The following is a 55358-nucleotide window of genomic DNA, read 5'->3' on the forward strand; positions in this document are numbered from 1 at the left end:
CCTTCCATTACCTGCTGCGCATGGACCTGGTCTCCAGTTCGGCCAACTCCAAAACCTTCAACTTCGCTTCCAACATCGGCGCCTTGGTCGCCTTCGTCATGGCCGGGAAGGTCGTCTACCTGCTGGCATTACCGCTGGTGGCCTGCAACATCCTGGGTAACCACCTGGGCAGTGCCCTGGCGCTGCGCAAAGGCAACGAAGTGGTACGCAAGGCGCTGGTGTTCTCGATGCTTTGCCTGTTCACCAGCCTGGGCGTGAAGTACCTGGCCTGACCTACTGATAGGAGAAAACTGATGAAAACCGCATTCGTAACTGGCGCCTCCTCGGGTTTTGGCCGTGCCATCTGCTGCACGCTGATCGGCAAAGGCTACCGCGTGATCGGTGGCGCCCGGCGCATGGACAAACTGAAAGCGCTGGAGGCCGAATTGGGCGTCAATTTCATTCCGCTGGCGCTGGATGTCACCGACCCGGTGTCGCTGGAGACGGCGGTCGAGCAGATTCGTGATGCATCGCTGCAGATCGACCTGCTGGTCAACAACGCCGGGCTGGCGTTGGGTGTGGACCGAGCCCAGGCCAGCAGCGCCGAAAACTGGCAGAGGATGATCGACACCAACATCACCGGCCTGGCCATGGTTACCCACAAGATTCTGCCGCAAATGGTGGAAGCCGACAGCGGGATGATCATCAACATTGGCTCTATCGCCGGCACTTACCCCTACCCGGGCGGCAATGTTTATGGCGCCAGCAAGGCCTTCGTCCGCCAGTTCAGCCTCAACTTGCGTGCCGACCTGGCGGGCACCCGAGTACGGGTGAGCAACATCGAGCCGGGGCTGTGCTCGGGCACTGACTTCTCGGTGGTACGTCTGAATGGCGACCTGGACGCGGTGCAGGCGTTGTATCGGGATGTCGAGGCCATCCTGCCGGAGGATATCGCGGCTACGGTAGCCTGGATTGCCGATCAGCCGGCGCATGTGAACATCAATACCGTCGAGATCATGCCGGTGGCGCAGAGCAGTGCGGCGCTGAATGTGGTGCGCAACCTGCCGCGTGCCTGACCCGGGCCTTACCACTGACTCAGGTCATCGCACGTTCCCGATTCTTGACTAGTCTTAACCATTGGCGGCCATGTATTGGCCGCCACCGTGACTACCAAGAGGCGCCGGCCATGTTCCGCGCGTCCACCACCTGATCAGGAGTGCACGATGGACCTGAACCGTCGGCAATTCTTCAAGGTCGCCGCCGTCGGCCTTGGAGGCTCGAGCCTGGCGGCGTTGGGCATGGCCCCGACGCCGGCCTTCGCCGAGCAGGTGCGTCACTTCAAGCTGGCGCACACCAACGAAACCCGCAACACCTGCCCTTACTGCTCGGTCGGCTGCGGCCTGATCCTGTACAGCCAGGGCGATGCGGGTAAAAACGTCAAACAGAACATCATCCATATCGAAGGGGACGCCGACCACCCGGTCAACCGCGGCACCCTCTGCCCTAAAGGCGCCGGCCTGCTGGACTTTATCCACAGCCCGAGCCGCTTGCAGTACCCCGAGGTACGCAAGCCAGGCAGCAAGGAGTGGGTGCGGGTCAGCTGGGACGAGGCGCTCGACCGCGTCGCCGACCTGATGAAACAGGACCGAGACGCCAATTTCATCGAGAAGAACGCCCAGGGGCAAACCGTAAACCGCTGGCTCACCACCGGTTTTCTGGCTGCCTCCGCCGCCTCCAGCGAGGCAGGCTACCTGACCCACAAGGTCGTCCGCGCAACAGGCATGCTGGGGTTCGATAACCAGGCACGTGTCTGACATGGCCCGACGGTGGCAAGTCTTGCCCCGACGTACGGCCGTGGCGCCATGACCAACCACTGGTCCGATATCGCCAACGCGAATCTGGTCCTGGTGATGGGTGGCAACGCAGCAGAAGCGCATCCGTGCGGCTTCAAATGGGTGACCGAGGCCAAGGCGCACAACAAGGCGCGGCTGATCGTGGTCGACCCGCGTTTTACCCGTACCGCTTCGGTGGCGGACTACTACGCGCCGATCCGTACCGGTACCGATATCGCCTTCATGGGCGGGCTGATCAATTACCTGCTGAGCAACGACAAGATCCAGCACGAGTACGTGCGTAACTACACCGATGTGTCGTTCATCGTCAAAGAGACCTATGGCTTCGAGGACGGGCTGTTCAGCGGCTACGACGAGGCCAAGCGTGTGTATGCCGACAAATCCGGCTGGGGTTACGAGCTGGGTGAGGACGGCTATGCCAAGGTCGACCCGACCCTGCAACACCCGCGTTGCGTGTTCCAGTTGATGAAACAGCATTACAGCCGCTACACCCCGGAACTGGCGAGCATGACCTGTGGCATGCCACAGGACGCCATGATGAAAGTCTGGGAAGAGATCGCCACCTGCTCGGCACCGGGCAAGACCATGACGATTCTCTACGCGCTCGGCTGGACGCAGCACTCGATCGGTGCGCAGATCATCCGCAGTGCGGCCATGGTCCAGCTGCTGCTGGGCAACGTCGGCATGCCCGGTGGTGGTGTCAACGCCTTGCGCGGGCACTCCAATATCCAGGGCCTGACCGACCTCGGCCTGCTGTCCAACTCGTTGCCGGGCTACCTGACCCTGGCCGGTGACGCCGAGCAGGACTACGCCACCTACATCGACAAGCGCGCGTCCAAGCCGCTACGCCCAGGGCAGCTGTCGTACTGGCAGAACTACGGCAAGTTCCACGTCAGCCTGATGAAGGCCTGGTACGGCGCCAACGCCACGGCGGAAAACAACTGGGGCTATGACTGGCTGCCCAAGCTCGATGTCCCGGCCTACGACGTGCTGCGCATGTTCGAGATGATGGGCCAGGGCAAGGTCAACGGCTACATGTGCCAGGGCTTCAACCCGATTGCCGCGCTGCCGGACAAGAACCGCGTCACCGCAGCGCTGGGCAAGCTCAAGTGGCTGGTGATCATGGACCCGCTGGCCACCGAGACCTCGGAGTTCTGGCGTAACGCCGGGCCGTTCAACGACGTCGACACCGCCAATATCCAGACCGAAGTGATCCGCCTGCCCACCACCTGCTTCGCCGAGGAGGACGGCTCGCTGGTCAATAGCAGCCGTTGGCTGCAATGGCATTGGAAGGGGGCCGACGGCCCGGGTGAGACCCGTACCGACGTGCAGATCATGAGCGAACTGTTCCTGCGCCTGCGCCAACGCTACCAGGCCGAGGGCGGCGCCTACCCTGATGCGATGATGAACATCAGCTGGCCGTACAAGATCCCTGAAGAGCCATCCCCGGAGGAGCTGGCCAAAGAGATGAACGGCTGGGCGGTCACCGACCTCACCGACGCCACCGGCGCCACGCTCAAGGCTGGCCAGCAACTGTCAGGCTTCGGCCAGATGAAGGACGACGGCAGCACGGCGTCTGGATGCTGGATCTTCGCCGGCTGCTGGACCGAGCAGGGCAACCAGATGGCTCGCCGTGATAACAGCGATCCGTATGGCATGCACCAGGTGCAGAACTGGGCCTGGGCCTGGCCGGCCAACCGTCGCATCCTCTACAACCGTGCCTCCAGCGACCCGCAAGGCAAGCCGTGGGACCCAGAGAAGAAACGCTTGGTATGGTGGAACGGCAAGGCCTGGACCGGTACCGATGTGCCGGACTTCAAGGCCGACTCGCCGCCCGAGGCCGGGATGAACCCGTTCATCATGAACCCCGAAGGCGTGGCGCGTTTCTTCGCCATCGACAAGATGGCTGAGGGGCCGTTCCCCGAGCACTACGAGCCGTTCGAAACGCCGATCGGTATCAACCCGCTGCACCCGCAGAACAAGAAGGTGGTCAGCAACCCGGCTGGCCGCATCTTCGACTCGGTGTGGGACACGCTCGGCACGCACGACGAGTTTCCCTACGCGGCGACCACCTATCGGCTGACCGAGCATTTCCACTTCTGGAGCAAGCATTGCCGGCTCAACGCCATTGCCCAGCCCGAGCAGTTCGTCGAAATCGGCGAGGTGCTGGCCAACGAGAAAGGCATCAAGGCCGGCGACCGGGTGCGGGTGTCGAGCAAGCGCGGGCATATCGATGCGGTGGCAGTGGTGACCAAGCGGATTCGCCCGCTCCAGGTCAACAACCAGACCGTGCACCAGATCGGCATTCCGTTGCACTGGGGTTTCACCGGCGCTACCCGGCATGGCTACCTGACCAACACCCTGGTGCCATTCCTCGGTGACGGCAACACCCAGACGCCAGAGTCCAAGTCGTTCCTCGTCAAAGTGGAGAAACTCTGATGGCCAGCCAAGACATCATCGCCCGCTCGGCCACCACCACCGTACCGCCTTCGGTACGCCAGCAGCAGGAAGTCGCCAAGCTGATCGACACCACCAAGTGCATCGGCTGCAAGGCCTGCCAGGTGGCGTGCTCGGAATGGAACGAACTGCGTGACGAGGTCGGCCACAACCACGGCACCTACGACAACCCCCAGGACCTCACGGCCGAAACCTGGACCCTGATGCGCTTCACCGAGCACGAGCGCGACGACGGCAACCTGGAGTGGCTGATCCGCAAGGATGGCTGCATGCACTGTGCCGACCCAGGGTGCCTGAAGGCGTGCCCAAGCCCGGGGGCGATCATCAAGCACGCCAACGGCATCGTCGACTTCAACCAGGACCACTGTATCGGCTGCGGTTACTGCATCACCGGCTGCCCGTTCAACATTCCGCGCATCTCGCAGAAAGACCACAAGGCGTACAAGTGCACCCTGTGCTCCGACCGCGTGACTGTGGGCCTGGAGCCGGCCTGCGTGAAAACCTGCCCGACCGGGGCGATCGTGTTCGGCAGCAAGGACGAGATGAAAGTGCATGCCGCCGAGCGCATCGTCGACCTGAAGTCGCGGGGCTACGACAAGGCCGGGTTGTACGACCCGGATGGCGTCGGTGGCACCCACGTGATGTACGTGCTGCACCATGCCGACACGCCGAAGCTGTACGCCGGCCTGCCGGACCAGCCGGTGATCAGCCCTTTGGTGGGGCTGTGGAAGGGCTTCACCAAGCCGCTGGCGTTGCTGGCCATGGGCGCGGCGGTGTTGGCCGGGTTCTTCCATTATGTGCGGGTTGGCCCACAGCGGGTCGAGGAGGACGAGCACCCCACGCCGCCGGATGACAACGTGCATCAGGTGGATCCTGCGGTCCATGTCTATGACCCGACCAAGCCCGGGGGGCAAGGGGAGCAGCGGCCATGAACGACAACAAACCCATCCTGCGCTACAACGCCAATGAGCGGACAAACCACTGGATTGTGGCAATCCTGTTCATCCTGGCGGGGCTGTCGGGGCTGGCGCTGTTTCATCCGGCGCTGTTCTGGCTCAGCCACCTGTTTGGCGGCGGGCCGTGGACGCGCATCCTGCACCCTTTCATCGGGGTGGCGATGTTCGTGTTCTTCCTCGGCCTGGTGTTCCGTTTCTGGCGCGCCAACTTCATCACCGCCAACGACCGCCTGTGGCTGCGTCGCATCGATCGGGTGATGGTCAATCGTGAGGATGGCGTGCCCCCCATCGGCAAGTACAACGCCGGACAGAAGCTGCTGTTCTGGACCTTGCTGGCGTGCATGCTGGTGCTGCTGGTGAGTGGAGTGGTGATCTGGCGTGCGTATTTCAGCCACTGGTTCGGCATCGATGCCATTCGCTTGTCTGCGCTGCTGCACGCGTTGGCGGCGTTCGTGCTGATTCTCAGCATCATCGTGCACATCTATGCCGGCATCTGGATCAAGGGCTCGATCGGCGCCATGCTGCATGGCTGGGTCAGCCGCGCGTGGGCACGCAAGCACCATGAGTTGTGGTACCGCGAAGTGACCGGCGACAAAACGCCGGGCAATCACGGACGAAAAGAAGGATGAACGCTTGAGCACGATACTCGAACCCGGGCAGATCGAAGCGTCGGCGGTGATGCCGCCGTTTCTGCACCTGCCGCCCGCCAACCTGTTCGAAGTGCGCGCCGCGCGACTGGAGCAGCTGGCCCAAGGCAATGCCCTTGGCGACTACCTGAGGTTGGTGGCGCGGTTGTGCCGCGTCCAGCAGCAGCTTGTGGATAACCCGCCCGCTGGCGTGCCGGTGGCCGAGGAACGTCAGCGCCTGTGCATAAGTCATGGTTTGCCGCCGTTGGCGGCTGACAGCCTGGTGCGCGAAGGGCCTTGGCTGGTTTGGTTACAGGCCTTCCTTGAGCACTTCAACGGTGAAACCAGTGGCCCGCTGGGTGAGGCCTTGCAGGTGCTGCGTGGCAGTGATGACAACCAGCGCAAAGGCTGGGGCATCGCTTTGCTGGCAGGGCAGTATGACGCGGTGCCAGCGGCATTGGTGCCGTTCCTCGGGGCCGCGTTGCAGGCGGCCTGGTCCAGCTGGCTGCTGGCGTTGCCAACGCCGGAGCTGAAACCTGCTGGCAGCCTGGCCCAGTGCCCGGCTTGCGGTTCGCCGGCAATGGCCGGGGTGGTGCGCAACCGTGGCAAGCACAATGGCCTGCGCTATCTGGTCTGTTCGTTGTGTGCCTGTGAATGGCATGTGGTGCGGGTGAAGTGTGTGTATTGCGAGTCGAGCAAGAACTTGCGCTATACCAGCCTTGAGGATGATCGCCATGCGCCGGGCAAGGCGCCATTGCGTGCCGAGTGTTGCCCGGGCTGCGAAAGCTACCTGAAGCAGAACTATCTGGAGAACGATGCAGCGGCCGAGCCTTTGGCCGACGACCTGGCCAGCCTGGCGCTGGATATGCGCCTGGACGAGGAGGGCTTTCATCGCCTGGCGCCCAACCTGATGCTTGCGCCCGGGTAGTGGGTGAGTGTCTACACTGAAATACCGAGTTGCCTTCTTCGCGGGCACGCCCGCTCCCACAAGGACTGCGCAAGCCTCAAATACAGCGCGGACCCTGTGGGAGCGGGCGTGCCCGCGAAGAGGCCAGTACAGACACCGGATAACCCAAGGTAGTACCGCATGTCTTCAAGCCTAGCCAGCGACACCCCACGCCTCCCATCCATCGACACCCTTCTGCGCCACCCGGCCTGCCTCCCGCTGATCGATCGCCACGGCCGCGATGCAGTGCTGGCTACCTTGCGCCAACTGCTCGACGACCTGCGTGACCCTGCCCGCAACGGCCAGCTCAGTGCAGCCGAACTGGCCACCGAAGTGCTGCTGGGCCGCACCGGCGAACGCCTTGCCGCTCAACAGCGCAGCCAGGTCCGCCGTGTGTTCAACCTCACTGGCACCGTGTTGCACACCAATCTGGGGCGGGCCCTGTTGCCGGAAGAGGCCATCGAGGCCATGCAGACTGCCGCCCGCTATCCGCTCAACCTGGAGTTCGACCTGGCCACCGGCAAACGTGGCGATCGCGATGACCTGATCGAAGGCCTGATCCGCGAGCTGACCGGCGCCGAAGCCGTCACCGTAGTCAACAATAACGCCGCCGCCGTGCTGCTGGCGCTCAACAGCCTGGGCGCACGCAAGGAGGGCATCATCTCCCGTGGTGAGCTGATCGAGATTGGCGGTGCCTTCCGCATTCCCGACATCATGGCCCGGGCCGGCGTGAAGCTGCACGAGATCGGTACCACCAACCGCACCCACGCCCGCGACTATGAGGCCGCCATCGGCCCGCGCACGGGCCTGCTGATGCGTGTGCATTGCAGCAACTACAGCATTCAGGGCTTCACCACACAGGTGCCCACTGCCGAGCTGGCGCGGATTGCCCACCAACATGAACTGCCGCTACTCGAAGACCTCGGCAGCGGCAGCCTGCTCGACCTTACCCGCTGGGGCCTGCCCGCCGAACCTACGGTGCGCCAGGCCCTGGCTGATGGCGCCGATATCGTCACCTTCAGCGGCGACAAACTGCTGGGCGGGCCTCAGGCAGGGATCATCGTTGGCCGCAAAGACCTGATCGCCAGGATCAAGAAAAACCCGCTCAAGCGAGCCTTGCGCGTCGACAAGATCACCCTCGCAGCCCTTGAAGCGGTGCTGGCACTGTACCGCAACCCCGACCGCCTGGCCGAGCGCCTGCCCAGCCTGCGCCTGCTGACCCGCAGCCAGGCCGAGATCCAGGCTCAGGCCGAGCGCCTGTCGCCTGAACTCAAGGCGCGTCTCGGCGAGCAATGGGCCGTCAGCGTAGAACCTGCGCTGGGCATGATTGGCAGTGGCAGCCAGCCGGTGGCGCGCCTGCCCAGTGCCGCGCTGTGCCTGCGCCCGCAAGTGTCGAAGAAGCTGCGCGGGCGCAGCTTGCATGTACTGGAGCGGGCCCTGCGTGATCTGCCTGTACCGGTGCTGGGCCGCATCGATGACGATGCCTTGTGGCTGGACCTGCGCCAACTGGATGACGAAGCCCAGTGGCTGGCCCAGTTGCCCGCCCTGCAACTGGGGCCAGTGCAGTGATCGTTGGTACCGCCGGGCACATCGACCACGGCAAGACCGCACTGCTGCAGGCGCTGACTGGCCAGGCCGGCGACCAGCGGCAGGAAGAGCGCGCCCGCGGCATGACCATCGACCTTGGCTACCGCTATGCGGCGCTGAGCGAAGGCGCGCCGCTGACGGGCTTCATCGATGTGCCGGGCCACGAGCGTTTTATCCACAACATGCTGGCCGGTGCCCATGGCATCGACCTGGTGCTATTGGTGGTGGCTGCTGACGACGGGGTCATGCCGCAGACGCGCGAGCACCTGGCGATCATCGAGCTGCTGGGGATTCCCCAGGCCCTGGTGGCGATCAGCAAATGCGACCGGGTCGAGCCGGCCCGGCTGGCCGATGTGCAGGTGCAAGTCGGTGAACTGCTGGCGCCAGGGCCGTATGCCGGTGCGCGGCAGTTCCCATTGTCGAGCATCAGCGGGGAAGGCGTGGACGCGCTGCGTCAAGCCCTGCTGGAGGCTGAGGCCAATGTACGGGCACGCGCTGTGCGCGGTGGTTTTCGCCTGGCCATCGACCGCGCTTTCGCGGTTAGCGGCGCTGGCGTGGTGGTCACCGGCACGGCGCTGGCCGGGCGGGTCAGTGCCGGCGATACCTTGTTGCTGGGCAAGGCCGGCAAAGCAGTGCGCGTGCGTGGCCTGCATGCACAGAACCAGGCCTCGTTGGTGGCAGAAGCGGGCCAGCGGGTGGCGCTGAACATCGCTGCCGAGCGACTGGCATTGGAGCAGATACACCGGGGTGACTGGCTGGTGCCTGAGTGGTTGCATGCGCCTGGCGTACGGGTGGATATCGAGCTGAGCCTGTTACCGGGAGAGACACGTACGTTCGAACATTTCAGCGCCGTGCACGTACACCTGGGGACTCAGGATGTGACGGCCCGGGTCGCCTTGCTAGAAGGCGAAAGCCTGGCGGCCGGCCAGCGCATGTTTGCCCAGTTGTTGCTCAATGCGCCGCTGCAGGCGGTGCATGGCGACCGTTTGGTGCTGCGCGACCAGCGTGCCCAGCGCACCTTGGGCGGTGGCAAGGTGCTGGACCCGTTCGCGCCAAGCCGCCAACGCCGCAGCGATGAGCGCCTGCGCCAGTTGCAGGTGCTGCGCGATACCGAAGAACTGGAGCAGGCGCTGCCGGCGCTGCTTGCCAGTGCACCGGGCGGTATCGACCCCCAGCGGCTTGAGCGGCAGTTCAATCGCCTGCGAGAAACCTGGCAGTTGCCGGAAGAAGTTTTGGTGGTGGCCACGCGGCAGGGCCAACTGCTGTTCGCCACTGCCAAGTGGCAAGCGCTGAAGCAGCAGGTGATGGAGCAGTTGGCACGGTTCCACGAACAGGAGCCCGACCAGCTCGGCCCGGACCGTGATCGCCTGCGCCGCTTTGTGGCCTTGCCCCTGGAGCGACCGGCCTTCGTCAGCCTGCTGGACGAGTTGCTCGATGACGGCAGCATCGCCAGCAGCGGGCCTTGGCTGCATTTGCCCGATCATAAGGTGCAATTGAGCGAAGCCGACAGTGAGTTGTGGGCGCGCCTGGAACCGAGGTTGTTGGCGGGGCAATACGACCCGCCGTGGGTCAGGACGTTGGCAAGTGAGGAGAACTGCGCTGAAGCCGATGTGCGCCTGTTGTTGCGCAAGCTTGCACGGCTGGGCCTGGTGCACCAGGTGGTGCGTGACCTGTTCTACCCTGAGGTGACGCTACAGCGCATGGCAGCGCTGCTGCTGGGGCAGGCCAGTGAGACGCCGATAGTGCAGGTTGCCGCGTTTCGCGATATGTTGGGGATCGGTCGCAAGCGCAGTGTGCAGATTCTGGAATACTTCGACCGCATCGGCCTGACCCGGAGGGTGGCCGACCAGCGTCACATCCGCGCCGACAGCGCCCTGGCCCAGCAGCAGACCAGGCACTGAGTTCAAGGAAGGCAATCGCGCCCGGTGGCGCGGCCGGGCTTCAAACCCGGTTGGGGACGGCAGCCGTTCCCGGGCAGGTTCGACTCCCGCTGCCTTCCGCCATTTTCTTTTGCCTGTTCAGGCTCGTTCGCCGCACAGGTCCAGAGCAAACCACTGCTCTGCAGCATCCACATCCAAACCCGCCCCCAACAGCGCAACCATCTTGCCCAGCGCTGCCTCACGGGTCATGCCGCCACCACTGACCAATCCGGCCCCACGCAAGCGGTTGCCCGCCGCATAGGTGTCGAACACCACCGAACCTTCAGGACACTGGCTGATAGCCGCCAGCATCACACCGCGCTGGCGCGCCGCGCTCAGTACATTCAGCAATGCCTGGTCATCCGACGGGCCGGTACCGCTGCCGTAGCATTCCAGCAGCAACCCCTGCACACCGCTGTCGATCAAGCCCTGCAAGTGCCCGGCCTGCAGCCCCGGGAACACCGGCACAACCGCCAGGTTGACCGGTTTGCGCGGCTGCTTGTAGCCCAGCTCGGCAGGGATCAAGTCGGCATGCTCACCATCACGATGGCGCGGCAGCGCCGCAAAGGCATCGAACGCCTCGCTGCGCAGCTTCGACGCCCGGCAGCCATGCAGCAGTTGGCCATGAAAGTAGAGCTGCACGCCATCTTCCAGGCGATGTTCGAACTGGCGCAACGCACCACACAGGTTGGCCCACGCATCGCTGTCAGCGGCACCCGCCGGCAGCATCGAGCCGGTCAGCAGCACCGGAACCGGCAGCCCCAGCAGCAGGAACGACAATGCCGCAGCGCTATACGCCATGCTGTCGGTGCCGTGCAGCACCAGCACGCCGTCATGGCCCGCCACATCCACCGCATCGACAATGGCATCGCGCATCGCCAGCCAGTTGTGCTGTTGCATGTTGGCGCTGTCGAGCAGCGGGTTCAGTTCCTGCAGGGTCCATTGCAGCTGGGGCGCATCGGCCATGTGCGCGAAGTGCTCGCGCATCCGTGCTTCAAAACCACCGGCTGGCGCCAGGCCTTCCGGGGTTTCGAGCATACCGATGGTGCCACCGGTATAGAGAACGAGAAGATTCTTTACGGCACGCATGGAGAACATCCGTAGCGGTGAGCGGAGAAAGAAAAGCCGCCCGCAGAAGGGGCGGCTGGGCAGGGCAGCGTATCAGCGCTGAGGCTGCGCTTGGCCGACTGTTTTGTCAGTGGCTGTTTCCGCCTGCGGATTGGCAGGCCAGGCATTGCGGTCCAGGTCCAGGTCGGCGAATTTGGTCGAATCGAACACCGGTTGCTGGATACCCGCCTTGCGCTGCTCGTCGTAGTCGCGCATCACACGCAGGCCGACCTTGAACAGCAGGGCCAGGGCCACCAGGTTGACGAAGGCCAGGCAGGTCATGGTGATGTCGGCGAAGGCGAACACGGTCGACAGGTCTTGCATCGAGCCCCAGACCACCAGTGCCAGCACCAGGCCACGGAACACCATCAGTACCACGCGGTTACGGGTGAGGAACTGCAGGCTGTTTTCGCCCAGGTAGTAGTTGTAGAGGATGCAGGTGAACACGAACAGCGACAGTGCCACGCTGACGAATACACGGCCCCAGTCACCGACCACGGCGGCCAGCGAGTTCTGGGTCAGGACAATGCCGTCACCCTCGAAGCCCGGGGTGTAGAAGCCCGACAGCAGGATCAGCAGTGCGGTGCAGGTGCAGATAACGAAGGTGTCGAGGAACACGCTGAAGGCCTGGACCACGCCCTGGGCGCCCGGGTGTTTCACGGCCGCCACGGCGGCGACGTTCGGTGCACTGCCAAGGCCCGCTTCGTTGGCGAACACGCCACGCTTCACGCCCATGACGATGGCGCTGCCGAGCAGGCCGCCGAAGGCTGGGTCGAGGCCGAAGGCGCTTTTGAAGATGGTTTCCAGCATGGCGGGCACGTGTTCGATCTGGGTGCCGATCACGTACAGGGTCACGCCGATGTAGGCCAGGGTCTTGACCGGTACCAGCAGGTCCGACACCGCAGCGATACGCTTGATGCCACCGATGAAGGTGATGGCCAGCAGCACAGCCAGGATAATGCCGGTGTGGCTTGGGTCGAAGGCAAAGGCGTTCTGCAGCGAGTGGGTCACGGTGTACGACTGCAGGCCGATGAAGGCGAAGCCGTAGGTGACCAGCAGCAGGATCGAGAACACGATGGCCATGCCTTTGCGCTTCAGGCCATGCTGGATGTAGTAGGCCGGGCCGCCACGGTACAGGCCGTCACCATCGGCGCGCTTGTACACCTGGGCCAGGGTACATTCGAAGAAGCTGCTGGACATGCCCACCAATGCGGTGACCCACATCCAGAACACGGCACCTGGGCCACCCAAGGTCACGGCGATACCGACACCGGCAATGTTACCGGCGCCAACGCGGCCGGCGAGGCTCAGCATCAGGGCCTGAAAGGAGCTCAGCTGGCCTGCCTGGCCACGCAGCGATTCCTTGAACACGGCGAACATGTGGCCGAAATGGCGGAACTGAACGAATCGGGAGCGGATGGTGAAGTAGCTACCCAGCCCTACGATCAGCACGATGAGGAGTTTCCCCGAGAGGAAATCGTTGAGTACTTCGAGCATTGGAGAATGACCTCGATTCTTATTCTTCGTGTGGAAAGACCAGCGGACGGCAGGCGCACCGCTATTCGTTGGGGCGCATGGTTGGCCATGACAAGAGTGGTTACAATTTCGCGGGTTGCTCTTAGTTGGCGCTACTTGATGCTACAATGGCGTCATTCGCGTCACCTGGGCCCCCGCACATGAGCGATCATTTCGCTACCAACCTCAAGCTGGCTTGCAGCCACTACCGCTCTATTTCCGAAGTTTGCCGGCAGCTGTCGATCAACCGCGCACAGTTCAACAAGTACCTGAGCGGGCAGAGCCGTCCGACGGCTTACAACCTCAAGCGCATCGGCGACTTCTTCGGGGTCGAGGATTACGAACTGAATTTGCCGGCCGAGCAGTTCGCCAGACTCATCGGCGCACGGGTGTCGACGCTGGCCGAGCAGCCCAGCGACCCGATCAGCGAACTGTTCCGTCCGCTGCACGACCACGCCGGCAACCTGTCGCGTTATTGCGGTTACTACTTCGAGTATTCCAACTGCATGTCGGTGCCGGGCACCATCCTGGTGTCGCTGGTTCACCTGTGGGAGGAGCGCGGCCGTTTCCTGTTCGAGCGCCAGGAACGCCAGGAGCGCTCCAGCGCCACCGACCAGCACGCCGAGGTACGCTGCCGTTACCTGGGGGCTGCGTTCCAGTTGCAGGACCGGCTGTTCCTGATCGACTACGAGTCGCTCACGTACAACGAAATGAGCCAGACCATCCTCATCCCCAGCTTCAAAAGCCGCATTACCCGCCTGAATGGCCTGAAGGCCGGCGTATCCAGCGGCGATCGACGCAACCCGGCCTGTACCCGCGTGGTGTGGGAGTATTTGGGGGAAGAGATCAATCGCATCAACGCCTATCGGCAGGTGAAACTGTACCGTCCGGATGATCCACGTATAGATGATGATGTGCGTGAGCGTTTGAGCGTTGGGCCACTGCGCAACAGTTTGTTTGAGATTGAATAGATGTAGCGCCTGTACTGGCCTCTTCGCGGGTAAACCCGCTCCCACAGAGGCCATGCAGGCAACTGAATAAGGCCTGCGGTTGGACTTCCCGCAGAGGAAACCGCAAAATGACCCCTTTCCTTCATCAACCTCTCCGGATCTGCTGACTCTATGCGTATGCGCCTAATGCTGTTGGGTGGTGGCAATGCCCTCGGGCAAGCGCTGATTCGTCTTGGGGCCGAGGAGGACATCGCATTCCTGGCGCCGCGCCCGCCCGAAAATGGCTGGACGCCGGCCAGCCTCACCCAGTTGCTCGACGATCACCGCCCCGACGCCGTGGTCAACCTGGCCTATTACTTCGACTGGTTCCAGGCCGAATCGGTCAGCGAACAGCGCCTGGCTCAACAGGAGCGGGCAGTAGAGCGGCTCGCAGAGCTGTGTCAGCACCACCAGATCACCCTGGTGCAGCCTTCCAGCTACCGCGTGTTCGACGGTTCGCGGGCCACGGCCTACAGCGAAAAGGACGAGCCAGTGCCGCTGGGCCTGCGTGGCCAGGCGTTGTGGCGCATCGAGCAGAGTGTGCGTGCGGCCTGCCCGCAGCATGTGCTACTGCGCTTTGGCTGGTTGCTCGACGAAAGCATCGACGGGTCGCTGGGCCGCTTCCTGACCCGTGCCGAGCAACCGCAAGAGCTGCTGCTGGCCGATGACCGGCGTGGTAACCCGACACCGGTCGACGATGCTGCGCGTGTGATCCTGTCGGTGCTCAAGCAGCTCGATTGCAGTGCGCCGCTGTGGGGCACCTACCATTACGCCGGCAACGAGGCGACCACGCCGCTGGCGCTGGGCCAGGCGATCCTTGCCGAAGCGGGCCAGTACCGCCAGCTCGCGGTTCAGGCGCCAACGCCGCAGGCTCATGCCGCACGGCCGGATGCCAGCGAAGAGCCGCAGCACGCGGTACTGGCCTGCAAGAAAATCCTTCATACCTTCGGCATCAAGCCGCGCGCCTGGCGCGCCGGCCTGCCGCCTCTACTGGACCGGTTCTACCGCCATGGCTGACGCCCCCATCCTGATCACCGGCGGTGCCGGCTTCATTGGCTCCCACCTGTGCGATGCGTTGTTGGACAAAGGCTACGCTGTACGCATTCTCGACGACTTTTCCACTGGCCGGCGCAGTAACCTGCAGGTCGACCACCCACGGCTGGAACTGATCGAAGGCGATGTTGCCGACGCCGGGCTGGTCACGCAGGCCGCAGCCGGCTGCAGTGCCGTGGTGCACCTGGCGGCAGTGGCCTCGGTGCAGGCCTCGGTCGAAGACCCGGTGCGCACACACCAGAGCAACTTCATCGGCACCCTTAACGTGTGCGAAGCGATGCGCGTGCATGGCCTGCGCCGGGTGCTGTTTGCTTCCAGTGCGGCGGTGTATGGCAACAATGGCGAGGGCGAGTCGATTGCCGAAGACACGCCTAAGGCACCGCTGACCCCGTACGCGGTGGACAAGCTGGCCAGTGAGCAGTACCTGGACTTCTACCGACGCCAGCATGGCCTGGAGCCGGTGGTGTTCCGCTTCTTCAACATCTTCGGGCCACGCCAGGACCCATCCTCGCCGTATTCCGGGGTCATCAGCATCTTCTGCGAGCGCGCGGTGCAGGGCTTGCCGATCACCATCTTCGGTGATGGCGAACAGACCCGCGACTTCCTTTACGTGGGCGACCTGGTGCAGGTGATGGTGCAGGCGCTGGAACAGCCGCAGGTTGAGGAGGGGGCGGTGAACATCGGCCTCAACCAGGCCACTTCGCTGAACCAGTTGCTGGCGGCGCTGGAGAAAGTGGTGGGGAGCCTGCCGGCAGTTAGCCATGTGGCTGCGCGTTCGGGTGATATTCGCCATTCGCGGGCGGATAATCAGCGCTTGCTGGCGCGGTTCGATTTCCCGCAGGCGACGCCGATGGTCGAAGGCCTGGCGCGGCTTCTGGGTAAAAGATGAAAACGCTGGGGCTGCGCAGCAGCCCCAGCGTCACCCATGCCGCACAACTCTGCGCAGGCAATCCTCGGCAGCCAATACCCGCCCATCTTCAGTCCGCACCTGCATGACCTCGATCGTCTGTCCGGTAGCGCCTTCCACCAACTCCGAACGCGCCTCGCCCGCTTCAAACAGATACCGCTCCCCCCACTGCCTCAGGCCTACCACCACCGGAAACACCGACCGCCCCTTCTCGGTCAGCACATATTCCTTGTAGGCACTGCCATCCGAAGCTGGTTGCGTCATCAGCAACCCACTTTCCACCAGCAGCTTGAGCCGTGAGGCGAGGATGTTCTTCGCCAGCCCTAGGTTCTTCTGAAATTCGCTGAAGCGTCGCAGGCCATCGAAGGCATCGCGCAGGATCATCAGTGCCCAGCGGTCACCCAATACCTCCAAGGCACGGGCTACCGGGCATTGCGCATTGTTTTCATCGAGCATGTGGCAGGCCTGTCCTGATTTTCTGGTTGCAGATTAAAACTACTTTTGCTAAATAGCCATGAGTGGTTTCAATTCGAAACTACATTGTCGAGGCCATCCCGATGACACGCTGGATAACCCTGCTGCTTGCCATCACCAGCGCCATGGCGGTGGCGACGGTGTACTTCGCCCAACCGTTGCTCGAATCGATGGCCGCCGAACTGGGTGTGGCACAGCAGCAGATTGGCTGGGTAGTGGGTTCAACCCAGGCGGGCTATGCCCTGGGGCTGCTGCTGATTGTGCCGCTTGGGGACCTGATCGACCGCAAACGCCTGTTGCTCGGCCAGTTGCTGTTCTCGGCCTTGGCGCTGGTCGGCGTGGGCATGGCGCCAAACTGGGTGATGCTGTTGCTGGCGCTGGCCATCACCGGGCTGATGGCCGTGATGGTGCAGGTGATGGTGGCGCATGCCGCCAGCCTGGCCTCGCCCGCTGAGCAAGGGCAAGTGGTAGGCACCGTCACGAGCGGTGTGGTGCTGGGCATTTTGTTGGCGCGCCTGGTAGCGGGTGGGGTGGCTGACCTGGCCGGTTGGCGCAGTGTTTATCTAGTGGCCGCAGTGCTGTTGCTGGCGCTGGCGTTGGTGCTGTGGTGCTGTTTGCCAAGCGGACAGCCGTTGGTGCAGCGTCCCGGTTACCGAGGGCTGATCGTGTCCCAATTCCGCTTGTTTCGGCACGACAGGCTGTTGCGCCAGCGCGGCGTGTTCGGCGTATTGATCTTCGCCGCGTTCAGCGTGCTGTGGAGCGCCATGGTCATGCCTCTGAGCGCTGCGCCATTGGCGTTGAGCCATACCGAAATTGGCCTGTTCGGTCTGGCAGGTGTGGCGGGTACGTTGGCGGCAGCGCGTGCTGGTCGCTTGGCCGACCTGGGGCTGGGAGAGCGCACCACCGGGCTGGCGCTGGCGTTGCTGACGCTGTCGTGGTTGCCCACGGCCTTTGTCGGGCAGTCGTTGATCGTTTTCGTGCTCGGTGTGTTGATGCTGGACTTCGCCGTGCAGGCAGTGCATGTCACCAACCAGAGCGTGTTACTGGCAGGGCGTGGCGCGATGGCTAGCCGATTGATTGGTGCTTATATGTGCTGCTATTCGGTCGGTAGCGGGTTGGGTGCGGTGCTGGCGAGCGGGGTGTATGCCCGATGGGGGTGGCTTGCGGTGTGTGGGCTTGGCATGGCCATCAGTGCGGTCGCGCTGGGGTACTGGCTGTGGCTGCAACGAGAAAGGGCGGCCGAAGCCGCCCTGCCGTGTTCCGGTCAGAACTTGTAGCCAAGGCCGACCATGTACACCCACGGGTCGACGTCTACGTCGACCTTGGTCTTGCTGTAGCCCAGTGCGGTCGGGCCGTTGACGCTGGCCTTGGTGTCGATGTCGACATACCAGACCGAGGCGTTGACCAGCAGGTTGTCGGTGAGCATGTAGTCCATGCCCAGCTGGCCGGCAATTCCTACCGAATCTTGCAGCTTGAGGTTGCTGAAGCCTTGTTGCTTGCGTGCGCTGCTCAGGTCTTCGTCAAAGAACAGGGTGTAGTTGATACCCACGCCGGCATAAGGCTGGAAGCGCGAGTTCGGCTCCATCGGGTAGTACTGCAGCGACAGGGTCGGTGGCAGTTGCTTGATGTCTGCCAGCTTGCCGTCCAGCCCGCCGCCCAGGCCTTTTACGCCCACGGTGTGCTTGAACGGGGTGGCTGCCAGCAGCTCCAGGCCGATGTGGTCGGTGAGCATGTAGGCAAAGGTCAGGCCCAGCTGGGTGTCGCTGTCCAGGGTCGCCTTGGTGCCCGACACCTTGTTGCCGTCGAACTTCAGGTCACCGCTGCTCTCGTTCGGGGCGGTGGTGATGGCGCCTGCGCGCAGGATCATGTCCCCCGCCTGGTAGGCGTGGGCGGCAGGGGCGGCGAGCGCAAGGGCCACAAGCGAGGCGCCGAGCAAGGACTTGTTCATGGAAGCTCCCAAAGGACGTTATTAATCGAGTAGTCCAATGGTACGGAGCTGGTTAAACACAAAGTTTGACCCAGCTCAAAGAAGCGTCTTCATGAATTCGAAACAGTTCTCATCTCAGCTCATACGCGTAGATTTTCTCGGCTTCCATCTGGTAGCCGGCATCGGCCAGTTCGCTGGTGGAGGCTCTAACCTGCATCTTTCCCTCGATCCAGTAGGGTTGGTAGAGGTCTTCGACGCGTACGCCCATTTCGCTGAAAATATGCACGATCTGGTTTGAGGGTGGCGGGGGCACGTGGATGCACGCGCCGTAGTAAGGCACCAGCAGGAATTCGGTGGTGCGGCCTTCCTCGCTTACCTCAAGTGGCACAATGTAGCCGGGCAGTTTGATTTGCTGGCCGTCGAGGCTTTTCACCACGGGCGCGTCGGGGGCTTGCTGGCGCGCGGGTGGGGCGGACTCGGCAGACAGGGCGTTGCTGAGCTGTGACATGTCATGCAGCGGCGCTAGCTGTGGCGGGATGACCGGGGCACCTTCGGGGATTAGGGCAGGCCAGTCCAGCTCTTTGGGTTCGGCGGCCCACAGAGGCATCGCTATCACCAACAGCAGGGCCAGCAGCATGTGCATTGCCGGCCTCTTCGCGGGCATGCCCGCTCCCACAGGACCTGCACAGGGTCCGAAGCCTGTGGTGCTCCCTGTGGGAGCGGGCGAGCCCGCGAAGAAGGCAGTGAGGTTTCTGATCATTGCAGGCTCTTAAAGATGAATGGACAGGCCATCAGCCAGCGACTGCCTGTAAGCCCGCCAAGCCGGCACGCTACCCATCAGCAACGCGGCCCCAAGGATGATAGCCAGCAAGGTCCACTCATGAGCACTCGGCAGCGCCAGTGGCAAATACAAACCATAGTTGGCCTGCACATACCCCTGCGCCAGGGCGATTCCTGCATACAGCAACCCCAGCCCGGCCACGATCCCGACTGCGGCCAGTGACAACGCTTCCAGCACCAGCAGCCCTGCAATATGCCACGGCCTGGCCCCGACCGACCGCAAGATTGCCATTTCTCGCCGACGCTCGTTGAGGCTGGTGAGAATGGCCGTGAGCATGCCGATCAAGCCGGTCAGCACCACGAACAGCGACACCACGAACAGCGCCTGTTCCGCCGTGCCCATCAGGCTCCACAGTTCTTGCAGGGCCACCCCAGGCAGGATCGCCAGCAACGGTTCACTGCGGTACTCGTTGATCTCCCGCTGCAAGCTGAAGGTCGCGATCTTGTTATTCAAACCCAGCATGAACGCAGTGATGGCGGCAGGTTGCAGGTCCATCGTACGTGCCTGATCGGCGCTGATGCGCCCGGCGCCACGGGCCGGTACGCCGTTGTGCCAGTCGATATGGATGGCTTCCATGCCGCCCAGGCTGATGTGCAAGGTGCGGTCGACCGGTGTGCCGGTGCGCTTCAGCACGCCAACCACGGTGAACGGCTTGTCGTCATGCTTGACCAGGCTGATCGCTGCCACACCATGGGCCAGCACCAGCTTGTCACCCAGCTTGTAGTGCAATGCCTCGGCGACTTCGGCACCGAGTACCACCTCGAACGGGTCGCTGGCGAACTCACGCCCCTGGCTCAATTCCAGGTGCTGACGGCGGCCGTACTGGTAATGGTCGAAGTAATCCGTCGTGGTGCCCATCACCCTGTAGCCGCGATGCGAGTCGCCCAGCGAGATAGGGATCGCCCACTTCACCCGCGGGTCCTGCGCATAGTGCTGGAAGCTGTCCCGGCGGATGTTGTTGGTCGCGTTGCCAATGCGAAATACCGAATACAGCAGCAGGTTCACCGAGCCGGAGCGGGCGCCGACAATCAGGTCGGTACCGCTGATGGTGCTGGCGAAGCTGGCGCGGGCCTCGGTGCGAACGCGCTCCACGGCCAGCAGCAGGCACACCGACAGGGCGATGGCAAACGCGGTGAGGAAGGCGGTGAAACGGCGGTTGGCCAGGCTGGCCAGGGCAAGGCGGAGCAGGTACATCAGGCCTCCCGGGGCTTGGCGGCGCGGTTGAGGTCGGCCAGGGAAAGGTGGCGGTCGAACAGTGGCGCCAGGCTCTGGTCGTGGCTGACGAACAGCAGGCTGGCACCGGCGGCGCGGCATTCGTCGAACAGCAGGCGGATGAACGCTTCACGGGTATCGGCGTCCAGCGCCGAGGTCGGTTCGTCGGCAATCACCAACTCGGGCTGGCCGATCAGTGCGCGGGCGGCGGCCACCCGTTGCTGCTGGCCGATCGACAGGCTGTCGGCGCGGCGGGCGAGCAGGGCGGAGTCATCCAGCCCCAGGTGGGCCAGCAGCGTGCTGGCTGCCTGGTCGACACTGCCATGGCGCTGCTCGGCGCGGGCCTTGCGGCTGCGCGAGAAGCGACAGGGCAGCTCGACGTTTTCACGTACCGACAGGAACGGCAGCAGGTTGAACTGCTGGAAGATATAACCCGTGTGGTCAACGCGGAAGCGGTCACGCGCCCCCTGGCCCAGCCTGCCAAGGTCCTGGCCAAGCAACTGGATGCGGCCCTCGGCCGGTACGTTCACGCCGCCCAGCAGGCCCAGCAAGGTGGTCTTGCCACTGCCGCTGGGGCCCTTGAGGAACAGGGCTTCACCAGCGTCCAGGTGGAAGGCCGGGATATCCAGCAGCGGCGGCTGACCTGGCCAGGCGTATACCAGGTCGTGCAGTTCGATCAGCGACTGGCTCATTCAGAAAGCGACCGCTGCCTTGGCCGGCGTGGCTTCCACACCTTTCTGGCCATTCGGGCCGATCAGTTGCACGTTGATCTTCTGGGTGGCCGGGAAGGCCTTGAACAGCGGCCCGAGGTCCACTTGTGCCAGTTTGTCGGGGTTGGCGCAGGTCAGCTGGTAGTGGGCGCCGATGTCACTGTGCTGGTGGCCGTGCTCATGTTCGTCGCCATCGTCGTCGGCTTTCGGGGCGTCACCGAACAGCGGGCTTTCCAGTTCTTGCTGGTCTTCTTTGCAGCCTGCTGCAGCAGAGAGGCCGAACAGCTTCAGGGGCTGTTCGAGCTGCTGGCGCACGGCGGCGACCTTGGCCTTGTCGGCATCGCTGCTGGCGGCATGTTCGAAGCCGACCAGGTTCATTGCCGGGCTGTCCAGCTCCAGCTCCAGGGTGTTGCCATCGAGCACGGCGTTGAGCTTGGCGACGCCATGTTCGTGGGCGCCGAGGGTGCCATGGGCGTGGTCGTGATCATGGTCATCGTGGGCATGGGCCACGGCCAGTGGCAGCAAGGCGAAGGGCAGGGCAAGCAGCAGGCGACGCATGGACGGCTCCGGGGCGGGCTGAATGATTGAGTTATGTTATAACAACTTTTCTGCGTGCCGCCAGCCTGCATGGCGCAGGTTTCATGTTGCGGTAGCATGGGTGCATTGACCTGGGTTCAAGGAATGCATCATGAGAATTCGTGGACAGATTGGTAACTGGCCGGTGGACCTGACCATCGAGTTGGCGCCTGAAGAGTGGGCGCAGCTGGGGCGGCAGGTTGAGGTGCCGGTAGCGGCGCAGGTTGCAGCAGCGGAAACCATGGCGGCACCGCGACAGGATGACGGGCAGTGGACTGCGGCGCGCGAGGTGTTGCGCCTGGCGGGGCAGATGAGCGGGCCGGAATTGCTGGACAGGCTGGAGGGACTGGCGGGGAGTACGGCAGCGGGCAAGCGGCTGCTGGTGCGCCTGCGGCACAGCAGTGAAGTGAAAGTGGAAAGTGGCGTGGATGCGCCGGTTTATCACTGGGTTGGATAACCCTGTATTGCCTGTTCTGGCCTCTTCGCGGGCTCGCCCGCTCCCACAGGTATACCTCCATTCTGAAGCACAGTAGAGGTCCTGTGGGAGCGGGCATGCCCGCGAACGAGGGCAAAGCCCTCGCAGAAAACTTCAGGTCAGAACATCGCCGCCGACAGCTTGCGGCGATACACGCCAACCAGCGGGTGATCGCCGCCGAGCAACTCGAACACCTGCAGCAACGCCTTCTGCGGCAGCCCGTTCTCATAGCCACGGTTACGCTGGAACAGCTTCAGCAACCCCTCCAGCGCCGCCTCATACTGCTGGCGCGCGAGCTGCTGAATGCTCAGCTGATAAGCCGCCTCGTCATCCTGTGGGTTCTGTGCCAGGCGGCTTTTCAGGTCCGCCACTTCTGGCAGGCTGGCTGCCTGGCGCAGGAAGGTCAGCTGGGCCTTGGCACCGGCCAGCGCAGCCTTGTGCTCATCGGTCTTGACCGCATCCAGCACCACCTGGGCCTCGCCCAACTCACCACGCTCGGCCAGGCAGCGGGCATACAGGATCAGCGCCTCGGCATTGCTGTTGTCCTCACCCAGCAGCGCCTGCAACAGCGCTTCGGCTTCGGCAAAGCGGCTTTCGGCGAACAGCGCCTTGGCCTGTTCCAGTGGCGAAGCTGCAGGTGCGGCAGGCATCTGCACATGCGGTTCGAGCATGGCGCGAATCGCCGATTCCGGCTGGGCACCGGCAAAGCCGTCTACCGGCTGGCCATCCTTGAACAGCACCACGGTCGGCAGGCTGCGGATGCCGAACTGGGCAACCACCTGTTGCTCCACGTCGCAGTTGATCTTGGCCAGCAGCAACTCGCCCTGGTAACCCTCGGCGATCTTGGCCAGCAATGGCATCAGCGCCTTGCACGGCGCACACCACTCGGCCCAGAAGTCCACCAGCACCGGCTTGTGGAAGGAGTTCTCGATCACCAGTTGCTGGAAGGTGGCATCTGTAGCGTCGAAAATGTAAGGCGTGTCTTGGGTCATCGCGACTCTCGCAAACTCGTGTATGGCACCACTATAAGGTGTCGCGGCTGGCGTGGTACAGGCTGACCCGGCGGAATTCGTGTGGCTCGGCCAGGTCTGGCAGGGTCAGCGCTTCGAGCACGCCCAACTGCCGGTACAGCGGGTGGCTGAAGTCGCGTACCCGCGAGTCGGCCACCAACGCCTGGCGGCCGCGACCGAGGAAGGCATCCAGCAGCGGCAGGTTGGCGCGGTCATACAGCACATCGGCAACCAGGATCAGGTCAAAGCGGTCTTCTTCGGCAAAGAAGTCGCTGCTGTAGTTGAGCTCAACCCCGTTCAGCGCGGCATTGGCGCGGCAGGCATCGAGGGCCAGCGGGTCGAGGTCGCAGGCCACCACTTCCAGTGCACCCGCACGCGCGGCGGCAATGCCGGCGATTCCGGAGCCGGCGCCAAAGTCCAGCACGCGCTTGCCGGCCACCCATTCAGGGCGTTCGGCCAGGTAGCGGGCCATGGCCAGGCCGCTGGCCCAGCAAAAGCTCCAGTAGGGCGGCTCTTCAAGAATGCGCCGGGTTTCTTCGCTGTTGAAGGCGCGGTCCATGTTCTGGTCGTCGATCAGCCACAGCTTCAGGTCGCAGTCGGGCAGCTCGCTGACCACCAGGCGCGCTTCGCCGATCAGGCCGCTGAGGGCCTGTTGCAGGGCCAGCGGAGGCACTTACGGCGCCTTCTCGAAACGCAGCGGGCCGGTGGCCTGGGTCTGGGCTTGGGTAATGCGCACCGGTGGCAGGTGCATGATCAGCTGGCCGGAGCTGCTGGCACGGCCACGCAGCTCGACCCGCGCGCCGGCCGGGAAGGCCTCGGGGTTGAAGCGCAGGTGGTAGGGCAGGGCCTGGCCGGTGCCGGTCAGGTTGCTGCTGGCCAGCAGGCGTTGCGGGCGGTCGCGTTCGTCGATGACCAGCAAGGCCAGCTCCACGTCGGCACCGGCCGGGATTTCCAGCAAGGTACCACTCAGTTCGCGCTGGTAGGCCGGCAACGGGCCGAGTACTTCGGCCTGTTTGGCCGTGCGGGCTGGCGTGGGCGCCGCAGGCGTATCGGTTTTGGGCCTGTCGCTGCCGCAAGCGGCGAGCAGGGCGGCGCAGCACAGCACGACGAGCGCTCGGTAGTGCATGGGGTAGTCCTTCGCGGGCAGAATTCCCATGGATGTTAACCCCTTTGGCTTGTCTTGCCAGTGCAATGCGCTACCATGGCCCTCCCTTTTTTTGTTGCCTGCCACCATGCACTGTCCCTTTTGCGGTGCCAACGACACCAAGGTCATCGACTCTCGCCTCGTCGCCGAGGGCGAGCAGGTGCGCCGCCGCCGCGAATGCGTGGCCTGTGGCGAGCGTTTCACCACCTTCGAAACCGCCGAACTGGTGCTGCCCCGGCTGATCAAGCAGGACGGCACGCGCCAGCCCTTCGACGAAGACAAGCTGCGTGCCGGCATGCAACGGGCCCTGGAGAAGCGCCCGGTCAGCGTCGAGCGCCTGGAAGCGGCGCTGGCGCACATCAAGAGCCGGCTGCGCGCCACTGGCGAGCGCGAAGTGAAATCTCTGGTGGTGGGTGAAATGGTCATGGCCGAGTTGCGCAAGCTCGACGAAGTGGCCTACATCCGCTTTGCCTCGGTGTACCGGCGCTTCCAGGACCTGGACGAGTTCCGCGAAGAAATCGACCGCCTGGCCCGTGAGCCGGCTAAAGAGTGAACATGCCCAGCCAAGCCGCCATCCTTGACGCCCACTACATGGCCCGCGCGCTGGAACTGGCGCGCAAAGGCCTGTACACCACCCACCCCAACCCCCGTGTAGGCTGCGTGATCGTGCGCGACGGCGAAGTGGTCGGCGAAGGCTGGCACGTGCGCGCCGGCGAGCCGCATGCCGAAGTGCATGCCCTGCGCCAGGCCGGTGAGCGTGCCCGCGGTGCCTGCGCCTACGTCACCCTGGAGCCGTGCAGCCACCATGGCCGCACGCCGCCGTGTGCCGAAGCGCTGGTCAAGGCCGGTGTGGCGCGGGTGGTGGCCGCCATGCAGGACCCTAACCCGCAAGTGGCGGGGCAGGGCCTGCGGCGTTTGGCCGAGGCGGGTATTGAAGTGGCCAGCGGCGTGCTCGAAGCCGAGGCCCGCGCGCTCAACCCGGGCTTTCTCAAACGCATGGAGCACGGCCTGCCGTTCGTGCGCGCCAAGCTGGCCATGAGCCTGGATGGCCGCACCGCCATGGCCAGTGGCGAAAGCCAGTGGATCACCGGCCCGGCTGCCCGCTCCGCGGTGCAGCGCCTGCGCGCCCGCTCCAGCGTGGTACTGACCAGCGCTGCCAGTGTGCTGGCCGACAACGCCCGCATGACCGTGCGCGGCGACGAGCTGGGCCTGGACCCCGAAACCACCGCCCTGGCGCTCAGCCGCACACCGCAGCGCGTGCTGGTCGATGGCCGCCTGCGCCTGCCACTGGATGCACCGTTCTTCAAGGCCGGCCCGGCACTGGTGGTGACCGCTGTCGCAGATGACCCGCGCTATGCCGCTGCCGGCCACGAGTTGCTGAGCCTGCCAGGTGACAATGGCCAGGTCGACCTGCCTGCGCTGTTGCAAGCGTTGGCGGCCCGTGGCGTCAACGAAATCCTGCTGGAATCCGGTGCGGGCCTGGTGGGGGCTTTTGCCCGGCAAGGCCTGGTCGACGAGTTCCAGCTGTTCGTCGCCGGCACTTTCCTCGGCTCCAACGCCCGCCCATTGCTGGACTGGCCGCTGGACAAGATGAGCGAAGCACCGCGGCTGAAAATTACCGAAATGCGCGCAGTGGGCGATGACTGGCGGGTCACGGCCATCCCCCTGCCGGCGCCCGGCGTATAATGCCGGGCTTGCCCCGTGCAAACCGTTTTTGAGGAAGACCCCATGTTCACCGGCATCATCGAATCCATCGGCACCATCCGCAGCCTCACCCCCAAGGGTGGCGACGTGCGCGTCTACGTCGAAACCGGCAAGCTCGACCTGGGTGACGTCAAGCTCGGCGACAGCATCGCCGTCAACGGTGTGTGCCTGACCGCTGTCGAACTGCCGGGTGACGGCTTCTGGGCCGACGTCAGCGTCGAAACCCTCAAGCGCACCGCATTCATCGACCTCAAGAGTGGCAGCAAGGTCAACCTGGAAAAGGCCCTGACCCCCACCACCCGTTTGGGCGGGCACCTGGTCAGCGGCCACGTCGACGGGGTTGGTGAAATCATCTCGCGCAGCGATAACGCCCGCGCCATCCAGTTCCGTGTGCGTGCACCCAAGGAACTGGCCAAGTACATCGCCCACAAGGGTTCGATCACCGTCGACGGCACCAGCCTGACGGTCAATGAGGTCAATGGCGCCGAGTTCGAGCTGACCATTGTCCCGCACACCCTGTCCGAAACCATCATGGCCGACTACCGCGCAGGTCGTCGGGTAAACCTTGAGGTCGACCTGCTGGCCCGTTACCTGGAGCGCTTGCTGCTGGGTGACAAGGCTGCTGAACCGAGCAAGGGCAGTGGCATTACCGAAAGCTTCCTGGCCGCCAACGGCTTCTTGAAATCCTGATTGAGAAGGGGGTGCCGCGTGGCGCTCAACAGCATCGAAGAACTGGTTGAAGACATCCGCCAGGGCAAAATGGTCATCCTCATGGATGACGAAGACCGCGAAAACGAAGGCGACATCATCATGGCAGCCGAGTGCTGCCTGCCCGAGCACATCAACTTCATGGCCAAGCACGCCCGTGGTTTGATCTGCATGCCGATGACCCGCGAGCGTTGCGAAACGCTGAAGCTGCCGCTGATGGCGCCGCGCAACGGCTCGGGCTTCGGCACCAAGTTCACCGTGTCGATCGAAGCCGCCGAAGGCGTCACCACCGGCATCTCAGCCGCTGACCGCGCCCGCACCGTGCAGGCTGCGGCCGCCAAGGATGCCAAGGCCGAAGACATTGTCAGCCCAGGCCACATCTTCCCGCTGATGGCCCAGCCTGGCGGTACCCTGGCCCGCGCTGGCCACACCGAAGCCGCCTGCGACCTGGCGCGCATGGCCGGTTTCGAGCCAAGCGGCGTCATCTGCGAAGTGATGAACGACGACGGCACCATGTCGCGCCGCGCGGAACTGGAAGTGTTCGCCGCCGAGCACGGCCTGAAGATCGGCACCATCGCCGACCTCATTCACTACCGCATGATCCACGAGCGCACTGTGCAGCGCGTTTCCGAGCAGCCGGTGGAAAGCGAGCTGGGTGAGTTCAACCTGGTCACTTACCGCGATGCGGTGGAAGGCGACGTGCACATGGCCCTGACCCTGGGCAAGATCTGCGCTGAAGAGCCGACCCTGGTGCGCGTGCACAACATGGACCCGCTGCGCGACCTGCTGCTGGTCAAGCAGCCGGGCCGCTGGAGCCTGCGTGCGGCCATGGCTGCCGTGGCAGAGGCCGGCAGCGGCGTGGTGCTGCTGCTGGGCCACCCGCTGGACGGTGACGTGTTGCTGGCGCACATCCGCGAAAGCGCGGGCGATGCACCGACCAAGGCACCGACCACCTACAGCACCGTGGGTGCCGGTTCGCAGATCCTGCGGGACCTCGGTGTGCGCAAGATGCGCCTGATGAGTTCGCCGATGAAGTTCAATGCGATATCCGGATTCGATCTGGAAGTTGTAGAATACGTGCCCTCCGAGTGACTTGAGGCGGCAGTGACGCCCTCCAGCTCGAGTCCATACCCCTGTCGAGGCCGCCAGCATGCGGCCTCGCTCTTGAAGATGAGAATATCGGAATGACCCTGAAGACCATCGAAGGTACCTTCATCGCCCCCAAAGGTCGCTATGCTTTGGTGGTTGGCCGCTTCAACAGCTTCGTCGTCGAAAGCCTGGTAAGCGGTGCCGTTGATGCCCTGGTACGCCACGGTGTCAGCGAAAGCGACATCACCATCATCCGTGCCCCGGGTGCATTCGAAATCCCGCTGGTGGCACAGAAGGTCGCCCAGCAAGGCGCCTACGACGCGATCATCGCCCTGGGCGCCGTGATCCGTGGTGGTACCCCGCACTTCGAATACGTGGCGGGCGAATGCACCAAGGGCCTGGCCCAGGTGTCCATGGAGTTCGGTGTTCCGGTGGCCTTCGGCGTACTGACCGTCGACTCCATCGAGCAAGCCATCGAACGTTCCGGCACCAAGGCCGGCAACAAAGGTGCTGAAGCTGCCCTGTCCGCTCTGGAAATGGTCAGCCTGCTGGCGCAGTTGGAGGCCAAGTGATTAGCGACGAAAGCGATCGTTTCAACCCGCGCGATCCAAAACCTGCGGATGCCGGCAAGCCCTCGAAGAGCGCCAAGCGCCGCGAAGCCCGCAAGCTCGCGACCCAGGCCCTCTACCAGTGGCACATGGCCCAGCATTCGCTGAACGAGATCGAAGCGCAGTTCCGGGTGGATAACGATTTCACCGATGTCGACGGTGCCTATTTCCGCGAGATCCTGCATGGGGTCCCGGCAATCAAGGGCGAAATCGACAAGGCGCTGGTGCCTTGCATGACCATCGCACTGGAAGAGCTCGACCCGGTCGAACTGGCCGTGCTGCGTCTGTCCACCTGGGAACTGATCAAGCGCGTCGATGTGCCTTACCGCGTCGTGATCAACGAAGGTGTCGAGCTGGCCAAGGTCTTCGGTGCCACCGATGGCCACAAGTTCGTCAACGGCGTGCTGGACAAGCTCGCTCCGGCCCTGCGTGAAGCAGAAGTCAAGGCGAACAAGCGCTGATTCCGGCGCTGCCTGCCCATGGGTGAGTTCGAGCTGATCAACCATTACTTCGCCGCCGCGCCCTGTGCGCAGGGCGGCGAGGGCGTGGCACTGGGGATCGGTGACGACTGCGCCCTGCTGCAGCTTCCCCCGGGTGAGCAACTGGCGGTGTCGACCGATACCCTGGTCGCCGGGGTGCATTTTCCTGCTGTCTGCGATCCGCTTCTGCTCGGCCAGCGCTCGTTGGCCGTGGCGGCCAGTGACCTGGCGGCCATGGGCGCGACCGCAATCGGCTTTACCCTCGCCCTGACCCTGCCGGATGTTGGCCCAGACTGGCTGGCCGCCTATGCGGACGGCCTAAGCCGCATGGCCCACCGCTGCCGCATGAGCCTGATCGGGGGGGATACCACCCGGGGGCCACTGAGCATCACTGTTACCGTGTTTGGCCGCGTGCCGGCTGGCCAGGCGTTGCGCCGCAGCGGTGCACGGCCAGGCGACCTGCTGTGCGTGGGGGGTGTGCTGGGCAAGGCCGCCGGTGCATTGCCGCTGGTACTGGGTGAGCGCGAGGCGCCCGCCGAGCTGGCTGAACCGCTGCTTGCCCATTACTGGTCGCCGATGCCGCAGCTCACCCTGGGCACGTTGCTGCGCGGCCAGGCCACCGCGGCGCTGGACATCTCCGATGGCCTGCTCGCAGATTGTGGGCATATCGCCAAGGCGTCCGGCGTGGCGCTGGAGGTGAACCTGGATCAGGTGCCAGTGTCTCCTGCTGTAGAGGCGTTCCTCGGCCGCGAGGCGGCAGTGCAGGCTGCGCTTGCGGGTGGCGACGATTACGTGCTGGCCTTCACGCTGCCGCCTGAGGCGCTGGCGCCCTTGGCCAACCTCGGTTTCGTCGAGGTGCATACCATTGGCCATGTGCTCGAAGGGCAGGGCGTAACCTTGCGCGACGCGCAGGGCCAGGACATCACCCCCGTTCAGCGGGGCTATCAACACTTTAGGGAGACACCGTGACCGATCACCCCAACCAGGTGCCTGCGGAGTTCGTTCCGCCTTCGGTCTGGCGCAACCCGTGGCACTTCATCGCCTTCGGCTTCGGTTCCGGCACCTTGCCCAAGGCCCCGGGCACCTGGGGCTCGCTGGTGGCCATACCGTTCATCCCGTTGTGGCAGATGCTGCCCGACTGGGGCTACTGGCTGCTGCTCGGCGTGAGCATGCTGTTTGGCTTCTGGTTGTGCGGCAAAGTCGCCAATGACTTGCGCGTACACGACCATGAAGGCATTGTCTGGGATGAGATTGTCGGCATGTGGATCACCCTCTGGCTGGTGCCGGAAGGCTGGCAGTGGCTGCTGGCAGGGTTCCTGATGTTCCGCTTCTTCGACATCCTCAAGCCGTGGCCGATCCGCTGGATCGACCGTCATGTGCACGGGGGCGTCGGTATCATGCTCGACGATATCCTGGCCGGCGTGTTTGCCTGGCTGGGCATGCAGGTTCTGGTGTGGGCGGTTGCCTGAAACAGGGAGCGCGTGAATGGCCATAAGGACTGTGCTGCTGGCAATGCTGCTGAGTGTTGCCCCGTGGGTGAACGCTGCTGACGGTGTGCCGAAGCAGATCCACCTGGTCAGCGAGGAGTGGCTTGATTACACCAACGCCGACGGTAGCGGGGTCGCCTGGGACGTGCTGCGCAAAGTGTTCGAGCCGGCCGGGGTCAAGGTGGTGACCCAGAGCGCGCCCTATAGTCGGGCGGTCGGGCTGGTCAAGCGCGGCGAGGCTGATGCCTGGGTGGGTTCGTACAAGGAAGAGAACGACGATAACCTTTACCCGCGCTGGCACTTCGACATGGACCATATCTACGCCTTGGGGCTGGCCAGCAAGCCTGTGCCCACCCCCGAGAACGTGGGTAAATACCGCCTGGCGTGGGTACGCGGCTATGACTACGCCAGCTATCTGCCCAATGTGCATGACTTCCGGGAAGTTCAGCGCCGCGAAGGCATCTTGCCGATGCTTGAGCATGACCGGGTGGATTTCTATATCGATGCGCTGACCGAGGTTGACTACGTGCTCGGCCAAAGCTCCCAGCCTGAGCGCTTCCGTCGCACGCATGTGGCCGAGCTGCCGCTGTACCTGGCCTTTACCCGTAACGACCAGGCCAAAGCCTTGAGCGACCTGTTTGACAAGCGCATGGCCGAGTTGGTGCGCAGTGGCGAACTGAAGCCGATCTTCGAGCGCTGGAAGCAGCCGTATCCGTTCACTGCGGATAGCAAACCGCACTGAAGCCAGGGCCGGGTCTGGATCGCCTAAGCATCGAACTTTTCGATCTTAACCCACGGTATTCAGCCAGCCCACATCCCCCAACCTGCTGATACAATCGGCCCACGAGAAATTTCCTACTTATTCCAGGAGCACAACGTGCCCGTCGTCTTTGTTGCCGCCTCTAAACTCCCGACGCCTTTCGCGACTTTCACCATGCATGGCTTTCTCGATGAAGCCACTGGCCGTGAGCACGTTGTGCTCAGCCTGGGTGACATCGCGGACGGTCAGCCGGTGCTGGGGCGTCTGCACTCCGAGTGCCTGACCGGCGATGCCCTGTTCAGCCAGCGCTGCGACTGCGGCTCTCAGCTGGAAGCCGCGCTGCAGGCCATCGCCCGTGAAGGCCGTGGCGTGCTGCTGTACCTGCGCCAGGAAGGCCGTGGCATTGGCCTGCTGAACAAGATCCGCGCCTACGAGCTGCAGGATGGCGGCGCCGACACCGTCGAAGCCAACGAGCGCCTGGGCTTTGCCGCCGACCAGCGCGACTACGCCATGTGCCTGCCGATGCTGGAACACCTGGGCGTGAAGTCGCTGCGCCTGATGACCAACAACCCGCGCAAGGTCAAAGCCCTGACCGACATGAACATCGTGGTTGCCGAGCGTGTGCCGCTGCACACCGGCCACAACCCGCACAACCGCTACTACCTGGCGACCAAGGCCGGCAAACTGGGCCACATGCTGGGCAACGAACACCAGGGCGAGGCGCCCCAGGCGTGACCCGCACCGAGGTCAAGCGGCGCCTGGCGCTGGCCTGGTGGCAGTACCTGGCGGTGGGCCTGGTGCCGCTGCCGGTGATGGCCTGGGCCTTTGGTGGCGGTGACGCACTGATCCCGGTGCTGGCCATGCCACTGTTCATTGCCGGCGCGGCGACCATGTTCCTCAGCCTGCCGCGTTTCGGGGCTTACAAGCGGGCCCTGATCGCCACCTCCAAGGTGCTTGGCACGGGCGAAGAGCCCGCCGCCTGGATCGAACTGGCGCGGGTTCGGCGCCTGGCCATGCTATATGCCTGCTTCCCGGCCTGGGTCGCTGCGCTGTCGGTGCTGGTCGGTCTGGAAGCGGTGCCGCAGATCCTGCTGGCGCTGTCCACCGTGGTGGTGCTGTACCTCTATCGCATTCCGCGTCAGCTCGGTTAATGCGCCTGCTGGCTGGCCTTCTGGTGCTGGTAGCCTGCAACGCACTGGCCGCTGAACCCATGCGGGTCGTCAGTCTGGCGCCGTCGATGACTGAAATCATGCTCGAACTGCAGGCCGACGACCTGCTGGTGGGTGTGCTTGACGGTGGCGAACGGCCGGCGGTGCTGCGCGACCTGCCCTCGGTCGGGCGCCAAGGGCAACTGGACATGGAGCGCCTGCTCAGCCTGCGCCCCGACCTGTTACTGCTGTGGCCTGGCAGTGTGCCGCCCGCCCAGCGCGACCAGCTCAAGCGCTTGGGCATTGCCACTTTCAGTGCCGAACCCCATGACATCGAGCAACTGATTGAGCAGATCGAGGCCATTGCCGGGCGCGTCGGGCGTGCCGAGCAAGGCCATCAGTACGCCCAGGCCCTGCGGGAGCGGTTGGGGCAGCTGCGTCAGCAGTATCGGCGCGATGAGCCATTGCAGGTGTTCTATCAGGTCTGGGACCGCCCCTTGTACACCTTGGGTGGCCGGCAGGTGGTCAGCGATGCCTTGGCCGTGTGCGGGGCGCGCAATGTGTTCGCCGACCTCAGTCAGCCGGCGCCACAAGTGAATGTGGAGTCTGTGCTGCTGCGCAACCCGCAGGTCATCCTGGCTGGCGATCAGGCGCAGCTCGCGAGCTGGAAGGCCTGGCCGCAACTGCGTGCGGTTGCCGATGGCCGCTTGCTGGTGGTGCCCGACAAGGGGCTAGAGCGGCCCAGCGGGCAGATGATCGAAGCCACCGCCCGCTTGTGCGCGTTGCTCGCGGCTAGAGCGCCGGCGTCCAGGTAACGCTGAACAGCAGCGTACGGCCTTCTTCGCGGTACGGGTGGTAGGCGCCTTCATAGCTGTAAAGGGCACGGTTGTAGGCGCGGTCCAGCAGGTTATCCAGCTTTGCTTCCAGTTTCACTTCATCCGTGGCTGCCCAGCTACCGCGCAAACCGAGCAGGCCATAGCCGCCGATGCGGTTGCGGTTGGCTTCATCGTCATAGCTGCTGCTGACTGCTTGCCAGCTTGCCCCCACGCTGAAACGCCCCAGTTCACGGTCCAGGTCCAGGCTCAGTGTGCGGCGGGCACGGCGGGCGAGGGTGTGGCCGCTGTCGCGGTCACGCGGGTCGATCAGTGCCAGGCCCAGCTGGCTGCGCCACGGGCCCCATTGTTGCGCCAGGGCCATCTCGAAACCGTTGATGCGTGCCGAGGCGACGTTGCGGGGTAACGAGTCCTGGCCGAGCACGATCGCATCGCGCAGGTCGGTACGGTACAGCGAGGTTTCCAGGCGGCTGTCCGTGGTCAGCTGGCTGCGCCATTGCAACTCGTAGCTTCTGGAGTGCTCGGGGTCCAGGCCCGGGTTGCTGAACTGGGGGTAATACAGGTCATTGAAGGTGGGCGCCCGAAAGCCTTCGCTGTACGACAGCAGTACGTCGTTCTGCGCATTCAACGGCAAGGTCAGGCTGCCGCTCCAGGTGGTCTGGCCGCCGAACTGCTGGTTACGGTCATGGCGCACGCCCACTTCGGTGGAAAACTGCTCGCCCCGGTAGCGGTGCTGGAGGAAGACGGCACGGTTCCAGCGGCTGTCCTCGGTGAAATCGGTGCTGGCGTGCACGCGGTCTTCGTACCAGTCGCCGCCGAGCAGCAGGCTGTGTTGCTCGCCCAGCGCAAGGTCGTTCTGCCAGGTGACCTGGTCCCGGTAGGTGTTGAACACAAAGCGTTCGGCGCTGAGCTTGTCGCGCTTGTCGTCACGGTTTTCGCTATGGGCCAGTTCCAGCCGCGAATGCCAGGTGTCGGTAAGCTGGGCATCGAAGTAACTGCCCAGGCTGCTGACGCTGAAATCGGTGTAGGGCTTTTGCCCGAAGCTTTCGAAGGTGACCGGGTCGAAGCCGCCGAACGGGTTGTCGTACTCGCTGCGGCCACGGCCGTCGAGCAGGTTCAGGCCGGCTTCGAAGCGTTCGCCGAAGGTGTGGCTCAGGCTCAGGTTCAGCGACTTGTTACGGTAGGCATCGTGGTCGCCATCGCTGGCGAATGATGGCCCGGTCGAGTCGATACCGGCGGTTTCATCCAGGCTGGTGCCAAGGTTGAACCGGGTTTCGCCATTACCTCCTGAGAGGCCAAGGTTTCGCTGGAACGTCTGGTTGCTGCCCGTTGCCAGGCGCAGGCGCGGTTGCAGGCCGTTGCCGCTGCTACGGCGGGTAAAGATCTGGATAACCCCACCAATGGCGTCGCTGCCGTACACCGCCGAGCGCGAGCCGCGCAGCACTTCGACACGTTCGATCTGGTCCACGTCGAGAAATTGCAGGCCGCTGTCGCCGGAGGTGGCGTTGGCGATGCGTACGCCATCGACCAGCACCAGGCTCTGTGCGGCCTTGGTACCGCGTATGAAGATGCCAGGCAGGCTGCCACGGCCCCCGGTGGGGGCCACTTGTACGCCGGGTACGCGGGCGAGTAGGTCGGTGACGCTGGTGGGTTGCAGGCGGTCGATGTCGGTACGGGTGAAGACGGTGTTGGCGGCGCTGGTGGCGGTGCGTGACTCGACCTGGCGGCTGGCGCTTATGAGTACGTCGGGGAGCTTGAGGGCGTCGTCGCGTTCGGCGGCCAGCAGCGGGAGAGGGAGGCAGAGCAGGGTGGCAAAGGTTGGGGCTTTCATTAGGGCTTCCAAAGCAATCGCCGGCAAGCCAGCTCCCGCAGGAGCTCTACAGGTCTCAGGCCAGTAGATATCCTGTTGGACAGGAATTCTACAGGCTTCAGGCCAAAGGAGATCCTGTGGGAGCTGGCTTGCCGGCGATGGGCCGCAAAGCGGCCCCAGAGATTACAGGCCGAGCTTGGCCATGCGGGCCTTCACCGAGGCCTCGATCCCGGCCGCATCCAAGCCACACTCAGCCAGCATCTGCGCAGGCTTGGCATGCTCGACATAGATGTCCGGCAGCCCCAGGTGCAGCAACGGTTTGACCACGCCTTCGTTGGCAAGGAACTCACCCACCGCAGCACCCGCGCCACCCATGATGGCGTTTTCTTCGATGGTCACCAGCAATCCATGGCTGCCAGCCAGTTCCAGCACCAAGGCTTCGTCCAGCGGCTTGACGAAACGCATGTCGACCACAGTCGCATTGATCTGCTCGGCCACTTGCATGGCCTCGGCCAGTTGAACACCAAACACCAGCAGGGCGACGTTCTTACCTTGGCGACGAACCACGCCCTTGCCGATTTCCAGCGGTTCGAGGTCGCCGCTGATCGGCGCATTCGGGCCGGTGCCACGCGGGTAGCGAACAGCCGCCGGGCCGTTGTACAGGTGGCCGGTGCTGAGCATCTTGCGCAGCTCGTTCTCGTCGCTTGGGGTCATCACCAGCATGCCCGGGATGCAGCGCAGGTACGACAAGTCGTAGCTGCCCGCGTGGGTCGGGCCGTCTTCGCCGACCAGGCCGGCGCGGTCGATGGCGAACAGTACGTCGAGGTTCTGCACCGCCACGTCGTGGATCAGCTGGTCGTAGGCGCGCTGCAGGAAGGTGGAGTAAATCGCCACCACCGGCTTGCTGCCCTCGCAGGCCATACCGGCTGCCAGGGTGACGGCGTGCTGCTCGGCAATCGCTACGTCGAAGTAACGTTCCGGGTAGCGCTCGCTGAAGGCTACAAGATCCGAGCCTTCCTTCATCGCCGGGGTAATGCCCACCAGGCGGTTGTCGGCGGCGGCCATGTCGCACAGCCACTGGCCGAACACGGCGGAATATTTCGGCCCGCTGGCTTTTTTCGGCGCGGCAGGCTTGTCGGCCGGCTCCAGCTTGGTGATGGCGTGGTAGCCGATCGGGTCAACCTCGGCCGGGGCGAAGCCCTTGCCCTTCTTGGTCACCACATGCAGGAACTGCGGGCCTTTCAGGTCTCGCATGTTGCGCAGGGTGGCGATCATGGTCGGCAGGTCGTGGCCGTCGATCGGGCCGATGTAGTTCCAGCCCAGCTCTTCGAACAGGGTGCCGGGGGCCAGCATGCCCTTGGCATATTCCTCGGTGCGACGGGCAATTTCCCAGGCGCCGGGCAGGCGCGACAGTACTTTCTTGCTGCCTTCGCGCATGCTTGAGTAGGTGCGGCTGGAGAGAATCTTGGCCAGGTAGTTGGACAGGCCACCGACATTGCGCGAAATCGACATGTCGTTGTCGTTGAGGATCACCAGCATGTCGGCGTTGACTTCCTGGGCGTGGTTCAACGCCTCGAAGGCCATACCGGCGGTCAGCGCACCATCACCGATCACCGCAATCGACTTGCGTGCGCTGTTTTGCAGGCGGGCGGCAATGGCCATGCCCAGTGCGGCGCTGATCGAGGTGCTGGAGTGGCCAACGCCAAAGGTGTCGTACTCGCTTTCGCTGCGGCGCGGGAAGGCGGCGATACCGTCCTTCTGGCGCAGGCTGAGCATGCGGTTACGGCGCCCGGTGAGGATCTTGTGCGGGTAGGCCTGGTGGCCCACGTCCCACACCAGTCGGTCGTCCGGGGTGTCGAATACGTAGTGCAGGGCGATGGTCAGCTCGATCACGCCCAGGCCGGCACCAAAATGCCCACCGGTCTGACCCACGGTGTAGAGCAGTTCCTGGCGCAGTTCGTCGGCCAGGGTCTCCAGGTCGGCTTCGGCCAGCCGGCGCAGGCCGGCAGGCGTGTCAGCGCGGTCGAGCAACGGCGTGACCGGGCGTTCGCGGGGGATCTCTTGAAACGTCGTGGGCATCAGGCGAGTCGTTATAGGTGTGTGAAGACGCGGCAGTTTACCCCATTGTAGGAAAAGCTGCCCATTCAGACGGGTGTCGCATGGGCCGCACAGCGGCCCTGAGAATCAGTTGCGGCGTTCGACGATGTAGCGCGCCAACGCCCGCAGTGGCTCGGCGTTTTCGCCGAACCCATCCAGTGCGACCAGCGCCTGGTCGCGCAGTTCGATCGCATAGGCCTTGGCCGCTTCCAGCCCCAGCAGTGCCGGGTAGGTCGGTTTGTCACGGGCTATGTCAGCGCCCTGGCGTTTGCCCAGGGTGGCGGTGTCGCTTTCCACGTCGAGGATGTCGTCCTGCACCTGGAATGCCAGGCCGATGGCCTGTGCATAAGTTTGCAGGGCATCCAGCTGTGCCTGTTCGGCACGGGCGCTGGCCAGGGCTCCGAGACGTACGCTGGCTTCAATCAGCGCGCCGGTCTTGTGCCGGTGCATGAACTCCAGCGCCTGCTGGTCCAGCTTCAGGCCAACCGAACCGAGGTCGATGGCTTGGCCACCGACCATGCCAGCCGGGCCGGCAGCTTTGGCCAAGGCCTGGACCATGGCCAGTCGAATGCTGTCACTCTGCGGGCTCAGGCTCTGGTCGAGCAGGGCGCTGAACGCCAGGCTCTGCAAGCCGTCGCCAGCCAGAATGGCGCAGGCTTCATCGAAGGCTTTGTGAGTGGTCGGCTGGCCGCGACGCAGGTCGTCGTCGTCCATGGCCGGCAGGTCGTCATGCACCAGCGAATAAGCGTGAATCAGTTCGACCGCGCAGGCTGCGCCGTTGGCTTGTTCAGCCGGGGCACCCAGGGCTTCGCAGGCTGCATAGGCCAGCAATGGGCGTACACGCTTGCCGCCGTTCATCACGCTGTAGCGCATGGCGGCGTAAAGGCGTTCCAGCTCTTTGGTCGGGGCGACGAACAGCGGTTCGAGCGCTGCGTCGACGCGCGCCTGGCAACTGGCCTGGTAGGTGCCGATCATGCTTCTGGCTCCGCGTCGAAGGGCTGGGCAGCCAGCTCGCCATCGCGCTCCAGCAGAATTTGCACCTTCTGTTCGGCCTGGGCCAGGGCACCCTGGCAATCACGGGTCAGAGCGATGCCTTGCTCGAAGGCGGCCAGCGACTCTTCCAGCGACAACTCGCCGTTCTCCAGGCGCTCGACCAGTGCTTGCAGGTCTGCGAGGGATTGCTCGAAATCGAGGGAGGCTTTTTTGCGGGCCATGGCGACTGTCTCGGTGGCATATCAGAACGGCGCGACACTAGCAGAGCGGGGCGGGGGGAGCAAACTTCAGGGGTAATGAGGCGGGTTTCAAAGGCCCTTTCGCGGGTAAACCCGCGAATGGCCCCAAGGTGATCTATCAGGCAGGCTCGGCTTCCCGCTCCACCATCGCCTCACGATACCGCGCCAGCTCCTCGATGGTCAGCACCGGCAAGTTGTACTGCCGCGCGTACACCGCCACCTGCTCGCCACGGGCCATGCTGCCGTCGGGGTTCATCAGCTCGCACAGCACGGCTGCCGGGCGCAGGCCGGCCAGGCGTGCCAGGTCCACCGAGCCTTCGGTGTGCCCACGGCGGGTCAGCACCCCGCCATTGCGGGCGCGCAGCGGGAACACATGCCCTGGGCTGACGATATGGCGTTGTTCGGCGCTGGAACGCAACGCCGCGCCAATGGTGGTGATGCGGTCCTGGGCAGAAACCCCGGTGGTGATGCCTTCTGCCGCTTCGATGGTGACGGTGAAACCGGTGCCGTGGCGGGCCTGGTTGTTCTGCACCATCGGCGCCAGTTGCAGTTCGTCAACGGTGGCTTCGTCCAGGCACAGGCAGACGATGCCGCTGCAGTCGCGGATCATCATGGCCATGGTTTGCAGCGTGATGTTTTCGGCAGCCGCAATGATATCCGCTTCGTCTTCGCGGTCGTCATCATCAAGCAGCAATACAGGGCGCCCGGCCTGGAAGGCGGCGATGGCGGCAGAAACATTGGGGAATTGCGGGTAGTGAAGGGTGGACATGAAACGCTCCTCGTGAATGATCGATGAACGTCTCGGGGCGAACAAAATGCGCGCGCAGGGGCGCCCGGATAGGCCCCTGCCTGACGCCTTCTTTCATCCGGACTATGACCGTCGGCTCTGGAGTCGCACCAGATCTGCTGACCCCCGGCATGGCCGGGGCGCTCGCGGGCTCATCTTTCGATTTACCGCCGGTGGGGACTTTCACCCCGCCCTGAAGACCGGCCAAGCATAACGCACATGGCCACCCCACTGGCAACCCGTGGCTCTACGACCTTTGGCGGTATCATGCAGCCATGCATAAGAGGAACAAGCGATGGACACTCTCCAGGTCGCCGGCGGCAAGCCGGTCAAGTTGTGGACCGACGGCGTACCGGTCGAGGACGAAGCCCGCCGGCAACTGCTCAACACGGCCCGCATGCCTTTCATCTTCAAGCACCTGGCGGTGATGCCGGATGTACACTTGGGAAAAGGTTCGACCATTGGGAGTGTGATCCCCACGCTCGGCGCGATTATCCCCGCCGCAGTCGGCGTGGACATTGGCTGCGGCATGATCGCCGCGCGTACCTCGCTGCACGCCCGCGACCTGCCCGACAACCTGCACGGTCTGCGCAGCGCCATCGAGCAGGCCGTGCCGCATGGCAAGACGTTCGGCAAACGTGACCAGGGCGCCTGGGCCGATGTTCCAGCCAAGGCCGACAAGGCTTGGGCTTTGCTGGCCGGGCGCTTCAAGGCCATAACCGACAAGTACCCACGGCTGGAGAAAACCAACAACCGCCACCACCTGGGTACGCTGGGTGGTGGCAACCATTTCATCGAGGTATGCCTGGATGAAACCGACCGCGTCTGGTTCATGCTGCACAGCGGTTCGCGGGGCGTGGGCAATGCCATTGGCAACCTGTTCATCGAACTGGCTCAGGCTGACATGCGCCAGCACCTGGCCAACCTGCCGGACAAGGACCTGGCGTACTTCGAGGAAGGCAGCCGCCATTTTGGCGACTACGTCGAAGCCGTTGAGTGGGCGCAGGACTATGCCCGGCAGAACCGTGAGCTGATGATGCTGACGGTGGTCCACGCTGCCCGCAAGGTGCTTGTCAAACCGTTCGAGGCCAGCCTGGAAGCGGTGAACTGCCACCATAACTATGTGCAGCGCGAGCAGCACTTTGGCCACGAAGTGCTGGTCACGCGAAAAGGCGCGGTGTCGGCTCAAAAGGGGCAGCTGGGTATCATCCCGGGCTCCATGGGCGCCAAGAGCTTTATCGTGCGCGGGCTGGGCAATGAAGAGTCGTTCTGCTCCTGCAGCCATGGCGCCGGCCGGGTGATGAGCCGGACCAAGGCCAAGAGCCGTTTTACCGTCGAGGACCAGCGGCGGGCCACGGCGCATGTGGAGTGTCGCAAGGACAAGGAGGTGATCGACGAGATCCCGATGGCCTACAAGGACATCGACGCGGTGATGCGCGCGCAGCGGGAGTTGGTGGAAATAGTGCACACCTTGCGGCAGGTGGTGTGTGTGAAGGGCTGACAGGTTTATTGCGACATTTCCTCAAGAACCTGCTTCAGCGAGGCCGGTAACATTGGCCCGTGCCCCAGCCCTTCAAACCGCTCGAACCGTACCTGCAACCCCGGCACCTTGGCCAGCTGGGCCACCAGCGCTCGTGCGGGCTGTTCCACATCCCCTTGCACTGGCATGCGCGGGTTTGCTGGCTCCTCACTGCCGCGCATCAGCAACAATCGCGCTCGGCCGCTACCCAGGCGCTGCCCAAGCCCCTGCGCCTCGCGCAAGATCGCCCCGTCATGCCACCACAGCGATGGGCTGGCCGCTGCATAGTCACTGAACGCCCCGGGCCGGGTGAACAGCGTATGCAGCACGGCCAGGCCGCCATAGGAGTGGCCCCACAACGTCTGCTGTTGCGCGTCGATGGGGGCCAGCCCGGCCACCATCGGCCGCATGCGTTCGGTCAGCAGATCAAGAAACGCATCCACGCCGCCACTGGGCTCGCCGGTCAGCGGGTCACGCTGCTCAGCCTGGCAAGCCAGCGCCGGGGTGTAGTCATACGTACGCCCGGTCCGCTCGATACGTTGTTCGGTCTGGTAACCCACGGCCACCAGCAAAGGCGCCTGGCCGGCGGCGAGCTTGTCCAGTTGCTGGCTTTGCAGCGCCCCGATCGCGGCATTGCCATCGAGCATCCACAGCACCGGGTACCCCGAGGCAGGCGCCGGGCGGTTGGGTTTGCCGACCCACAAGCGGTAATGGCGTTGGCCATCGGCCGAGTCCAGGTCGAGCTGGGTGAAGCGATAGGCCAGGTCCTGGCGCTGCAGCAGCGAGGTGTCCATCTTCTGGTTACGCTCGGGCTGCGCCAGGGCAACAGGCGCCGCAAGGGCCAGTGCCAAAGCCAGTGTCAGGGTCATCTTGCTCATCAGGCGTCTCGTCAGGGCCCGGCGAGGAACGCGAGGCTGGAGCGCCCAGATGATAATCAGTCCTGATTGAGCGTAAAGCGCATTAACTTTCTAAACAGTCGCTGGCGGCCGGCAAGGTCAAATGCAGGCACAGGCCCGGGTGGCCATTGCTGGCCCACAACCGGCCGCCTTGCAGCTCAATCGCGCGTCGGGCAATGGCCAGGCCCAGGCCGAACCCAGCGCCGCTGTCGGCAAGGCGCTGGTAAGGTTTGAAGATGCGTTCGAGGTCCGCGTGCGGTACGCCGGGGCCCTGATCGCTCAGGCGCAGGTGCCACACGTCGCCTTCGCGCCAGCCATCCAGGCTGACCCGACCTTCGGGTGGCGAATGGCGAATGGCATTGCGCAGCAGGTTTTCCAAGGCTTGTGCAAGGCTGTCCAGGTGGGCTTGTACCTGGCAGTCGATACCAAGCGAGCATGGCAGGCGCGCAGGGGCCCAGCCGCTTTCGAAGCAGACGTCCTGGCACAAGGCTTCCCACACCGAAACCATCAATACCGGTTCGGTCGGCAAGCTGGGTTGCTCGGTGTCCATCCAGGCCAGGTCCAGGGTGTCTTCCAGCAGCTTCTGCATGTCGGCGACTTCGCGGTCCAGACGCTCGCGCAGCTGAGGTGGCGGCAAGTCGCTGTCATGGACGATGCGTAGCCGCGCCAGCGGCGTGCGCAGTTCGTGCGACAACGTGCGCAACAGCAGGCGCTGTTGCTCCAGGCTCTGGCGCAAGCGCCCGGCCATGTGCTCGAAGGCCTGTGCCAGTTCCCCCAGCTCATCGCGGCGCTCTTGCAGGGGCAGGGCGGGGCTGTCCAGGTCATCGGCACGCAGGGCGTCGGCGCGGTCGCGCAGGCGGTTCAGCGGCACTACCAAATGCCGGTACAGCGCCAGGCCCAGCAGCAGGGCGAGCAGTGCGGGGGCCACGCCGTGGGTGACCACGTGGGTCCACGGCGTAAGGCCAGTGGGTAGCAGTCGCTCAGGCAGTTGCAGCACCAAGCGGCCGTGCTCGGGGTGTCGCGGGAATTCGATGCTGACGTAGGGCAGTTCATCTTGCAGGCGACGGCTCATCGGCCAATCGAGTTTGCGCATGAAGGTCAGGTGGCTGGCCTGCTCGGCACTTAGCGGGGTGGTACCGAGGCTTTGCAGGTGCGGGCCGATCACCGCCACCCAGGTGTCCTCGGCGCGTTCCAGTTGCCTGCGCCAGGTCTCGACGCCCACCGCACCGCCTTGGTCCCAGGCGTCTTCGGCTTGTTGTGCATAGCGCGCCAGGTAGTTCTGGTCGGCCGGGGACAGGAAATAGGTGCTGCGCTCCACCGACAGGCCCCAGGTCCAGATCAGCCAGACCAGCAACAGGCAGAAGCTGACTTGCAGCACGGCCAGTTTCCACAGCAACGGGTGGCGGCGCATCAGGGCTGTTCCGTATCGACCAGGATGTAACCCTGGCCGCGCACGGCCTGGATCTGCAGGTGCTGGGCGTTGATGTCGGCCAGCTTGCGGCGCAGGTTACACACATGCACATCCAGGCCCCGGTCCAGGCGGGTATAGGCCCGGTGCAGCACGGTCTGGTACAGGAACGGCTTGCTCAGGGCTTCGCCGGGGTGGGCACGCAGCGTCACCAGCAAGCGGAATTCGGAAGCCGTGAGGCCTGCGGCGTTACCGTTGTGGATAACGTCCTGGCGGTCGTGGTCCAGCATCACCTCGCCCACGTCGGCACGCAGCGCCGTGCCGCGATCGAATGCCACGCGCCGCAGCAGGGCATCGACCCGTGCGTCCAGCTCCGCCAGGCTGAAGGGCTTGGGCAGGTAGTCGTCCGCACCTCGGGTGAAGCCACTGATGCGGTCCTGTTCCGCCCCCAGCGCCGACATCAGCATGACCGGCACCGCCTGCTGGCGGCGCAATGCGTCGAGCAGGCTGAGGCCGTCGATGCCCGGCAGCATGATGTCCAGCAACACCAGCTCGAATTGCGATTGCTGTATGGCATCCAGGGCCTGAGTGCCGCTGGCGCAGGCATGCACCTGGAAACCACGGTTGAGGAAATGGCGTTCCAGGTCCTGACGCAGGCGAGGATCGTCTTCGACGAGGAGAAGTGAGGTGGGCACGGTGAGCCTTGAATGAGAACTTCTATCAGTTACGAATCATCCCATTGCTGGCAGGGGGAGGGCAACGCCCGGTTGTGTTAAGAAGGTTAATCCTGCTGCACCCCTGTTTTCGCTCCGGTATCGTTCGCAAAAAGCAACTTGTTTCGTTTGCGAATTACTGTCATTTGTGCGAAGGGTGTGTCATGAACGGTTTCAAACGTGTGGGGAACTCGCGACAGGTGCGGGGCTTGTTGGTGCTGGGCTTGCTGGCACCATTTTCGTTGTCGGCACTGGCTGAGACGGTCGCGACCCAGGCGGCGGTAGAGGACAACGCGCTCGACCTGCCGGCACTGACCATCGAAGGCAACCGCCTGTACGACATGCTGCCCTCGGAAGCAACCGGCGGCTACAGCGTCGATGCCGCGACTGTGGGCACCAAGACCCCTGCGGCGCTCAAGGACATACCGCAATCGATCACCGTATACACCCAGGACTACGTCAAAGACCGCCAGTTCGTACACCTGGATGACCTGGCCAAGTACACCGCCGGCCTGCGCACCCTGACCAACGACAGCGGCCGCTCGTCGATTTACGCCCGTGGTTACGAATACAGCGAGTTCAACATCGACGGCCTGCCGGCCCCCATGGCCAGCATCTTCGGCACCGTGCCGTCGCTGGCGGCGTTCGACCGTGTCGAAATCATGCGTGGCCCGGCCGGGCTGTTCAGCAGCACCAGCGAGCTGGGCGGCATCGTCAACATGGTGCGCAAGCGCCCGACCGCAGAATTCCAGGGCCACATCGAAGGCAGTTACGGCACCTGGGACACCAACCACGAAGAAATCGACCTGAGCGGGCCGCTGGATGACGCCGGCCGCGTGCGTGGGCGTTTCATCGCATCCCGTGACGACACCAATGGCGAAGTCGATTACAACGCCAACACCAGCAACAGCTACTACGGCGCGCTGGATGTCGACCTGGACGACGCCACCACGCTGTCGTTCGGCCTGATGCATGAAGTGAAGAACATCACCCCGCACAACGGCTACCCGGCAACCTTGTCTGGCGACGTGCCGGACTTCAGCCACTCCCGTTTCCTGGGTGCCGACTGGAACTACTTCGACGGCAAGACCACCGACCTGGTCGCCGAGCTGACCCACCGCTTCGACAACGGCGGCTATGGCCGTGTCGCCGCCCGTGGCTCGCACCGCGACACCAACTACCTGTACGCCTTCACGGCGACCAACGCCACCACCGGTGCCAACTCCGAGCGCGCCAGCGCCCGTGACTTCACCCAGGACACCTACTCGCTGGACGCCAGCTACAGCCAGCCGTTCGAAACCCTCGGCCAGGTCAGCGAATTCGTGGTCGGTACCGACTACAAGAACTACGACACCGAGTACCTCAACGGCACCACCAACCTGGGCGCCATCAACGTCAACACCTACTCGCCAAAGCAGTTCGCCAAGCCGTCGCCCAACTACAGCACCGAGACCGGCATGCAGGAAGAGGAATACGGCCTGTACTCCAAGGTCACCTTCCGCCCGATCGAGCGCCTGGCACTGATCGCCGGTGGCCGCTTCAGCTGGTATCGCGGTGATTTCTACACCACCACCCTGAGCAGCGGTGCCACCACCAACGACAGCAAGCGCGTGGATGGCCACTTCACCCCGTATGGCGGGCTGGTCTACGACCTGACCGAAAACCACGCGCTGTACGCCAGCTACTCGCAGGTGTTCAAGCCGCAGTCCGACACCGACAGCAATGGCCGGGTGTTGAAGCCGCGTGAAGGCGAGCAGTACGAATTCGGCCTGAAGAGCAGCTACTTCGGCGGCGACCTGAACACCCGCTTCTCGGTGTTCCGCCTGACCGACAAGAACCGCGCCACCACCGAATACGACGAGGACGGCGTAGACACCAACTTCTCGGTCGCCTCCGGCAAAACCCGTGTCAAAGGTGCCGAAGTGGAAGTAAGCGGCAAGCTGACGCCAAACTGGGAGCTGCTGGCCGGCTACACCTGGATGGAAACCGAAACCCTCAAGGGCGATGCCGAAACCACCTTCTTCATCATGCCGCGCAACCAGGCTTCGCTGTGGAGCAAGTACACCATCAGCCAAGGCCCGCTGAACGGCCTGGCCATTGGTGGCGGCATTTCGGCGATGAGCAACTTCTATTCCGAGAATGGCGGTGTGCGCATCGATGCACCGGGCTATGCCACGGTGGATGCGATGCTGTCGTACCCGGTGACCTCGAAGCTGACCGCCACCTTCAACGTCAACAACCTGTTCGACCGGGATTACCTGTCGCGGGTGGGGTCGACTTCGACGTTCAACTTCTATGGGCCGTCGCGCAGCATGATGGTTGGGGCGCGGTATGACTTCTAAAAATCAGTCTTTTCCCGTTGCGTGTAGACTGTTTCTGAAATAGCTTCCTACCGCCTTTGCGCCATTGCGGTGGTGTTCTCGGCGGCCTAGTCTGGCCCAGTCGTTGCCAAATCAGCGACCGGGCCTGCAAGCCCGCCAGACGATCAGCACTGCTATCCGAGATGCTTCATACCGGCAACTTGGAACAATGGTGGCTGCGTGCGGGAGATCTTCGGATCTGCCGGTTCTCGTCTGTCCGGTCTTGCAGACCTGTACGCAGCCGCCACCCATCAAATGCAAGTGATGTCGTGGTGGTTTCTTCGGAATCAGACGAGATTACACCATGCTCAAGACCGTCCCCGATCCACCCCGCGCCGTTCATTCCCTCGAATACAGCCACATCCAGACCTCGGACTTTGCGACAAGGCTTTGCTGATGAGTTGGCTGTACCGGCCCTTTCGCGGTCGAGCCCGCGAAGAGGCCCGCCCAGGCACTAGATAACTTTCAGGGGAATGAACAATGACAACAGAAGACACCCAATTCACCGTCGGCAAAACCACCTTCTACCAAGGTGAAAACGGCACCCACCCACTGTTCCGCATCGAGCCCGGCATCCCGTGCCGAGACGCCCGCGAGCAGTCCTCAGAGCTGATGGGCTATGTACGCGAACTGACCATCACCGGCCTGATGGATGAAAAACCGATGATGATCTGGGCCTCTCACTACCTGAGCGCGATGGCAAAGGCGTTGATGGATGATGCTGAATTGGGGATGAGGCAGTAAGGAGCGGGCCGCTTTGCGGCCCATCGCCGGCAAGCCAGCTCCCACCAGTACTGCGCAGGTCTTCAGCATTGTGCGGTCCCTGTGGGCTCTCAAAACCACATGCGGATGCCGGCAACGAAGCGCGCTTCATCCACATCACCACCCTCGTCGCGGACGAAATCAGCCGTTTTGCCGTAGGAGCGGCTCCAGGTGATGCCTATGTAAGGTGCAAATTGACGAACGATTTCATACCGTAGCCGCAGCCCGACCTCGGTATTCGCCAGGCCAGAACCCACGCCTCGCTCAGGGTCGTTCTTGCCATAGAAATTGGCTTCGGCGGTGGGCTGAAGGATCAGGCGATTGGTCAGCAGAATGTCGTAGTCGCCTTCCAGGCGGGCGGCGGTTTGACCGTTCTCACCCATGAGCGCGGTGGCTTCGGCCTCGAAGCCGTACAGCGCCATGCCCTGGATACCGAACGCCGCCCAGGTCTGCGGGGATTGCGGTTTGAAATCCTGGCGCACCCCGGCAACCACATCCCACCAGGGGCTGATAGCGCGGCCATACAGCAACTGCAACTCGGCATCTTCGGTGACGCCGTTGGTGCGTTCGCCTTCGGAGCGAATCCACAACCGGTTGATATCGCCGCCGACCCACCCGGTAGCATCCCAGGCCAGGGTGCTGCCTTCGTCTGCATCCTGATACTCAAGCTGGTCCAGCAAGAAGAAGCTATTGAGTGCGCTGTCGTGCACCTGATGCCCACCCAGCGGGGGGAATGCCGCCTGCCGGTCTGCATCCGTCAATTCGGGAATCGGCGTTCGGCTGGTCGTCGCAGGGCTGGCAGCACCATGGTTCATCTTCGAGTGATCCATTTCCCCATGATCCATGCCCTTCATCGCGCCATGGTTGTCGCTGGACCACGACGACGGGGCGTAGACAGCAAGCAGGCCTGCGGTGGCAGCAGAGAGGAAAATTGCGCTTTGCTTCATAGGTTTTTTCATCTCGGACTTCCCGCTCATTCGTCCACGCGGACTTCTCGGAACATGCCCATTTCCATGTGGAACAGCAGGTGGCAGTGATAGGCCCAGCGCCCCAAAGCATCCGCAGTCACGCGGTAACTTCGCTTCGAGCCAGGCGGCATGTCGATGGTGTGCTTGCGCACCATGAAGTTGCCGTTCTCATCCTCCAGGTCGCTCCACATGCCGTGCAGGTGGATGGGGTGAGTCATCATGGTGTCGTTGACCAAGGTGATACGAAGGCGCTCCCCGTATTTGAGGCGCAGCGGCTCGGCATCGGAAAACTTGACCCCGTCGAACGACCAGGCGAACTTTTCCATGTGGCCTGTGAGGTGCAACTCGATGGTGCGGCCAGGTTCTCGGCCGTCGGGATCAATGAAGGTGCTGCGCAGGTCCGCATAGGTCAGCACACGGCGGGCGTTGTTACGCAGCCCGATGCCCGGGTCGCTCAGCTTTGGCGTCGGGCTCATCGTCTGCATGTCGACCAACGGGTTGTTGGTCTCCGAGTCTGGATGGCGCTGCATGGCCCCACTCATGCCGGCCATGCTGCCGTGATCCATGCCGGCCATGCTGCCATGGTCCATCCCCGCCATGCCGCTGTGATCCATACCCATGTCACTCATGGAAATCAGCGGGCGTGGATCAACAGCTGGAACAGCCGCCTGCAAGCCTTCGCGGATAGCCAAGGTGCCCCTGGCATAGCCGGTGCGGTCCATGGATTGAGCAAAGAGGGTGTATGCCTGCTCATCTTCGGGCTCGACAATCACATCGTAGGTTTCAGCAACCGCGATACGGAACTCGTCGACCGATACCGGCTTCACATGCTGCCCATCCGCCGCAACCACGGTCATCTTCAGGCCGGGAATACGCACGTCGAAATACGTCATGGCGGAGCCGTTGATGAAGCGCAGGCGGATTTTTTCGCCAGGCTTGAAAACCCCCGTCCAGTTGCCGTCCGGCGTCTGGCCGTTCATGAGGTAGGTGTAGGTGTATCCGCTCACGTCCGCGAGATCGGTGGGGCTCATGTTCATCTCGGCCCACATCGTGCGATCAGTCACCGCAGCGGACCAGCCCATTTCGCCCACGTCGTTGACGAAATCACCCACCGTCCGTTTGTGGAAGTTGTAGTAGTCAGACTGTTTCTTGAGCTTGGACAGCACCCGGGCAGGGTCTTCATCCGTCCAGTCGCTGAGCATCACCACGTAATCCCGGTCATAGGTGAACGGCTCGGGTTCTTTCGCATCGATGACCAGCGCGCCGTACACCCCAACCTGTTCCTGGAAGCCTGAGTGGCTGTGGTACCAGTAGGTGCCGTTCTGATGGACTTTGAACCTGTATTCATACAGGCCATCCGGGGCGATGCCATGGAAGCTCAGGCCAGGCACACCATCCATGTTGGCCGGCAGGATGATGCCGTGCCAGTGGATGGAGGTGTCCTGCTTCAAGCGGTTGCGCACGCGAAGCGTAACGGTATCGCCTTCGCGCCAGCGAAGCGTTGGGCCAGGTATAGAGCCGTTGATTGCCATCGCTGTGCGCGCTGTGCCGGTGATATTGACCGGCAGTTCACCGATGTAGAGGTCGAAGTCGCTGCCCGTCAGGACGTTTGGCTGGCCAGGGCTGGTCAAGGCCCACACCGGCGTGCGCCACATGCCCAACCCGCCGAGCAGTCCGGTAGCGGCCAGGCCTTTGACGAAGGTGCGTCTTGTGGTTTTGCTTTGCATGCCGTTGCGTCCAGTCGTGTGGAGTGCGGATATCCCGGCTGCTGGATGTCGCAGCCCACGACCAAACTAGCGAGTTGCCGCTGTCAGAAAACTGAGTACGACATTACTTTTCCGTCAGCTTCTCGAAGGGGGGGCAGGCTGCAGAGGGCTTGGGAGGCTTTCCGCGAGGCATTAAAAAGCCGGCTTGTGGCCGGCTTCTCGGGGACGCTTCCGACTAATTTATGGTAAGCCGCAATCGCCTTAACTGAGTGGCCATCAAGGGCCTGAAAGAAATGGCAGATGCCCGTGTGGGATATCGCCAGAGCCCTCTGGACCGCGGCTTGCGCCGGTCGGGGCTGAATGTGCCGCGTAGCATACAAGGGCACGCGCAGGATGCCCAGCAAAAAATGGCACAGGGTGTTTCAGCCAGGCCGCTGTTGGCGGAAATGCGACCAGTGAAACACCCAGCCAAGAATTTCCAGGCCCTGGGCCTGGCACTGTGCGGGGGTGTAGCGTTCGACTGCGTAGTTGCGCCGGTCATGGCTGTGCAGGTACAGCGTACCGTGCTGGCCAAGGCTGAGGTTGTTCACCCTGAGCATGCCGTTGTGCAGCAGGGCATAGGTTTCGCCCTCGACCACTCGGGTCATGCCCAGGTCGATGGCCAGGCTGGCATTCAGCGGAATCAGCGGCAGCATGTTGCTGGCCGGCATCGCCAGGCAGATCGCATTGGCGGCATGCACACCCAGCCCCCTCAAGGCTTTTGCCGGCAAGCGCAGGTGTTTGCTGGCCACCGGCGACAGCAGGCCTTGTTGCAACTGGTAGTAAGGCACCTTCACTGCCCGGCCATGTTCCACCGACAGCGGAGAGGGCGGGTTGACGGGCGTCGGCCGGGGCGCGCCGCTGCGCAGGATCGGGTTGGGATGTTTGGGCCCTTCTCCGGTGCGTAGCCAACGGCGGTGCACACAGAACAAGTCGGCCAGTTCGTCCAGCCGGGCCAAAGGCACACCCCGTTTGAACCAGTTGTTGACGTGCTGCGGTGTGACGCTGCGTTGAGCGGCAAAATCGGAAGGGGTCAGGCCACATTCGTGGAGCAGGGCTTTGAGGCGGTCGCCGGAAGTGTTCATGCTGGCGAGTGTAGCGGCGGGGGTGTCAGCAAGGATATGAACCGGGTGTTGACAAGGGTTGTACGAAAAGAGGTGGTTTGTAGGGAGTTGATGTAGGACTGCGTAGGATTTATTACCAGCAACCTGAGCATCGCCCATTTAGGCATAAAAAAACCCCGCCATGGCGGGGTTCTTCCTGCAACCGGTATCAGCCCTTGTAGGCAGCAACCGATTTGGTGATCGCGGCACGGGCGGCGTCGGCGCCTTCCCAACCTTCGATCTTGACCCACTTGCCCTTCTCGAGATCTTTGTAGTTGGCAAAGAAGTGCTCGATCTGCTGGATCAGCAGGGCTGGCAGGTCGGTGTATTCCTTCACGTCAACGTACAGCTGCGACAGCTTGTCGTGAGGAACAGCGATGACCTTGGCGTCGCCGCCGCCGTCGTCGGTCATGTTCAGCACGCCAACCGGACGGGCGCGGATAACCGAGCCTGGCGCTACCGGGTAAGGGGTAACAACCAGCACGTCCAGCGGGTCACCGTCGTCAGCCAGGGTGTTCGGGATGAAGCCGTAGTTGGCTGGGTAGAACATTGGGGTAGCCATGAAACGGTCGACGAACAGGGTGTCGCTGTCCTTGTCGATCTCGTATTTGATCGGCGCGTGGTTGGCCGGGATCTCGATGGCGACGTAGATGTCGTTCGGCAGGTCTTTGCCCGCCGGAATCTTGCTGTAGCTCATTGGGCAGTGCCCCCGTGTTTGACCAAAAAAGTGGCGGCGATTATAGGCACATTCTGCCGGGGCATGCCACGCCTGGCCTGATGTGCGGCCCCGTCAGGCGTGGCTTTCGCGGTATTCGGGGTGTTCGGCCTGTAGCCGGCGCAGGCGCGCCAGCGGGTCTTGCCGGTAGAACAGTGACAACTGGTGGTAGACCAATGGATAAGCCTGCTGCAGCAGGTCGGGGGCACTAAAGAAGTATTCGCTGGTGACAGCAAAGAATTCCGCCGGGTTTTCCGCGGCATAAGGGTCGATGGCGGTTTCGGCGTCGGGGTTGGCGTCCAGCTGGCGGTTGAGGTCGTCGTAGGCCTGTTGCATGGCCGTTGCCCACTCATCCACCGGCATGCCACTGTGCAGCGGGGGCAGGCCGTTGGCATCGCCATTGAGCATGTCGAGCTTGTGCGCCAGCTCATGGATGACGAGGTTGTAGGCCTCCCAGCCGCCACTGGCCAGCACGCCGTTCCAGGCCAGGATGATCGGCCCCTGCTGCCAGGCTTCGCCGCTGTGCTCGCCGTCCCAGACGTGCTCCACGCCACTGGCATCGCGGTGGCGCTGGGGGCTTTTGAAGTCGTCGGGGTACAGGATGATTTCGTGGAAGCCCTGGTACCAGTTCAGCTCGCCCAGGTGCAGTAGTGGCAGTTGCGCCTGGGCGGCCAGCAGCAGGCGCTGCTCGTCGTCCAGTTCGACGCCGGGCAGGCAGGTGAGGTGCTTGTCGAGCAGGAACAGGATGCAGGCTTCGCGCAGCCAGTGGTCTTCGGCGTCACTGATGCCGTCCAGCATCGGCAGGCGCTCGCGTACGGCCTGCCATTGCTGGGCTGAGATGGGGTAGCGCGCCAGGGTGCGCTTGCGCCGCCAGGCGCTGAACGACCACATGAGTGGCGGTCAGTGAGCCTTGGCGGCCCGGCCCAGGCGGCCGCGCAGCAGGCCGAGGATCATCGGCACCAGCGACAGGATGATGATGCCCACCACCATCAGCGACAGGTGTTGCTTGATGAACGGCACGTTACCGAAGAAGTAACCCAGGGTAACCAGGCCTCCCACCCACAGCAGCGAACCGGCGATGCTGAAACCGAGAAAGCGTGGGTAATGCATGTGCGCGATGCCGGCGACGAACGGTGCAAAGGTACGCAGGATGGGCAGGAAGCGCGCCATGGTCACGGTCTTGCCACCGTGGCGTTCGTAGAAGTCGTGGGTGCGCTGCAGGTAATCGCGGCGGAAGATTTTCGAGTTGGGGTTGTTGAACAACCGCTCGCCGGCCGTTCGCCCTATCACGTAGTTGGTACTGTCCCCCAGGATGGCGGCAGCCATCAGCAGGCCGGCCAGCAGCACCGGGTCCATGCCACCACCAGCGGCCACGGCGCCAGCGATGAACAGTAGCGAATCGCCTGGCAGGAAAGGCATTACCACCAGCCCTGTTTCACAGAAAATGACGGTGAACAGGATGGCGTAGATCCAGGGACCGTAATTGGTGACCAGCAGATCGAGGTAGGCATCGAGATGCAGGATAAGGTCCAGCGGGTTGAAATCCATGTACAGCACCTGTGTTCTGGGGCGTAGGCTCGGTTACCTGGGGATGGGTAAATTTTCACACATGACAGGTGGGGCATTATACGGCTAAGTCGCGAACATGCCCGGGGAGTTTGTAGCGGGGGGTTACGGCGGGGGAGTATTCCGGTACCGGCCTCTTCGCGGACTTGCCCGCGAAGAGGCCGGTACCGGTCAATCCTGGCTGATCGGCAGGATGTAGCTCTTGAACTCGGTATCTTCACGAAACCCGATGGATTCGTAAGTCTTGTGCGCTACCTCATTGTCCGCGCTGGTCGAAACCCGCATGCGCACGGCGTTGGTCTCTTTCGCCATTTTCTTCGCCTCACGCATCAGGTGGTCAGCCACCAGCATGCGCCGCGAGTCTTCGGCCACGTAGATGTCGTTGAGTATCCATACCCGCTTCAGCGATAGCGACGAGTAGCTGGGGTACAACTGGCAGAAGCCCATCAGCTTGCTGTCGTCATCATCCGGTAGCGCCAGGTAGATCACCGATTCATCCCGTTTCAGGCGCTTTTCCAGAAAGCTGCGCGAGCTGTCGGGGTAGGGCAGCTGCCCATAGAACTCACGGTATCTGACGAACAGTGGCGTGAGCAGGTCGAGGTGTTCCAGGGTTGCCTTGATGATGCGCATGTGCGGCCCTCAGAGTCCATTTAGGGAAACAGCGGAATGCCTGCAGCGTTCAAGGGCATGCTGCCCAATGCGCGTCACAAGTGCAATCCGCCTTCCGTGACATGTTTTTTACCCTTTGCCGAGCAGGAAGTTGCCTTTCTGGTTGGCGCTGTCTTCACTCTCCAGGCTATGGACCTCGGCTTCGTCCTTCAGATTCACCCCGGAAAGCTGGCGTTTGCAGGCTTCGCGCATCAAGTACAGCAAGCGGTGCGCCGCCATGCCATAGCTCAGGCCCTCCAGGCGGATGTTGGAAATGCAGTTACGGTAGGCATCGGTCAGGCCGACCTTCGGCGCGTAGGTGAAATACAGGCCCAGGCTGTCTGGTGAGCTGAGCCCTGGGCGTTCGCCGATCAGCATCACGGTCATCCGTGCACCCAGCAGTTCGCCGACCTCGTCTGCCACTGCCACGCGGCCCTGCTGCACCAGCACCACAGGGGCGCTGGTCCAGCCATCAGCGGCCGCTTGCTCCTCGAAACGGCTCAGGAACGGCAGGGTGTGGCGATGAACAGCCAGCGCCGACAGGCCATCGGCAACCACGATGGCCAGGTCGACGCCGCCGGGGTTGGCCTGTGCGTGCTGGCGCAGGGTGGCAATCGAGTCTTCGTTGAGCCGCCGGCCCAGGTCCGGGCGCTGCAGGTACTGGTGGCGGTCGCTGGCGGCACTGTGCAGTACCAGGCTGTCACGGCCACGGTCACTCAGTTGGGTCGCCAGGCCGGCGTGGTCGAAGGCCAGGTGCACGGCATCGCGGGCCTGGGCATGGGCGAACTGGAAGTCCAGCTGCGCCCCGGTCGGCAGGCTGGTGCCGGTGCGGCCCAGGGCGATGCGTGCCGGGGTCAGGGTGCGCAGGGCCAGCCAAGGGTTGTCGGGGGTAGGTGTGCGAGGGTCCATGGTCATCCCTATGCAAGCTGTGCCAAGGCCTGGCGGAAGGCCGGCGGCAGGTTGTCACCAAAGCGCACCCGGCCATCGGCCTGGGTGAATATGCCGGTGCGGGCCAGCCACGCTTCGAATTCCGGCCCGGGCTTCAGGCCCAGGGTCTGGCGTGCATACAGCGCGTCGTGGAACGAGGTGGTCTGGTAGTTGAGCATGATGTCGTCGGAACCGGGGATGCCCATGATGAAGTTGATCCCGGCCACCCCCAGCAGGGTCAGCAGGGTGTCCATGTCGTCCTGGTCGGCTTCGGCGTGGTTGGTGTAGCAGATATCGCAGCCCATCGGCACGCCCAGCAGCTTGCCGCAGAAGTGGTCTTCCAGGCCGGCGCGGATGATCTGCTTCCCGTTGTACAGGTACTCCGGGCCGATGAAGCCGACCACAGTGTTGACCAGGAACGGCTTGAAGTGGCGGGCCACGGCATAGGCGCGGGTTTCGCAGGTTTGCTGGTCGACACCATGGTGGGCGTTGGCCGACAGCGCGCTGCCCTGGCCGGTTTCGAAGTACATCAGGTTTTGCCCGAGGGTGCCGCGCTTCAGCGAAAGGCCCGCTTCGTAGCCTTCCTGCAGCACGTTCAGGTTGATACCAAACCCGGCGTTGGCCGCCTCGGTACCGGCGATGGACTGGAACACCAGGTCCAGCGGCACGCCACGGTTGATCGCCTCGATCGAGGTGGTGACGTGGGTCAGCACGCAGGCCTGGGTAGGGATGTCGTAACGCTGGATGATGGCGTCGAGCATTTCCAGCAGGGCGCAGATCGAGGCGATGCTGTCGGTGGCCGGGTTGATGCCGATCATGGCATCGCCGTTGCCGTACAGCAGGCCGTCGAGAATGCTGGCGGCGATACCGGCCGGCTCGTCGGTCGGGTGGTTGGGCTGCAGCCGGGTCGACAGGCGCCCGCGCAGGCCCATGGTGCCGCGAAAACGGGTAACCACGCGGATCTTCTGCGCCACCAGCACCAGGTCCTGCACACGCATGATCTTCGAGACCGCTGCTGCCATT

General features: G+C 63.6%; 56 protein-coding genes, 1 tRNA gene and 1 riboswitch (2 of these 58 running past the window's edge). Of the genes, 29 read left to right on the top strand and 28 right to left on the bottom strand.

Annotated features, from left to right (window positions below; genetic code table 11):
• From A0O30_RS23590 to A0O30_RS23635, 9 genes are all read left to right on the top strand, one after another.
• Positions 1-272 carry the final stretch of a TSUP family transporter gene (locus A0O30_RS23590; RefSeq protein ID WP_105948230.1) on the top strand. It extends 514 nt beyond the left edge of the window, so the window shows 272 of its 786 coding nt (coding positions 515-786); the start codon falls outside the window, past its left edge; it ends in the stop codon at positions 270-272.
• A 21-nt stretch (positions 273-293) separates the two neighbouring features.
• Complete coding sequence (locus A0O30_RS23595) at positions 294-1055, top strand: SDR family NAD(P)-dependent oxidoreductase (protein WP_105948231.1); 762 nt, start codon at positions 294-296, stop codon at positions 1053-1055.
• A 147-nt stretch (positions 1056-1202) separates the two neighbouring features.
• Positions 1203-4271, top strand: coding sequence for a formate dehydrogenase-N subunit alpha (fdnG, locus tag A0O30_RS23605; protein ID WP_146256325.1), 3069 nt, complete (start codon positions 1203-1205; stop codon positions 4269-4271).
• Positions 4271-5221 carry a formate dehydrogenase subunit beta gene (fdxH, locus tag A0O30_RS23610; protein WP_105948234.1) on the top strand — a complete coding sequence of 317 codons (951 nt, stop codon included), beginning with the start codon at positions 4271-4273 and terminating at the stop codon, positions 5219-5221. Before fdnG ends, fdxH begins: the two co-directional genes overlap by 1 nt.
• Positions 5218-5874 (top strand): formate dehydrogenase subunit gamma, encoded by a 657-nt coding sequence (locus tag A0O30_RS23615; RefSeq protein ID WP_060499562.1) that lies wholly within the window; start codon positions 5218-5220, stop codon positions 5872-5874. The genes fdxH and A0O30_RS23615 overlap by 4 nt, the downstream gene beginning before the upstream one ends.
• Positions 5875-5878: 4 nt before the next feature.
• The gene (gene fdhE / locus A0O30_RS23620) at positions 5879-6799 is read left to right on the top strand and encodes a formate dehydrogenase accessory protein FdhE (protein ID WP_105948235.1); all 921 of its coding nucleotides are present in this window, start codon (positions 5879-5881) and stop codon (positions 6797-6799) included.
• A gap of 159 nt (positions 6800-6958) precedes the next feature.
• Positions 6959-8386 carry an L-seryl-tRNA(Sec) selenium transferase gene (gene selA, locus A0O30_RS23625; protein WP_105948236.1) on the top strand — a complete coding sequence of 476 codons (1428 nt, stop codon included), beginning with the start codon at positions 6959-6961 and terminating at the stop codon, positions 8384-8386.
• On the top strand, positions 8383-10305 hold the full coding sequence (selB, locus tag A0O30_RS23630; protein WP_105948237.1) for a selenocysteine-specific translation elongation factor: 1923 nt from the start codon (positions 8383-8385) through the stop codon (positions 10303-10305). Before selA ends, selB begins: the two co-directional genes overlap by 4 nt.
• Before the next feature lie 6 nt (positions 10306-10311).
• A tRNA-Sec gene (locus tag A0O30_RS23635) sits at positions 10312-10407 on the top strand.
• Between the two features lie 15 nt (positions 10408-10422).
• Here A0O30_RS23635 and A0O30_RS23640 read toward each other — a convergent pair.
• Together A0O30_RS23640 and A0O30_RS23645 are read right to left on the bottom strand one after the other, a co-directional pair.
• Positions 10423-11421: an asparaginase gene (locus A0O30_RS23640; protein ID WP_177410306.1), complete on the bottom strand. Its 999-nt coding sequence runs from the start codon at positions 11419-11421 to the stop codon at positions 10423-10425.
• Positions 11422-11484: 63 nt separating this feature from the next.
• Positions 11485-12927, bottom strand: a complete 1443-nt coding sequence (locus A0O30_RS23645) for a sodium:alanine symporter family protein (protein WP_105948239.1) — start codon at positions 12925-12927, stop codon at positions 11485-11487.
• Between the two features lie 179 nt (positions 12928-13106).
• On the opposite strand from A0O30_RS23645, the gene A0O30_RS23650 reads away from it, so the two are divergent.
• The 3 genes from A0O30_RS23650 to A0O30_RS23660 all read left to right on the top strand — a co-directional run bounded on the left by A0O30_RS23650 (position 13107) and on the right by A0O30_RS23660 (position 15876).
• Complete coding sequence (locus tag A0O30_RS23650) at positions 13107-13916, top strand: helix-turn-helix transcriptional regulator (protein WP_105948240.1); 810 nt, start codon at positions 13107-13109, stop codon at positions 13914-13916.
• A 150-nt stretch (positions 13917-14066) separates the two neighbouring features.
• Positions 14067-14951, top strand: a complete 885-nt coding sequence (locus A0O30_RS23655; protein WP_019096681.1) for a sugar nucleotide-binding protein — start codon at positions 14067-14069, stop codon at positions 14949-14951.
• The gene (locus A0O30_RS23660) at positions 14944-15876 is read left to right on the top strand and encodes an NAD-dependent epimerase/dehydratase family protein (RefSeq protein WP_105948241.1); all 933 of its coding nucleotides are present in this window, start codon (positions 14944-14946) and stop codon (positions 15874-15876) included. The genes A0O30_RS23655 and A0O30_RS23660 overlap by 8 nt, the downstream gene beginning before the upstream one ends.
• Positions 15877-15906: 30 nt before the next feature.
• On the opposite strand, the gene A0O30_RS23665 is transcribed toward A0O30_RS23660, so the two are convergent.
• Positions 15907-16350 (bottom strand): helix-turn-helix domain-containing protein, encoded by a 444-nt coding sequence (locus A0O30_RS23665; protein WP_105948242.1) that lies wholly within the window; start codon positions 16348-16350, stop codon positions 15907-15909.
• 101 nt (positions 16351-16451) lie between these two features.
• On the opposite strand from A0O30_RS23665, the gene A0O30_RS23670 reads away from it, so the two are divergent.
• A complete protein-coding gene (locus tag A0O30_RS23670; RefSeq protein WP_105948243.1) occupies positions 16452-17645 on the top strand; it encodes an MFS transporter in 1194 nt (397 codons plus the stop codon).
• Here A0O30_RS23670 and A0O30_RS23675 read toward each other — a convergent pair.
• From A0O30_RS23675 to A0O30_RS23695, 5 genes are all read right to left on the bottom strand, one after another.
• Positions 17633-18316 carry an OmpW family protein gene (locus A0O30_RS23675; protein WP_014589498.1) on the bottom strand — a complete coding sequence of 228 codons (684 nt, stop codon included), beginning with the start codon at positions 18314-18316 and terminating at the stop codon, positions 17633-17635. The two genes, A0O30_RS23670 and A0O30_RS23675, sit on opposite strands and share 13 nt — an antisense overlap.
• Positions 18317-18425: 109 nt before the next feature.
• Entirely contained in the window at positions 18426-18938 is a 513-nt protein-coding gene (locus A0O30_RS23680) for a DUF3299 domain-containing protein (protein ID WP_105948244.1), read from the bottom strand.
• A gap of 126 nt (positions 18939-19064) precedes the next feature.
• Positions 19065-20330, bottom strand: a complete 1266-nt coding sequence (locus tag A0O30_RS23685; protein ID WP_105948245.1) for an ABC transporter permease — start codon at positions 20328-20330, stop codon at positions 19065-19067.
• Positions 20330-21040, bottom strand: a complete 711-nt coding sequence (locus tag A0O30_RS23690; protein WP_105948246.1) for an ABC transporter ATP-binding protein — start codon at positions 21038-21040, stop codon at positions 20330-20332. Before A0O30_RS23690 ends, A0O30_RS23685 begins: the two co-directional genes overlap by 1 nt.
• A complete protein-coding gene (locus A0O30_RS23695) occupies positions 21041-21616 on the bottom strand; it encodes a DUF2796 domain-containing protein (RefSeq protein ID WP_105948247.1) in 576 nt (191 codons plus the stop codon).
• 130 nt (positions 21617-21746) lie between these two features.
• Between A0O30_RS23695 and A0O30_RS23700 the strand changes: the two genes are divergently transcribed.
• The gene (locus tag A0O30_RS23700; protein ID WP_105948248.1) at positions 21747-22091 is read left to right on the top strand and encodes a hypothetical protein; all 345 of its coding nucleotides are present in this window, start codon (positions 21747-21749) and stop codon (positions 22089-22091) included.
• A gap of 137 nt (positions 22092-22228) precedes the next feature.
• On the opposite strand, the gene trxA is transcribed toward A0O30_RS23700, so the two are convergent.
• From trxA to A0O30_RS23715, 3 genes are read right to left on the bottom strand one after another with little or no spacing between them, the layout of a single operon-like run.
• The gene (gene trxA, locus A0O30_RS23705; protein WP_016715351.1) at positions 22229-23101 is read right to left on the bottom strand and encodes a thioredoxin; all 873 of its coding nucleotides are present in this window, start codon (positions 23099-23101) and stop codon (positions 22229-22231) included.
• Positions 23102-23132: 31 nt separating this feature from the next.
• Positions 23133-23792, bottom strand: coding sequence for a methyltransferase (locus tag A0O30_RS23710; RefSeq protein ID WP_105948249.1), 660 nt, complete (start codon positions 23790-23792; stop codon positions 23133-23135).
• Positions 23793-24245, bottom strand: a complete 453-nt coding sequence (locus A0O30_RS23715; protein ID WP_105948250.1) for a YbaY family lipoprotein — start codon at positions 24243-24245, stop codon at positions 23793-23795.
• Between the two features lie 106 nt (positions 24246-24351).
• On the opposite strand from A0O30_RS23715, the gene nrdR reads away from it, so the two are divergent.
• From nrdR to A0O30_RS23775, 12 genes are all read left to right on the top strand, one after another.
• Positions 24352-24816: a transcriptional regulator NrdR gene (gene nrdR, locus A0O30_RS23720; RefSeq protein ID WP_009685710.1), complete on the top strand. Its 465-nt coding sequence runs from the start codon at positions 24352-24354 to the stop codon at positions 24814-24816.
• A gap of 2 nt (positions 24817-24818) precedes the next feature.
• Positions 24819-25949 carry a bifunctional diaminohydroxyphosphoribosylaminopyrimidine deaminase/5-amino-6-(5-phosphoribosylamino)uracil reductase RibD gene (gene ribD, locus A0O30_RS23725; protein ID WP_105948251.1) on the top strand — a complete coding sequence of 377 codons (1131 nt, stop codon included), beginning with the start codon at positions 24819-24821 and terminating at the stop codon, positions 25947-25949.
• A 42-nt stretch (positions 25950-25991) separates the two neighbouring features.
• The gene (locus tag A0O30_RS23730) at positions 25992-26657 is read left to right on the top strand and encodes a riboflavin synthase (protein ID WP_003255399.1); all 666 of its coding nucleotides are present in this window, start codon (positions 25992-25994) and stop codon (positions 26655-26657) included.
• Positions 26658-26675: 18 nt separating this feature from the next.
• Positions 26676-27767 carry a bifunctional 3,4-dihydroxy-2-butanone-4-phosphate synthase/GTP cyclohydrolase II gene (gene ribBA / locus A0O30_RS23735; protein ID WP_012270288.1) on the top strand — a complete coding sequence of 364 codons (1092 nt, stop codon included), beginning with the start codon at positions 26676-26678 and terminating at the stop codon, positions 27765-27767.
• 92 nt (positions 27768-27859) lie between these two features.
• Complete coding sequence (gene ribE, locus A0O30_RS23740) at positions 27860-28336, top strand: 6,7-dimethyl-8-ribityllumazine synthase (RefSeq protein ID WP_003255395.1); 477 nt, start codon at positions 27860-27862, stop codon at positions 28334-28336.
• Positions 28333-28833, top strand: coding sequence for a transcription antitermination factor NusB (nusB, locus tag A0O30_RS23745; protein WP_003255393.1), 501 nt, complete (start codon positions 28333-28335; stop codon positions 28831-28833). The genes ribE and nusB overlap by 4 nt, the downstream gene beginning before the upstream one ends.
• An 18-nt stretch (positions 28834-28851) precedes the next feature.
• Positions 28852-29820: a thiamine-phosphate kinase gene (thiL, locus tag A0O30_RS23750; RefSeq protein WP_105948252.1), complete on the top strand. Its 969-nt coding sequence runs from the start codon at positions 28852-28854 to the stop codon at positions 29818-29820.
• The gene (locus A0O30_RS23755) at positions 29817-30320 is read left to right on the top strand and encodes a phosphatidylglycerophosphatase A (protein ID WP_003255391.1); all 504 of its coding nucleotides are present in this window, start codon (positions 29817-29819) and stop codon (positions 30318-30320) included. The genes thiL and A0O30_RS23755 overlap by 4 nt, the downstream gene beginning before the upstream one ends.
• Positions 30321-30336: 16 nt before the next feature.
• Positions 30337-31080 (top strand): ABC transporter substrate-binding protein, encoded by a 744-nt coding sequence (locus tag A0O30_RS23760; RefSeq protein ID WP_105948253.1) that lies wholly within the window; start codon positions 30337-30339, stop codon positions 31078-31080.
• A gap of 135 nt (positions 31081-31215) precedes the next feature.
• On the top strand, positions 31216-31833 hold the full coding sequence (gene ribA, locus A0O30_RS23765; protein WP_012270291.1) for a GTP cyclohydrolase II: 618 nt from the start codon (positions 31216-31218) through the stop codon (positions 31831-31833).
• Entirely contained in the window at positions 31830-32249 is a 420-nt protein-coding gene (locus A0O30_RS23770) for a hypothetical protein (RefSeq protein ID WP_060499539.1), read from the top strand. Before ribA ends, A0O30_RS23770 begins: the two co-directional genes overlap by 4 nt.
• A complete protein-coding gene (locus A0O30_RS23775; RefSeq protein ID WP_105948254.1) occupies positions 32249-33061 on the top strand; it encodes a cobalamin-binding protein in 813 nt (270 codons plus the stop codon). The genes A0O30_RS23770 and A0O30_RS23775 overlap by 1 nt, the downstream gene beginning before the upstream one ends.
• Here the strand turns inward: A0O30_RS23775 and A0O30_RS23780 are convergent.
• The 5 genes from A0O30_RS23780 to ribB form a co-directional block, all read right to left on the bottom strand.
• On the bottom strand, positions 33039-34910 hold the full coding sequence (locus tag A0O30_RS23780) for a TonB-dependent receptor domain-containing protein (RefSeq protein ID WP_105948255.1): 1872 nt from the start codon (positions 34908-34910) through the stop codon (positions 33039-33041). The two genes, A0O30_RS23775 and A0O30_RS23780, sit on opposite strands and share 23 nt — an antisense overlap.
• A 162-nt stretch (positions 34911-35072) precedes the next feature.
• Positions 35073-36968: a 1-deoxy-D-xylulose-5-phosphate synthase gene (dxs, locus tag A0O30_RS23785; RefSeq protein ID WP_105948256.1), complete on the bottom strand. Its 1896-nt coding sequence runs from the start codon at positions 36966-36968 to the stop codon at positions 35073-35075.
• A 105-nt stretch (positions 36969-37073) separates the two neighbouring features.
• Positions 37074-37961, bottom strand: a complete 888-nt coding sequence (ispA, locus tag A0O30_RS23790; protein WP_105948257.1) for a (2E,6E)-farnesyl diphosphate synthase — start codon at positions 37959-37961, stop codon at positions 37074-37076.
• Entirely contained in the window at positions 37958-38200 is a 243-nt protein-coding gene (locus tag A0O30_RS23795) for an exodeoxyribonuclease VII small subunit (RefSeq protein WP_003255380.1), read from the bottom strand. Before A0O30_RS23795 ends, ispA begins: the two co-directional genes overlap by 4 nt.
• 136 nt (positions 38201-38336) lie before the next feature.
• Positions 38337-38987 carry a 3,4-dihydroxy-2-butanone-4-phosphate synthase gene (ribB, locus tag A0O30_RS23800; RefSeq protein ID WP_105948258.1) on the bottom strand — a complete coding sequence of 217 codons (651 nt, stop codon included), beginning with the start codon at positions 38985-38987 and terminating at the stop codon, positions 38337-38339.
• An 81-nt stretch (positions 38988-39068) separates the two neighbouring features.
• Positions 39069-39210, bottom strand: a riboswitch (FMN riboswitch).
• A 90-nt stretch (positions 39211-39300) separates the two neighbouring features.
• Between ribB and A0O30_RS23805 the strand changes: the two genes are divergently transcribed.
• Positions 39301-40506, top strand: coding sequence for an RtcB family protein (locus A0O30_RS23805; RefSeq protein ID WP_105948259.1), 1206 nt, complete (start codon positions 39301-39303; stop codon positions 40504-40506).
• A gap of 5 nt (positions 40507-40511) precedes the next feature.
• On the opposite strand, the gene A0O30_RS23810 is transcribed toward A0O30_RS23805, so the two are convergent.
• The 3 genes from A0O30_RS23810 to A0O30_RS23820 all read right to left on the bottom strand — a co-directional run bounded on the left by A0O30_RS23810 (position 40512) and on the right by A0O30_RS23820 (position 43523).
• The gene (locus tag A0O30_RS23810; protein ID WP_105948260.1) at positions 40512-41402 is read right to left on the bottom strand and encodes an alpha/beta hydrolase; all 891 of its coding nucleotides are present in this window, start codon (positions 41400-41402) and stop codon (positions 40512-40514) included.
• A gap of 82 nt (positions 41403-41484) precedes the next feature.
• Complete coding sequence (locus tag A0O30_RS23815; protein WP_105948261.1) at positions 41485-42831, bottom strand: sensor histidine kinase; 1347 nt, start codon at positions 42829-42831, stop codon at positions 41485-41487.
• Complete coding sequence (locus A0O30_RS23820) at positions 42831-43523, bottom strand: response regulator transcription factor (RefSeq protein ID WP_105948262.1); 693 nt, start codon at positions 43521-43523, stop codon at positions 42831-42833. Before A0O30_RS23820 ends, A0O30_RS23815 begins: the two co-directional genes overlap by 1 nt.
• A gap of 182 nt (positions 43524-43705) precedes the next feature.
• On the opposite strand from A0O30_RS23820, the gene A0O30_RS23825 reads away from it, so the two are divergent.
• Together A0O30_RS23825 and A0O30_RS23830 are read left to right on the top strand one after the other, a co-directional pair.
• A complete protein-coding gene (locus tag A0O30_RS23825) occupies positions 43706-45883 on the top strand; it encodes a TonB-dependent siderophore receptor (RefSeq protein WP_105948263.1) in 2178 nt (725 codons plus the stop codon).
• A gap of 498 nt (positions 45884-46381) precedes the next feature.
• On the top strand, positions 46382-46645 hold the full coding sequence (locus A0O30_RS23830; RefSeq protein WP_105948264.1) for a DUF3077 domain-containing protein: 264 nt from the start codon (positions 46382-46384) through the stop codon (positions 46643-46645).
• Between the two features lie 89 nt (positions 46646-46734).
• Here A0O30_RS23830 and A0O30_RS23835 read toward each other — a convergent pair whose 3' ends face one another.
• The 9 genes from A0O30_RS23835 to A0O30_RS23875 form a co-directional block, all read right to left on the bottom strand.
• Positions 46735-47610: a copper resistance protein B gene (locus A0O30_RS23835; protein WP_105948265.1), complete on the bottom strand. Its 876-nt coding sequence runs from the start codon at positions 47608-47610 to the stop codon at positions 46735-46737.
• 26 nt (positions 47611-47636) lie between these two features.
• On the bottom strand, positions 47637-49358 hold the full coding sequence (locus A0O30_RS23840) for a copper resistance system multicopper oxidase (protein ID WP_105948266.1): 1722 nt from the start codon (positions 49356-49358) through the stop codon (positions 47637-47639).
• Positions 49359-49759: 401 nt separating this feature from the next.
• Positions 49760-50461: an XRE family transcriptional regulator gene (locus A0O30_RS23845; RefSeq protein WP_060499530.1), complete on the bottom strand. Its 702-nt coding sequence runs from the start codon at positions 50459-50461 to the stop codon at positions 49760-49762.
• A gap of 187 nt (positions 50462-50648) precedes the next feature.
• Positions 50649-51176, bottom strand: coding sequence for an inorganic diphosphatase (gene ppa, locus A0O30_RS23850; protein ID WP_003255365.1), 528 nt, complete (start codon positions 51174-51176; stop codon positions 50649-50651).
• A gap of 93 nt (positions 51177-51269) precedes the next feature.
• Positions 51270-52085 carry a zinc-dependent peptidase gene (locus A0O30_RS23855; protein WP_105948267.1) on the bottom strand — a complete coding sequence of 272 codons (816 nt, stop codon included), beginning with the start codon at positions 52083-52085 and terminating at the stop codon, positions 51270-51272.
• A gap of 9 nt (positions 52086-52094) precedes the next feature.
• On the bottom strand, positions 52095-52742 hold the full coding sequence (locus tag A0O30_RS23860; RefSeq protein WP_016715375.1) for a DedA family protein: 648 nt from the start codon (positions 52740-52742) through the stop codon (positions 52095-52097).
• Between the two features lie 189 nt (positions 52743-52931).
• Complete coding sequence (locus tag A0O30_RS23865; protein ID WP_016715376.1) at positions 52932-53390, bottom strand: GNAT family N-acetyltransferase; 459 nt, start codon at positions 53388-53390, stop codon at positions 52932-52934.
• A 108-nt stretch (positions 53391-53498) separates the two neighbouring features.
• Positions 53499-54317 carry an ethanolamine ammonia-lyase subunit EutC gene (gene eutC / locus A0O30_RS23870; RefSeq protein WP_060499527.1) on the bottom strand — a complete coding sequence of 273 codons (819 nt, stop codon included), beginning with the start codon at positions 54315-54317 and terminating at the stop codon, positions 53499-53501.
• An 8-nt stretch (positions 54318-54325) separates the two neighbouring features.
• A protein-coding gene (locus A0O30_RS23875; protein WP_060499526.1) for an ethanolamine ammonia-lyase subunit EutB crosses the window boundary here: on the bottom strand, positions 54326-55358 show its 3' portion. The gene runs 362 nt beyond the window's last position; the window shows 1033 of its 1395 coding nt (coding positions 363-1395); its start codon lies beyond the right edge, outside the window; the stop codon is at positions 54326-54328.

The sequence above is a fragment of the Pseudomonas sp. LLC-1 genome (assembly GCF_002992185.1).
Classification (GTDB): Bacteria; Pseudomonadota; Gammaproteobacteria; order Pseudomonadales; family Pseudomonadaceae; genus Aquipseudomonas; species Aquipseudomonas monteilii.

Bases quoted from the DNA above. Each gene is read 5' to 3' on its own strand.
- A0O30_RS23595 (WP_105948231.1), top strand. From the start codon at position 294: ATGAAAACCGCATTCGTAACTGGCGCCTCCTCGGGTTTTGGCCGTGCC.
- fdxH (WP_105948234.1), top strand. From the start codon at position 4,271: ATGGCCAGCCAAGACATCATCGCCCGCTCGGCCACCACCACCGTACCG.
- A0O30_RS23615 (WP_060499562.1), top strand. From the start codon at position 5,218: ATGAACGACAACAAACCCATCCTGCGCTACAACGCCAATGAGCGGACA.
- selA (WP_105948236.1), top strand. From the start codon at position 6,959: ATGTCTTCAAGCCTAGCCAGCGACACCCCACGCCTCCCATCCATCGAC.
- A0O30_RS23640 (WP_177410306.1), bottom strand. From the start codon at position 11,421: ATGTTCTCCATGCGTGCCGTAAAGAATCTTCTCGTTCTCTATACCGGT.
- A0O30_RS23645 (WP_105948239.1), bottom strand. From the start codon at position 12,927: ATGCTCGAAGTACTCAACGATTTCCTCTCGGGGAAACTCCTCATCGTG.
- A0O30_RS23650 (WP_105948240.1), top strand. From the start codon at position 13,107: ATGAGCGATCATTTCGCTACCAACCTCAAGCTGGCTTGCAGCCACTAC.
- A0O30_RS23655 (WP_019096681.1), top strand. From the start codon at position 14,067: ATGCGTATGCGCCTAATGCTGTTGGGTGGTGGCAATGCCCTCGGGCAA.
- A0O30_RS23660 (WP_105948241.1), top strand. From the start codon at position 14,944: ATGGCTGACGCCCCCATCCTGATCACCGGCGGTGCCGGCTTCATTGGC.
- A0O30_RS23665 (WP_105948242.1), bottom strand. From the start codon at position 16,350: ATGCTCGATGAAAACAATGCGCAATGCCCGGTAGCCCGTGCCTTGGAG.
- A0O30_RS23670 (WP_105948243.1), top strand. From the start codon at position 16,452: ATGACACGCTGGATAACCCTGCTGCTTGCCATCACCAGCGCCATGGCG.
- A0O30_RS23675 (WP_014589498.1), bottom strand. From the start codon at position 18,316: ATGAACAAGTCCTTGCTCGGCGCCTCGCTTGTGGCCCTTGCGCTCGCC.
- A0O30_RS23680 (WP_105948244.1), bottom strand. From the start codon at position 18,938: ATGCACATGCTGCTGGCCCTGCTGTTGGTGATAGCGATGCCTCTGTGG.
- A0O30_RS23685 (WP_105948245.1), bottom strand. From the start codon at position 20,330: ATGTACCTGCTCCGCCTTGCCCTGGCCAGCCTGGCCAACCGCCGTTTC.
- A0O30_RS23690 (WP_105948246.1), bottom strand. From the start codon at position 21,040: ATGAGCCAGTCGCTGATCGAACTGCACGACCTGGTATACGCCTGGCCA.
- A0O30_RS23695 (WP_105948247.1), bottom strand. From the start codon at position 21,616: ATGCGTCGCCTGCTGCTTGCCCTGCCCTTCGCCTTGCTGCCACTGGCC.
- A0O30_RS23700 (WP_105948248.1), top strand. From the start codon at position 21,747: ATGAGAATTCGTGGACAGATTGGTAACTGGCCGGTGGACCTGACCATC.
- trxA (WP_016715351.1), bottom strand. From the start codon at position 23,101: ATGACCCAAGACACGCCTTACATTTTCGACGCTACAGATGCCACCTTC.
- A0O30_RS23715 (WP_105948250.1), bottom strand. From the start codon at position 24,245: ATGCACTACCGAGCGCTCGTCGTGCTGTGCTGCGCCGCCCTGCTCGCC.
- nrdR (WP_009685710.1), top strand. From the start codon at position 24,352: ATGCACTGTCCCTTTTGCGGTGCCAACGACACCAAGGTCATCGACTCT.
- ribD (WP_105948251.1), top strand. From the start codon at position 24,819: ATGCCCAGCCAAGCCGCCATCCTTGACGCCCACTACATGGCCCGCGCG.
- A0O30_RS23730 (WP_003255399.1), top strand. From the start codon at position 25,992: ATGTTCACCGGCATCATCGAATCCATCGGCACCATCCGCAGCCTCACC.
- ribE (WP_003255395.1), top strand. From the start codon at position 27,860: ATGACCCTGAAGACCATCGAAGGTACCTTCATCGCCCCCAAAGGTCGC.
- thiL (WP_105948252.1), top strand. From the start codon at position 28,852: ATGGGTGAGTTCGAGCTGATCAACCATTACTTCGCCGCCGCGCCCTGT.
- A0O30_RS23760 (WP_105948253.1), top strand. From the start codon at position 30,337: ATGGCCATAAGGACTGTGCTGCTGGCAATGCTGCTGAGTGTTGCCCCG.
- A0O30_RS23775 (WP_105948254.1), top strand. From the start codon at position 32,249: ATGCGCCTGCTGGCTGGCCTTCTGGTGCTGGTAGCCTGCAACGCACTG.
- A0O30_RS23780 (WP_105948255.1), bottom strand. From the start codon at position 34,910: ATGAAAGCCCCAACCTTTGCCACCCTGCTCTGCCTCCCTCTCCCGCTG.
- dxs (WP_105948256.1), bottom strand. From the start codon at position 36,968: ATGCCCACGACGTTTCAAGAGATCCCCCGCGAACGCCCGGTCACGCCG.
- ispA (WP_105948257.1), bottom strand. From the start codon at position 37,961: ATGATCGGCACCTACCAGGCCAGTTGCCAGGCGCGCGTCGACGCAGCG.
- A0O30_RS23795 (WP_003255380.1), bottom strand. From the start codon at position 38,200: ATGGCCCGCAAAAAAGCCTCCCTCGATTTCGAGCAATCCCTCGCAGAC.
- ribB (WP_105948258.1), bottom strand. From the start codon at position 38,987: ATGTCCACCCTTCACTACCCGCAATTCCCCAATGTTTCTGCCGCCATC.
- A0O30_RS23805 (WP_105948259.1), top strand. From the start codon at position 39,301: ATGGACACTCTCCAGGTCGCCGGCGGCAAGCCGGTCAAGTTGTGGACC.
- A0O30_RS23810 (WP_105948260.1), bottom strand. From the start codon at position 41,402: ATGAGCAAGATGACCCTGACACTGGCTTTGGCACTGGCCCTTGCGGCG.
- A0O30_RS23815 (WP_105948261.1), bottom strand. From the start codon at position 42,831: ATGCGCCGCCACCCGTTGCTGTGGAAACTGGCCGTGCTGCAAGTCAGC.
- A0O30_RS23825 (WP_105948263.1), top strand. From the start codon at position 43,706: ATGAACGGTTTCAAACGTGTGGGGAACTCGCGACAGGTGCGGGGCTTG.
- A0O30_RS23830 (WP_105948264.1), top strand. From the start codon at position 46,382: ATGACAACAGAAGACACCCAATTCACCGTCGGCAAAACCACCTTCTAC.
- A0O30_RS23835 (WP_105948265.1), bottom strand. From the start codon at position 47,610: ATGAAGCAAAGCGCAATTTTCCTCTCTGCTGCCACCGCAGGCCTGCTT.
- A0O30_RS23840 (WP_105948266.1), bottom strand. From the start codon at position 49,358: ATGCAAAGCAAAACCACAAGACGCACCTTCGTCAAAGGCCTGGCCGCT.
- A0O30_RS23845 (WP_060499530.1), bottom strand. From the start codon at position 50,461: ATGAACACTTCCGGCGACCGCCTCAAAGCCCTGCTCCACGAATGTGGC.
- ppa (WP_003255365.1), bottom strand. From the start codon at position 51,176: ATGAGCTACAGCAAGATTCCGGCGGGCAAAGACCTGCCGAACGACATC.
- A0O30_RS23855 (WP_105948267.1), bottom strand. From the start codon at position 52,085: ATGTGGTCGTTCAGCGCCTGGCGGCGCAAGCGCACCCTGGCGCGCTAC.
- A0O30_RS23860 (WP_016715375.1), bottom strand. From the start codon at position 52,742: ATGGATTTCAACCCGCTGGACCTTATCCTGCATCTCGATGCCTACCTC.
- A0O30_RS23865 (WP_016715376.1), bottom strand. From the start codon at position 53,390: ATGCGCATCATCAAGGCAACCCTGGAACACCTCGACCTGCTCACGCCA.
- eutC (WP_060499527.1), bottom strand. From the start codon at position 54,317: ATGGACCCTCGCACACCTACCCCCGACAACCCTTGGCTGGCCCTGCGC.